67 protein-coding genes (1 of these 67 running past the window's edge) are annotated in these 57,671 nt (G+C 36.5%); 7 read left to right on the forward strand and 60 right to left on the reverse strand.

What is annotated here, in order from left to right; genetic code table 11:
- Positions 1-511: KxYKxGKxW signal peptide domain-containing protein (locus KJS36_RS02635; RefSeq protein WP_213534057.1), on the reverse strand; the 511-nt coding region annotated here is incomplete at its 3' end.
- A 309-nt stretch (positions 512-820) separates the two neighbouring features.
- Between KJS36_RS02635 and KJS36_RS02640 the strand changes: the two genes are divergently transcribed.
- Positions 821-1,972, forward strand: coding sequence for a hydroxymethylglutaryl-CoA synthase (locus KJS36_RS02640; protein ID WP_213534690.1), 1,152 nt, complete (start codon positions 821-823; stop codon positions 1,970-1,972).
- A gap of 61 nt (positions 1,973-2,033) precedes the next feature.
- Here the strand turns inward: KJS36_RS02640 and KJS36_RS02645 are convergent, their stop codons facing one another.
- The 35 genes from KJS36_RS02645 to KJS36_RS02810 form a co-directional block, all read right to left on the reverse strand.
- On the reverse strand, positions 2,034-2,882 hold the full coding sequence (locus KJS36_RS02645) for an aldo/keto reductase (protein WP_213534059.1): 849 nt from the start codon (positions 2,880-2,882) through the stop codon (positions 2,034-2,036).
- An 89-nt stretch (positions 2,883-2,971) separates the two neighbouring features.
- A complete protein-coding gene (gene nagB / locus KJS36_RS02650; RefSeq protein ID WP_213534061.1) occupies positions 2,972-3,679 on the reverse strand; it encodes a glucosamine-6-phosphate deaminase in 708 nt (235 codons plus the stop codon).
- A gap of 308 nt (positions 3,680-3,987) precedes the next feature.
- Positions 3,988-4,257 (reverse strand): hypothetical protein, encoded by a 270-nt coding sequence (locus KJS36_RS02655; protein ID WP_213534063.1) that lies wholly within the window; start codon positions 4,255-4,257, stop codon positions 3,988-3,990.
- Positions 4,258-4,266: 9 nt separating this feature from the next.
- Positions 4,267-4,548, reverse strand: a complete 282-nt coding sequence (locus tag KJS36_RS02660; protein WP_244842587.1) for an N-6 DNA methylase — start codon at positions 4,546-4,548, stop codon at positions 4,267-4,269.
- A complete protein-coding gene (locus tag KJS36_RS10775; protein ID WP_244842589.1) occupies positions 4,526-4,735 on the reverse strand; it encodes a hypothetical protein in 210 nt (69 codons plus the stop codon). Before KJS36_RS10775 ends, KJS36_RS02660 begins: the two co-directional genes overlap by 23 nt.
- The gene (locus KJS36_RS02665) at positions 4,736-4,999 is read right to left on the reverse strand and encodes a hypothetical protein (protein WP_213534065.1); all 264 of its coding nucleotides are present in this window, start codon (positions 4,997-4,999) and stop codon (positions 4,736-4,738) included.
- A 685-nt stretch (positions 5,000-5,684) separates the two neighbouring features.
- Positions 5,685-6,155, reverse strand: coding sequence for a hypothetical protein (locus KJS36_RS02670; RefSeq protein ID WP_213534067.1), 471 nt, complete (start codon positions 6,153-6,155; stop codon positions 5,685-5,687).
- Positions 6,156-6,257: 102 nt separating this feature from the next.
- A complete protein-coding gene (locus KJS36_RS02675) occupies positions 6,258-6,452 on the reverse strand; it encodes a hypothetical protein (protein ID WP_213534069.1) in 195 nt (64 codons plus the stop codon).
- A gap of 191 nt (positions 6,453-6,643) precedes the next feature.
- Positions 6,644-7,186, reverse strand: coding sequence for a hypothetical protein (locus KJS36_RS02680; RefSeq protein ID WP_213534071.1), 543 nt, complete (start codon positions 7,184-7,186; stop codon positions 6,644-6,646).
- 207 nt (positions 7,187-7,393) lie between these two features.
- On the reverse strand, positions 7,394-8,038 hold the full coding sequence (locus KJS36_RS02685) for a hypothetical protein (RefSeq protein WP_213534073.1): 645 nt from the start codon (positions 8,036-8,038) through the stop codon (positions 7,394-7,396).
- Positions 8,028-8,297 carry a hypothetical protein gene (locus KJS36_RS02690; RefSeq protein ID WP_213534075.1) on the reverse strand — a complete coding sequence of 90 codons (270 nt, stop codon included), beginning with the start codon at positions 8,295-8,297 and terminating at the stop codon, positions 8,028-8,030. The genes KJS36_RS02685 and KJS36_RS02690 overlap by 11 nt, the downstream gene beginning before the upstream one ends.
- 46 nt (positions 8,298-8,343) lie before the next feature.
- Positions 8,344-8,709, reverse strand: a complete 366-nt coding sequence (locus KJS36_RS02695) for a hypothetical protein (RefSeq protein ID WP_213534077.1) — start codon at positions 8,707-8,709, stop codon at positions 8,344-8,346.
- 160 nt (positions 8,710-8,869) lie between these two features.
- The gene (locus tag KJS36_RS02700) at positions 8,870-9,376 is read right to left on the reverse strand and encodes a hypothetical protein (protein WP_213534079.1); all 507 of its coding nucleotides are present in this window, start codon (positions 9,374-9,376) and stop codon (positions 8,870-8,872) included.
- Between the two features lie 576 nt (positions 9,377-9,952).
- Entirely contained in the window at positions 9,953-10,201 is a 249-nt protein-coding gene (locus KJS36_RS02705) for a hypothetical protein (protein ID WP_213534081.1), read from the reverse strand.
- 29 nt (positions 10,202-10,230) lie between these two features.
- On the reverse strand, positions 10,231-12,858 hold the full coding sequence (locus tag KJS36_RS02710; RefSeq protein WP_213534083.1) for a C47 family peptidase: 2,628 nt from the start codon (positions 12,856-12,858) through the stop codon (positions 10,231-10,233).
- Between the two features lie 13 nt (positions 12,859-12,871).
- Entirely contained in the window at positions 12,872-13,321 is a 450-nt protein-coding gene (locus tag KJS36_RS02715) for a hypothetical protein (protein ID WP_213534085.1), read from the reverse strand.
- Positions 13,322-13,460: 139 nt separating this feature from the next.
- Positions 13,461-13,841, reverse strand: coding sequence for a LytTR family DNA-binding domain-containing protein (locus KJS36_RS02720; RefSeq protein WP_213534087.1), 381 nt, complete (start codon positions 13,839-13,841; stop codon positions 13,461-13,463).
- A 1,165-nt stretch (positions 13,842-15,006) separates the two neighbouring features.
- Positions 15,007-15,357 carry a hypothetical protein gene (locus tag KJS36_RS02725; RefSeq protein WP_213534089.1) on the reverse strand — a complete coding sequence of 117 codons (351 nt, stop codon included), beginning with the start codon at positions 15,355-15,357 and terminating at the stop codon, positions 15,007-15,009.
- Between the two features lie 218 nt (positions 15,358-15,575).
- Positions 15,576-16,037, reverse strand: a complete 462-nt coding sequence (locus tag KJS36_RS02730) for a hypothetical protein (protein ID WP_213534091.1) — start codon at positions 16,035-16,037, stop codon at positions 15,576-15,578.
- Between the two features lie 14 nt (positions 16,038-16,051).
- Entirely contained in the window at positions 16,052-16,714 is a 663-nt protein-coding gene (locus KJS36_RS02735) for a class A sortase (protein ID WP_213534093.1), read from the reverse strand.
- Between the two features lie 360 nt (positions 16,715-17,074).
- Complete coding sequence (locus KJS36_RS02740) at positions 17,075-17,350, reverse strand: hypothetical protein (protein ID WP_213534095.1); 276 nt, start codon at positions 17,348-17,350, stop codon at positions 17,075-17,077.
- Between the two features lie 138 nt (positions 17,351-17,488).
- Positions 17,489-17,785, reverse strand: a complete 297-nt coding sequence (locus tag KJS36_RS02745; protein WP_213534097.1) for a type II toxin-antitoxin system RelE family toxin — start codon at positions 17,783-17,785, stop codon at positions 17,489-17,491.
- On the reverse strand, positions 17,782-18,027 hold the full coding sequence (locus KJS36_RS02750; protein ID WP_213534099.1) for a type II toxin-antitoxin system RelB/DinJ family antitoxin: 246 nt from the start codon (positions 18,025-18,027) through the stop codon (positions 17,782-17,784). Before KJS36_RS02750 ends, KJS36_RS02745 begins: the two co-directional genes overlap by 4 nt.
- 406 nt (positions 18,028-18,433) lie before the next feature.
- Positions 18,434-18,781, reverse strand: a complete 348-nt coding sequence (locus tag KJS36_RS02755; RefSeq protein WP_213534101.1) for a hypothetical protein — start codon at positions 18,779-18,781, stop codon at positions 18,434-18,436.
- 285 nt (positions 18,782-19,066) lie between these two features.
- Positions 19,067-23,887 (reverse strand): beta strand repeat-containing protein, encoded by a 4,821-nt coding sequence (locus KJS36_RS02760; RefSeq protein WP_213534103.1) that lies wholly within the window; start codon positions 23,885-23,887, stop codon positions 19,067-19,069.
- A 180-nt stretch (positions 23,888-24,067) separates the two neighbouring features.
- On the reverse strand, positions 24,068-24,346 hold the full coding sequence (locus tag KJS36_RS02765; protein ID WP_213534105.1) for a DUF4176 domain-containing protein: 279 nt from the start codon (positions 24,344-24,346) through the stop codon (positions 24,068-24,070).
- Positions 24,339-24,740, reverse strand: coding sequence for a hypothetical protein (locus KJS36_RS02770; RefSeq protein WP_213534108.1), 402 nt, complete (start codon positions 24,738-24,740; stop codon positions 24,339-24,341). Before KJS36_RS02770 ends, KJS36_RS02765 begins: the two co-directional genes overlap by 8 nt.
- On the reverse strand, positions 24,741-24,935 hold the full coding sequence (locus KJS36_RS02775) for a hypothetical protein (protein ID WP_213534110.1): 195 nt from the start codon (positions 24,933-24,935) through the stop codon (positions 24,741-24,743).
- A gap of 10 nt (positions 24,936-24,945) precedes the next feature.
- Positions 24,946-26,409, reverse strand: coding sequence for a hypothetical protein (locus KJS36_RS02780; protein ID WP_213534112.1), 1,464 nt, complete (start codon positions 26,407-26,409; stop codon positions 24,946-24,948).
- Positions 26,403-27,221, reverse strand: coding sequence for a hypothetical protein (locus tag KJS36_RS02785; RefSeq protein WP_213534114.1), 819 nt, complete (start codon positions 27,219-27,221; stop codon positions 26,403-26,405). Before KJS36_RS02785 ends, KJS36_RS02780 begins: the two co-directional genes overlap by 7 nt.
- A gap of 9 nt (positions 27,222-27,230) precedes the next feature.
- Positions 27,231-27,503 carry a TIGR04197 family type VII secretion effector gene (locus KJS36_RS02790; protein WP_213534116.1) on the reverse strand — a complete coding sequence of 91 codons (273 nt, stop codon included), beginning with the start codon at positions 27,501-27,503 and terminating at the stop codon, positions 27,231-27,233.
- A 178-nt stretch (positions 27,504-27,681) separates the two neighbouring features.
- Positions 27,682-28,620: a hypothetical protein gene (locus KJS36_RS02795; RefSeq protein WP_213534118.1), complete on the reverse strand. Its 939-nt coding sequence runs from the start codon at positions 28,618-28,620 to the stop codon at positions 27,682-27,684.
- Between the two features lie 265 nt (positions 28,621-28,885).
- On the reverse strand, positions 28,886-29,068 hold the full coding sequence (locus tag KJS36_RS02800) for a hypothetical protein (RefSeq protein ID WP_213534120.1): 183 nt from the start codon (positions 29,066-29,068) through the stop codon (positions 28,886-28,888).
- 349 nt (positions 29,069-29,417) lie between these two features.
- Positions 29,418-29,939 (reverse strand): hypothetical protein, encoded by a 522-nt coding sequence (locus KJS36_RS02805; RefSeq protein WP_213534122.1) that lies wholly within the window; start codon positions 29,937-29,939, stop codon positions 29,418-29,420.
- A 15-nt stretch (positions 29,940-29,954) separates the two neighbouring features.
- The gene (locus KJS36_RS02810; protein WP_213534124.1) at positions 29,955-30,353 is read right to left on the reverse strand and encodes a hypothetical protein; all 399 of its coding nucleotides are present in this window, start codon (positions 30,351-30,353) and stop codon (positions 29,955-29,957) included.
- Positions 30,354-30,522: 169 nt separating this feature from the next.
- On the opposite strand from KJS36_RS02810, the gene KJS36_RS02815 reads away from it, so the two are divergent.
- Complete coding sequence (locus tag KJS36_RS02815) at positions 30,523-30,909, forward strand: CdiA C-terminal domain-containing protein (RefSeq protein WP_213534126.1); 387 nt, start codon at positions 30,523-30,525, stop codon at positions 30,907-30,909.
- A 109-nt stretch (positions 30,910-31,018) separates the two neighbouring features.
- Here KJS36_RS02815 and KJS36_RS02820 read toward each other — a convergent pair whose 3' ends face one another.
- From KJS36_RS02820 to KJS36_RS02835, 4 genes are read right to left on the reverse strand one after another with little or no spacing between them, the layout of a single operon-like run.
- On the reverse strand, positions 31,019-31,822 hold the full coding sequence (locus KJS36_RS02820; protein ID WP_213534128.1) for a hypothetical protein: 804 nt from the start codon (positions 31,820-31,822) through the stop codon (positions 31,019-31,021).
- A 10-nt stretch (positions 31,823-31,832) separates the two neighbouring features.
- On the reverse strand, positions 31,833-32,186 hold the full coding sequence (locus tag KJS36_RS02825) for a hypothetical protein (RefSeq protein WP_213534130.1): 354 nt from the start codon (positions 32,184-32,186) through the stop codon (positions 31,833-31,835).
- A 14-nt stretch (positions 32,187-32,200) separates the two neighbouring features.
- Positions 32,201-32,623 (reverse strand): hypothetical protein, encoded by a 423-nt coding sequence (locus KJS36_RS02830; protein WP_213534132.1) that lies wholly within the window; start codon positions 32,621-32,623, stop codon positions 32,201-32,203.
- A 47-nt stretch (positions 32,624-32,670) separates the two neighbouring features.
- Positions 32,671-32,859, reverse strand: coding sequence for a hypothetical protein (locus KJS36_RS02835; protein WP_213534134.1), 189 nt, complete (start codon positions 32,857-32,859; stop codon positions 32,671-32,673).
- Positions 32,860-32,951: 92 nt separating this feature from the next.
- On the opposite strand from KJS36_RS02835, the gene KJS36_RS10780 reads away from it, so the two are divergent.
- From KJS36_RS10780 to KJS36_RS02860, 5 genes are all read left to right on the forward strand, one after another.
- Entirely contained in the window at positions 32,952-34,049 is a 1,098-nt protein-coding gene (locus KJS36_RS10780) for a tetraspanin family protein (protein ID WP_244842599.1), read from the forward strand.
- Between the two features lie 415 nt (positions 34,050-34,464).
- Positions 34,465-34,668 (forward strand): DNA-binding protein, encoded by a 204-nt coding sequence (locus tag KJS36_RS02845; RefSeq protein WP_213534136.1) that lies wholly within the window; start codon positions 34,465-34,467, stop codon positions 34,666-34,668.
- A 54-nt stretch (positions 34,669-34,722) separates the two neighbouring features.
- Entirely contained in the window at positions 34,723-35,847 is a 1,125-nt protein-coding gene (locus KJS36_RS02850) for a tyrosine-type recombinase/integrase (RefSeq protein WP_213534138.1), read from the forward strand.
- Between the two features lie 142 nt (positions 35,848-35,989).
- Positions 35,990-37,018, forward strand: a complete 1,029-nt coding sequence (queA, locus tag KJS36_RS02855) for a tRNA preQ1(34) S-adenosylmethionine ribosyltransferase-isomerase QueA (protein WP_213534141.1) — start codon at positions 35,990-35,992, stop codon at positions 37,016-37,018.
- Positions 37,019-37,204: 186 nt separating this feature from the next.
- The gene (locus tag KJS36_RS02860) at positions 37,205-37,786 is read left to right on the forward strand and encodes a hypothetical protein (protein WP_213534143.1); all 582 of its coding nucleotides are present in this window, start codon (positions 37,205-37,207) and stop codon (positions 37,784-37,786) included.
- 34 nt (positions 37,787-37,820) lie between these two features.
- On the opposite strand, the gene KJS36_RS02865 is transcribed toward KJS36_RS02860, so the two are convergent.
- The 20 genes from KJS36_RS02865 to KJS36_RS02960 all read right to left on the reverse strand — a co-directional run.
- A complete protein-coding gene (locus tag KJS36_RS02865; RefSeq protein WP_213534145.1) occupies positions 37,821-37,988 on the reverse strand; it encodes a hypothetical protein in 168 nt (55 codons plus the stop codon).
- 46 nt (positions 37,989-38,034) lie between these two features.
- A complete protein-coding gene (gene obgE, locus KJS36_RS02870; protein WP_213534147.1) occupies positions 38,035-39,348 on the reverse strand; it encodes a GTPase ObgE in 1,314 nt (437 codons plus the stop codon).
- A gap of 102 nt (positions 39,349-39,450) precedes the next feature.
- A complete protein-coding gene (locus tag KJS36_RS02875; protein WP_213534149.1) occupies positions 39,451-40,518 on the reverse strand; it encodes a cell division protein FtsQ/DivIB in 1,068 nt (355 codons plus the stop codon).
- On the reverse strand, positions 40,515-41,609 hold the full coding sequence (gene murG, locus KJS36_RS02880; protein ID WP_213534696.1) for an undecaprenyldiphospho-muramoylpentapeptide beta-N-acetylglucosaminyltransferase: 1,095 nt from the start codon (positions 41,607-41,609) through the stop codon (positions 40,515-40,517). The genes KJS36_RS02875 and murG overlap by 4 nt, the downstream gene beginning before the upstream one ends.
- 59 nt (positions 41,610-41,668) lie before the next feature.
- A complete protein-coding gene (gene murD / locus KJS36_RS02885; protein ID WP_213534151.1) occupies positions 41,669-43,024 on the reverse strand; it encodes a UDP-N-acetylmuramoyl-L-alanine--D-glutamate ligase in 1,356 nt (451 codons plus the stop codon).
- A gap of 172 nt (positions 43,025-43,196) precedes the next feature.
- The gene (locus tag KJS36_RS02890) at positions 43,197-43,538 is read right to left on the reverse strand and encodes a P-II family nitrogen regulator (RefSeq protein WP_213534153.1); all 342 of its coding nucleotides are present in this window, start codon (positions 43,536-43,538) and stop codon (positions 43,197-43,199) included.
- A gap of 34 nt (positions 43,539-43,572) precedes the next feature.
- A complete protein-coding gene (locus tag KJS36_RS02895) occupies positions 43,573-44,814 on the reverse strand; it encodes an ammonium transporter (protein ID WP_213534155.1) in 1,242 nt (413 codons plus the stop codon).
- Between the two features lie 130 nt (positions 44,815-44,944).
- Positions 44,945-46,183 carry an ammonium transporter gene (locus KJS36_RS02900; protein ID WP_213534157.1) on the reverse strand — a complete coding sequence of 413 codons (1,239 nt, stop codon included), beginning with the start codon at positions 46,181-46,183 and terminating at the stop codon, positions 44,945-44,947.
- 155 nt (positions 46,184-46,338) lie between these two features.
- Complete coding sequence (locus KJS36_RS02905; protein ID WP_213534159.1) at positions 46,339-47,838, reverse strand: HAMP domain-containing sensor histidine kinase; 1,500 nt, start codon at positions 47,836-47,838, stop codon at positions 46,339-46,341.
- A 121-nt stretch (positions 47,839-47,959) separates the two neighbouring features.
- Positions 47,960-48,652, reverse strand: coding sequence for a response regulator transcription factor (locus tag KJS36_RS02910; RefSeq protein ID WP_213534161.1), 693 nt, complete (start codon positions 48,650-48,652; stop codon positions 47,960-47,962).
- Positions 48,653-48,815: 163 nt separating this feature from the next.
- Complete coding sequence (locus KJS36_RS02915; RefSeq protein WP_213534163.1) at positions 48,816-49,349, reverse strand: YceD family protein; 534 nt, start codon at positions 49,347-49,349, stop codon at positions 48,816-48,818.
- A gap of 139 nt (positions 49,350-49,488) precedes the next feature.
- On the reverse strand, positions 49,489-49,734 hold the full coding sequence (locus KJS36_RS02920; RefSeq protein ID WP_213534165.1) for a type B 50S ribosomal protein L31: 246 nt from the start codon (positions 49,732-49,734) through the stop codon (positions 49,489-49,491).
- A 237-nt stretch (positions 49,735-49,971) separates the two neighbouring features.
- Positions 49,972-51,045: a carbamoyl phosphate synthase small subunit gene (locus KJS36_RS02925; protein WP_213534167.1), complete on the reverse strand. Its 1,074-nt coding sequence runs from the start codon at positions 51,043-51,045 to the stop codon at positions 49,972-49,974.
- Between the two features lie 93 nt (positions 51,046-51,138).
- Positions 51,139-52,068 (reverse strand): aspartate carbamoyltransferase catalytic subunit, encoded by a 930-nt coding sequence (locus KJS36_RS02930; protein WP_213534169.1) that lies wholly within the window; start codon positions 52,066-52,068, stop codon positions 51,139-51,141.
- A gap of 63 nt (positions 52,069-52,131) precedes the next feature.
- The gene (locus KJS36_RS02935; RefSeq protein WP_213534171.1) at positions 52,132-53,439 is read right to left on the reverse strand and encodes a uracil-xanthine permease family protein; all 1,308 of its coding nucleotides are present in this window, start codon (positions 53,437-53,439) and stop codon (positions 52,132-52,134) included.
- A gap of 34 nt (positions 53,440-53,473) precedes the next feature.
- Positions 53,474-53,995, reverse strand: a complete 522-nt coding sequence (gene pyrR / locus KJS36_RS02940) for a bifunctional pyr operon transcriptional regulator/uracil phosphoribosyltransferase PyrR (protein ID WP_213534173.1) — start codon at positions 53,993-53,995, stop codon at positions 53,474-53,476.
- Between the two features lie 310 nt (positions 53,996-54,305).
- The gene (locus KJS36_RS02945) at positions 54,306-55,028 is read right to left on the reverse strand and encodes a 3-oxoacyl-ACP reductase (RefSeq protein WP_213534175.1); all 723 of its coding nucleotides are present in this window, start codon (positions 55,026-55,028) and stop codon (positions 54,306-54,308) included.
- Positions 55,025-55,264, reverse strand: a complete 240-nt coding sequence (locus tag KJS36_RS02950; protein WP_213534177.1) for a DUF2829 domain-containing protein — start codon at positions 55,262-55,264, stop codon at positions 55,025-55,027. Before KJS36_RS02950 ends, KJS36_RS02945 begins: the two co-directional genes overlap by 4 nt.
- A 10-nt stretch (positions 55,265-55,274) precedes the next feature.
- Positions 55,275-57,248: a methionine--tRNA ligase gene (metG, locus tag KJS36_RS02955; RefSeq protein WP_213534179.1), complete on the reverse strand. Its 1,974-nt coding sequence runs from the start codon at positions 57,246-57,248 to the stop codon at positions 55,275-55,277.
- 125 nt (positions 57,249-57,373) lie between these two features.
- Positions 57,374-57,671, reverse strand: partial view of a DUF4097 family beta strand repeat-containing protein gene (locus KJS36_RS02960; protein ID WP_213534181.1) — the 3' end only. The gene runs 860 nt beyond the window's last position; the window shows 298 of its 1,158 coding nt (coding positions 861-1,158); the start codon falls outside the window, past its right edge; it ends in the stop codon at positions 57,374-57,376.

A 57,671-nucleotide genomic window follows, 5' to 3' on the forward strand; every position in this document is an offset into this window, starting at 1 on the left:
AACTGACGGCTGAACTATATGAACTCGTCACACTACTGACACTGGAAGTTTCTGAACTCATTTGGCTTGTGGCGGAATTGACGGTACTGCTGTATAGTGATGCGTTTTTACTGTTGGCAGAGGATACGGCAGAGCTGGTTGCGGAGCTAGAAGTGATAGAAACATAGGAAGGGCTGACTTTGGAAGATGTTTCACTGACTGCTATTGAAGCGGAGTTTGCTTCATTGACAGCACTTGATAATCCAGAACTTGCGGAGGAAAGAAGTCCTGAATCTGTATTCACTGTGACTGCCACAGAATCTACTGAGGTGGAAGCACTTGATGTTGAGGTTAAAGTGGCACTTGGAGCTGTTTCAACAGTCGGTGTATCCGCTTTCGCTTTTGGAGATAAAAAAGGAAGACTAGAAGCCCCGGCTAAAACAGCGAGAGCAGTCGCCGCATAAAGCCAGTGCTTGCCTGATTTCCAAGCTCGGAAACAACTTTTCTGAGAAGAGTGTGGATGTGTTTTCATGATAGGCGGGAAATCCTTTAAAACAAAATTCGTAATCTTTTGATTGCTTTTTTGTTTTATATTCTACTCTTCTTTGGAAATAAATGCAATAGATTTTTTAAATTTTTGTAAAAAATTATCTACAAAATAATCTCTAGGTTCTAATATTTCAAATCATTACTATATGGAGTTTTATGTATTTTCTGTGTTGTAATAACTTCTTTTGATTTATCGTTTTTCATACTGAAAAACAGTAACACATTTTCCGAGCAAAACTATCCCTTGGAGCTAAAAAAATTGTGTTATAATATTTTTATGAATAAAAATGAAATTAAGGTCGGTATAGACAAACTTGCTTTCTTTGTGCCTAATTTTTATGTGGATATGACTGAATTAGCAGTGGCTCGTAATGTAGATCCTGCAAAATTTCATATCGGAATTGGCCAAGACCAAATGGCGGTTAATCCTATTACAGAAGATATTATTACTTTGGCAGCAAATGCTGCTGCTGCTGTTTTGGATGAAAAAGATAAACAGATGATTGATATGGTTATCGTTGGTACAGAATCAGCTGTGGATGAGTCAAAAGCTTCGGCTGTGATTGTTCATGGACTTTTGGATATTCAACCTTTTGCGCGTTCGATTGAGATTAAAGAAGCTTGCTATGGTGCTACTGCTGGTTTAGCACTTGCTTATGACCATGTACGTCAATATCCTGAGCAAAAAGTTTTGGTAATCGCGGCAGATATTGCAAAATATGGTCTTAATACTGGTGGAGAACCTACCCAAGGTGCTGGAGCTGTGGCAATCGTAGTGAGCGCTGCTCCTCATATTTTAGTATTAGGAAATGACAATGTAAGTTTAACACAAGATGTTTATGATTTTTGGCGTCCAATGGGACAAGCGTATCCTTCTGTCGATGGAAAATTTTCTAATGCAACTTACATTGATGCTTTCAGTCAAGTTTGGGATGAATATGCGCGTCGTACAGGAACACATTTTGCTAATTTTGCTGGTCTCGTATTTCACACACCTTACACAAAAATGGGCAAAAAAGCGATGTTACCTAAAATTGAAGCTGAGCCAATCAATCTTCAAGAGCATTTATTAGCACAATATGAAAAAGGGATTATTTACAATCGTCGAGTTGGAAATCTTTATACTGGTTCACTTTATTTGAGCCTCATTTCATTACTAGAAAATTCTTCTGAATTAGTTGCTGGCGATAAATTGGGCTTGTTTAGCTATGGTTCTGGTAGTGTGGCTGAATTTTTCTCTGCTGAATTAGTTGAAGGTTTTGCCGAGCATTTGCGTACGAAAGCCCACTTGGCTTTGCTTGATGGACGAGTACAACTTTCTATTGATGAGTATGAAAGAATGTTTAATACACATATTGACCTCAATCATAATACACATTTTACAGATGATATGCCCTTTTCTATCTCAGAAGTTTTGGATAATCATCGCGTTTATCGAAAATAATTTTTTATCAGTTTTCCAAATAAAAATAATTCTGTCAAAGTTTGGCAGAATTATTTTTTTATTAAAATTGAACATTATCAGGAAACTTATGAGGGAGTAAAGCGCCGTGAAGTTGATTGATAAATGTCATATCTCCGTCCGACAAATTGAAATCAAATATTTCAGTATTTTCTTTAATACGACTAGCTGTGACTGACTTAGGCAATGGAAGATATCCTTTTTGTAAATGCCAACGTAATACAACTTGAGCAACTGTTTTATCATATTTTTGAGCGATTGTATTAAGTGCTCGAATTTTGAAAATTTCTCCCGTTCCTAGTGGGGAATAAGCTTCTGTTAATAGATTGTGCATGTTATTGTAAGTTACTATTTCTTCTTGTTGGTCGCTTGGATTGCAATAAATCTGATTAACAACTGGTTTGATTGTTGCTGTTTTAAATAGTGCGTCCAAATGATGCGTCTGAAAATTGGATACCCCAAGTGAAGATACTTTACCTGCTGTAACTGCTTCTTCCATAGCTCGCCAAACTTCTGAATTGCGTTCTGCAAAGTTAGGGCGCGTTGCTAAAGGATTTGGCCAGTGAATGAGTAAAAGGTCAATCGTATCACATTTCAATCTCATCAAACTCTCATCAATCGCACGTTGAGCAGAGGGAAAATCAATGACTTGATTCCATAACTTTGTGGTGATAAAAAGTTTGTCACGCGAAATATTAGTATCTTTGATTGCTTGCCCTATTGAATTTTCATTGCCATATGCCTGCGCGGTATCTATATGTCGATATCCTAGTTCTAATGCTGTTTTTACAGACTGATAGGCAATATCTCCATCTGGTGTTTGCCATGTGCCAAAGGCTATTTTGGGGATTTTTATACCATTTGATAAGTTGTATGTATCGGTTAGGCTCATTCTTTTCTCACTTTCTCATGATTTACTTTTTATTTTATCATTTTTTGAGAAAAATAAATCTTAGTAAGTTTTTACTAAGATTTTTTATGTTATTTACTGAGTAGCGATGCTGCATCTTCATCTGCAATGACTGTGACATTTTCACGTGTTTGCAGGATTGACGCTGGTAGGTCAATCGTTACTTTTCCTTCGACCATGCCTTTGACTGCTTCTGCTTTTTCTTTGCCGTAAGCCATGAGAACAATTTGTTTTGATTTCATAATTGTTGCAAGTCCCATTGAAATTGCTTGACGTGGAACATCGTTTTCATTTTCAAAGAAACGTGCATTTGCTTTGATTGTGCTTTCTGTCAGGTCAACGACGTGAGTGGTAATATCTGTTGATGTGCCTGGTTCATTGAAACCGATATGTCCATTTTGTCCAATGCCAAGAATTTGCCAGTCGATAGGATGTGCGACAATAATCTCGTCATAATGTTTCGTTTCTGCATCAAGGTCAGCTGCTTTACCATTTGGGAGAAAATTTTCTTTGAAGGGTTTTTCATCGAACAAATGTTTGTTCATGAAATAACGATAAGATTGGTCGTTGGAGCCGTCAAGCCCAACATATTCGTCAAGGTTGACAGAAGTCATTTCGCTAAAATCAAGATTTGAGTTTACAACTTGATTGTAAAATTCAACTGGTGTTGAGCCTGTTGCAAGTCCGAGAACTTTTGCGCCGTTTTCCATGGCTTCTTTAAGAAGTTGATAGCCGATTTTTCCGCCTTCAAGCTGGTTTTTTACTGTGATAACTTTCATTTTTTGATTCTCCTTTGTGAATATTTTATTTAAATTGGTATATATCAATTTATCTACACACTTATTATATCACTTTTTATGAGCTTGTCAACTATTTTCTTTCACTTTTTTTAAAAATTTTTTGAAATCATTTGTTTTGATTTATGCTATAATTAGAGCATTATGAATATAAATGATTTTGATTTTAATTTACCTAAAAGTCTTAGTATAACTGTTTCTTCTATATACAATTACGCAGACTAACCCAAAACTAACCCAAGCAAGGATATACACACCAAATCCTCCTAATTAGGAGGATTTTTGTTTTTCTATTTTTTCTCATTAACTTGGCTTTCCTCAACTTCAGTTTTGAAACTTTTAACTTCTTCCGCAAAGAATTTTAAATTCCCCCCAGCATCGTTTAAGCGTTCAATCATTGCTTGACGCATTTCTCGCAACGATTCTGGATTGTTCGGATTACCCCATTTAATAATAGCACGCATTTTAAAGAAAAATTTTTTGTATTCTAGGTACATCTGTTCCTTGATGACTTGCTCAAATTCTGTTAAATCATCAAGAAATCGTTGGTCTTCTTGCATATTTCCTCCTTAAAAACTTAAACTGATTGGAGCTGAATAGAAAACTTCAAAAACTTCGTTTGTCAATGCGTTTCCATACTCAAAAGTCCCTTTTACATTATTAATACCGCACTGGATGAAAGCACACAGTAGAGCTGTACGGTCTAAATCACACGCTGTGACAATAACTTTCTTAGCCGAGTTCTTCTCTCGCATGTTGGCAATATGTCCAAGAATGAGTGAACCTGTCCCACAACACATATCTGCAACTGTCTCTGTTTCCTTTTTATCATCTCCTTGGGATACAATCATACTCATCAAGCGACCAACATAATCTGGGGTAAAAACCTGTCCATCCTTGTTTTCGGTAAGAAAAACTTCGCTGGTAATCTGTCCCAGCCAATCTTTGAGGACGTGTTTTTGTCAACTGATTAGATGCAATGAGTGATTGTACTTGTTTCATTTGTGCGACCCTCGGATAATAGGCATTAGTTTCCATTTATTCTTCCTCACTTTCAACTGGCACTGGCACAAACTCAATGAGAGGGTTTTTCCATTCTTCTGAGTACAGGTTACCAATAGACTGATAAAATGCTCCGTCTCTCAGCTCTGACAATTCCTGCTTGGTAAATGCTTTGCGGTCTTCAATATCCCCGAAATCGCCATCTTCATCAAGATATACCTCAAAGACATCGCTAAGTCCATCATAATCTCTGTGGTAAATAAGCCCTTCTTGTTTCACATAATATTTTTGTTCACTCATCTTCCACCTACGCCTCTATTTCCCATGTTTTTCTCATATCATCCACAATGGCTTGAATTTTGTCATGAAATTCAGAGCCTACGCCTGTTTCACTTGCAAGTTCTTCTATTTTTTTAATTCGTGTTTTTAACTTCGTTCTTCAACCTCATAGCCAATTATTTTTGCGAATGCAAACTCAGTTGGAATCTTGTCACGCCAATCAACTATTTTTTCTACATTTTCTATATCAAGCCCGTAATTCTCAATTTCAAATAACTCTTTAATATCATGATTATCATATCTATTAAGAAATTTCGCCTGTCATCTTGTTTCTCATGACCCATACATTCTTTATTCCTGTAGTAAGAGGTCCAGAAACTTTTTGTCTTCCTCTTGGACAGTTTGGATAGTCACATAAATGATAGTCTGAGTAATGTTTTACTTCTAATAACTCCCAATCTTTTTTTGAATTCTTGCCCAATCTTATTGATTTTTCGTTGAAATCTATTTCTTTCTGAATAAAGACGTAGAAACTTATCATAATAGTTACTTTTAATAGCCATCTTTTTCTTCTCCTTGAAACAATTATCTCATAAGATTAAATACGCTGGGAAACTTCCCAGCATTATCAGTGTTTATATAAAAAGCACCTACTAATTTAAATTTAAGCACGCGCGTGATAGTAATATTTCCGATAGCTTACTTTTTATACTTCTTTCATCACTTCTTCCAACGTTTGACTAGGTGCAGCAATTTCAGAGTAAAATTCATGAAGCTTGTCATATTTTAAAATAGCTCTAAAGTCATTAAAATGCTTCATTTCTTTCCTACTGGCAGATTCCAGCAACTGTTCAAAACCATTTCCAGATAATCCCAACATATCAAACGTATTATACAGATTATTATGGGCTTGAAGTATATTACTCTCTCGGTGTCTCCTTTTAGTATGCTTAATACTGTATTTTTTCATCAAAAAGTTCGTATAGTTCTCCAAGGCTTGAAAGGATGGAAGTTCTACTACTTTGGGATAAGAAAGTGCCTTGTTCAATAGAGAAATTTCTTCTACTGTCGCTTTTCTCCAATTTATATCAGACGTTACCAGAGTTGTAGTAGGCTTTCCTACCTCAAGCAAATGTCCATTCGTCCGAATAGAACGCTTATACAAAAATAGCCCCATTGGTTCATCATTTGTTGGAAATACAGTCCCTGCAATGAGTTCAATAATACGGTTAAAAGCAACAACCCAATTAACATTATTTTTAATGGACTATCTCCTCGTTCAGTTTACGCCTAAAATTTTAGTAATTTCATCTTCTATACGATAATATTCCTCCCCATAGATGGCAGCAACTTCTTCTTGTTCGTTTAAAATTGCTTCTTTTCTCTCCTCTGAGTCAATGACTACGTTGCATCTGTCTAGTAAATCTTCAAACACATCAATAATCTCAATAGCTAATTCTCTACTCTTTTCCATATCTATTCATCACCTTTCTCTATGAAATAATTATCTCATAAGATTAAATATACTGGGAGACTTCCTTTATTTCTACTTTGATTCCAGAATTTCGCGCGTGACTTCTAAAAGAAAACACCTGTATGAAACAAAATTTTTATAGCAAAAAGTCGAGACTATACACGCGCCTCGACTTTATCATCATGAAAAATCTACTCAAGCAAATCATCAAAAGGAGATATATTGTTATCCGTTACTCTCTTTTGTCGTTCTTGTTTAAGAAAATCAACAAATTTATACAAATGAATATCTAAAACACTTGCATCCCAATCCATATATCTTATTTCTCCCTCTGCATTAAAATAAATCTGAAGATGCTTTGAAGCGTGTCTTCCTCCTTCATACAAAGTTTTGAAATCTGTAATATCTTCCCAAGCAACATGGCGTTTATTTTCACAAAATATAATTCCATCTTCTTGGAGTATTAAAGCTGGCTTTTTTCTTTGCTTCAAACTAGAGCGTAGTGAACTAAAACAAAAAGCTAAACCCCAGCCTGCAATTCCCATCACAATAAAAGCAAGTTTCAAAGGAATAGATAAGGGAGTAGAAGCTCCAAATTCATGATGTTGCTTTGCAAAAATCGCAATCCAAAAACACATTATTCCAAAAGCTATAAAGAGACTTGTTTGAAAAATCCCAAGTTTGAGTTTCCATTTTACTGTCATAGGAATTTGATACATTTTTTTCTTCTTCATGATATGTTTTCTATTCTTTCTCTTTAAACAAAACAAAGAAAAAGTATTTTTTGAACACTTTTTCTTTCAAATTTAGTTCCATCATCCAGAATAATGATAACAGAAGCGATTGACTTGAAAATTCAATCGGCGGAAAATTCCGCTCATTACAAAACTATGTTTTCCGCGGGAACATACACAGAGATATGGAATTATAGTTTTTTGCTATTACGCTTTCTTTTCCTTAGAATTTGAGTTTCCAAATTGAAAACCTGTCATATCAATTAATTTCATTGGTGGATATGGATAGTCAGGTAAATCCGAAGAATTAGCTTTAAAAACGAACCACAAGTCCCATATTTCTCTTATAGACTGTTTTCCTAATTTTTGTGTAAGCCTATTCTCTCGTAAAAAGTTCTTAAAATATGTGTCATATGCTGGAATCGCTGCACTTGTTCCAAGTATTATCTTAGATATTAAGGTAGCCGTTGGGCTTACATCTATTTTCCTATAATACTTCTGTAAAGCATCTATCGTCTCCCAAACTTTCTCAGCATAGCCTTTAATTTCTTTTTCGTTTTCTGGATATTGCCTTAATCTTGGTAATGACTCTATCACTATCTCTACTGCTTCTTCGTGAATGTGGTAATTATGCTTTAAAAGTTTTGATGAACCTCGCAACATTCCAAAATTTGCAAGATATAACATGAGACTTCTGGTAAGATAGTCCAACTTTTCATTGGATAAATGGGGGGTATCAATCATTGAAAAGTCATCAAAAATAATATTCCAAGAACGATACCTACCATTTTCCTCGTTTTCAACGGATGAATAATAGATTTCAATATCCTCTTCCATTTTTTTATAGTCCATATTTTTTCTTTTCCTCCTCAGGCGTATCTTTCTTTGGAGCATTCATTTTATTTTTTCTATGCTGTCTTTTGAATAATAACCAGCATCCAATCATGATAACCGCACATATACCAAGCATAATCAATTCATTAGGTATAACGTCCGTCTCTCCATAAGTAAGGGATACAATTAGGGCATATATCGAATAACATGTCCCCAACAATCCAAAGCCACTAAACAACAAAAAATCAAGGGCTAATAAACTTTTATTGAATTTCATAATCTTTCTCCTTTGAACAAAAACTCACGCGCGTGACCAGTTAAAATCATTTTTCCAATAAAACTAAATATTCATCAATCACAGCATCTAATTTTTGAAGGATATCATCTGCCGTTTTTAACTCTTGCCGGTGTTTCTTTAATTTCCACTCAATATTATTACGCACACGTAGGAGGTCAGGTTTAGCTCCTTGGATTTGTTCAATGCCATTATCCCATTTTGCTTTCTGCCAATCTTCTAATTCTGACAAGTCTAGGGAATTGATAAGAGAAATTTGTTTATCAAATGAGTCTATCACTGCGGCATGCTTATCGAATTTCTCCTGCTGTTCTAATAAACCATCAATTTTCCTTTGTATTCCCATTTTCTTTTGGCAGACATCATCTTTATTCGCTTGAAGACTTTTAAGCATATCCTCAATATTTTTTGTACTCTTCTCTCGTGATTTCCATACTCACCTCCTTTGATAGAAGATTAAATCTATCATTCCCTCATCACTCTTTTGCAAAAAAACCATAATAATATAATTCTCTGCTACCAGCAGAAGTCAAACAAAGCTTACAAATAGACTTTTAATCCCATTCTTCCAGCAATTCTTCTTGCCACTCTATATGTTCGAGACCTGACTGAATACCTGAAATGACAGATGTTTTAACAAATTTAAGTTGATTCTCATTAATTTCATCCATCTCATAAAGGAAATTATAAAATCGCTTTAAAGATGCGCCATTTTGTTTAAGTGATGCGCGTGATGCCCACATTGCTTTTCTAGGAAAGAAATCGCCCAAAAAGTCACTTATCTCGTAAATAGCTTTATCAGGTGTATGCAAGCCATAATACAACGCTCCCTCGTTCAAAAAGAAATCAATATTTTCGTCATGCCTTCTAACAACTACATCACTTAGTCCTAATTTCTCTTTGAGGTATTGTTGAAACACTTCCAACACCAAATAATTATTTTCTTGGATTTCTTTACGATATTTTTCATACATCGGACTATCGACATCCGCAGAAAGCTTCTTTTCCCATTTTGAAAAATCTTGCCAAGGTTTTGAAAGAGATACTTTTTCTTTAGTCATAATTCCCCTTTGTTAGGCGTTGCTCTTGCAACTTTTCCATTTAGCTTCATTTTACCACCATGCTTCAATATTTACAATATGTAATTTTACAGAAAATAAGAAAGTAACTATCAAAAATCTAATCAGTTATGTTGTATTTTGGCTATAGGGTACAGGCTATTTGAAACCAATTTATTTAACATAACCATCAAAGTATCTTTTCCAGCATCACTTAGCATGGCTTTATGGAATAATCGCTGTGTTACAAATTGCATTGCTCATCGTGCTCTGGCGCGGAAAATAAGAAGAAATGATAACCCAAGATTATTCTAAATGATGAGCGAGTGGTATGAAAATATCATTCGCTTTTTTAATAAAAAAGACCTTTCATATTTTTGAAAAGTCTATATTCTTGGGTTCACATCAAAAAGAATGTCAATCTATGATATTAGAGTTGAGCAAGCAACTCTTTTAAATAATCCGCAATATGCGCGTGTGAAAAAATATCTGTTTCTTTGACAAAAGTTTTCACAGTTCTCTTATATTACAAAGTAAAAAGCGTAACTTTTTTAAGAATTACGCCTTTATCTTACTTTATCAGTACTCTTGATGTTTTCTTTTTATATACCTAACCATACGAATTAAATCAGAAGTTGTCCCTCCTCCGACCAAAGCAATAGTAAGTAATCCTAACAGTGAAGAAGTTGAAAAATATAAATAAAATCCATAAAGAGTCCATAAATAGCCTACTATAAAAATAATACTATCACGATAAACTATCTTTTTATTATCGTATATTTTTAATCTTCTCTCTATCTTTTGTTTTCGCTTTTCTCTCAAATCCATGATATTATACTCTCTTATACTTTTTTCACTCAACCTATAGCAGACTGATAAGCTCCTTCAATTTTATATGAATCATATAGGTATTTACCTAAACTGGCTAAGAATATTGCAATTGCTCCTGTTTTCAAATCTCCTGGCAACCCTAACATTCCTGTGATTATTTTTCCAACAAAAGTTCCTGCTAATTTATTAACAAATTCCAATGCTGCGACTCCTTCCGGAAAAAAAGCAGCAACAGCGACTACAACAGCCAACCCTACACCAGATACTAGAGCAGTAGTTCTTCCAGAGCCTAATGCATTCACAGAGTCTCTAAAATTAAGACCTAATCCTAAGGTTATCATTTTAGTATTTTTATTTTTACGTACTCGCATTTTTTGATTATCTCCACTAATTGCATAACCATATTTTGAACCAACAAAATAAGCTTGTCCAGTTGTTTCAGAGCCCATTTGACTTACCACTTGATTATTTATTTTTTTCCCTAAAGGATTAAAAATTGTTGGACTGCTATATGTTGGTATTGCTGCAGGATTAACATTACTTCCGACTTTTTGATGTTCTACATCACTACTTACATTGACGGTAGCTCCAGCATCTGTTTTTCTCCAATTATGCCATGTCCGTGTCCATTCATACTCCACACCACCCATTAACATTGTATCAAAATTCGTAGAAATATAAAAGGTTTTTTCCCACCATGGATTCCAAATTTCATAATAAGGAGTATGAACAGCTGTATTTCCATCGGCAGGTAAAACATACCCAACAATTGCAAGAGAATGTCCTGGATTTTCCATTGTTCCTCGTTCAGCAGTTTCATTAATATCATACCCATCTAATTGAATAATTTTATCACTATCAATTTCTTTTTTTACCTCCTCAAAGCTAAGAGAATGATTCTCTACATCAGCGGTAACTTGATATGTTTCCTGAAGATGTTTGAGACTTTCTCCAATATCTCCCCCTGTCATAGTTGTCAATTCATCATCAGGTACTCCTGGTTTATATGCTCGCATAATTTCTTTTGCTGTTGTTATTGGTTTACCTAGTTCTTTGGCTTTACCAATCGTATTAATCGCTGCTGCTGCAACATATTCTGAACACCAAGGCTCTTGTCCTTGAGTTTCACGAACTCCAAAATCTGGCGCTGTGTAATATGTAGCTACGGGAAGAGAAACCGAATTCGTCGAATTTGAATTGGTTGGCTCAGAATTTGTAAATGGTGTTTCCGTAGGTGTTGGACTATCTTTTTGTCGAATATTATAAATGGTAGTTTCTGTATTATAATCCCAAGAATAATAAGTTGAGCCCTCAAAACCATCTCTCCTAACAACATCATAATCAAAATTTCTCATTTTTTCATTTTGAGTGGTAATAGCAGTACTTAGGGAATAGTCAACAATATATTGAGGATTAATTTGTTCACCCTTTACATTTACCCAATCTACTGTATAGGCAATTGTATTGTCTGCAAATCCAACTCCAATTACCGCTTCATTTTTTCTCGGATTATCTGCTTTAACAGCATCCAATACTGTTAAATAAAGCTTTCCTTCACTTCCTAAAGTTTTAGTGAATGATTTGGTCAACTTACCATCTATCGTATCAAAGACAAAACCCAAAGAAGAATACCAATCTTCTATTTGTTTAGAAGAAATATCTTCATCTTCTGAAAGATTAGCAAAGTTATTCAAATCTGCTACCGTTTTTTGGTGTTCAGAATCAAAATATAAATTAATTAATGCTACTGCATCCAGCTTAGTAGTGCTAACATCGGAAGAGTCACTCGTATCCGCCCCCCATAAATGCATAACATCTTGGTCAATAAAATCTGCTTCTACAATATTTGAACCTTCTTTGATTAAGGTAGTATTAAATATTCCTGATTTTCTATCTTCTCGAATTTGTTCCCTGTTTTCCCAAGAAGGGTCTTTTTTTAAATCAGTAATTGTTTTTACCCATTTAAATGAATTTGTTCTCTGTATTTCATCAGGATTTTCTGATGTAGCAGAAAATTGGAAGGGCTCTGCTTCTGCTCCGTCTTGAATCGTTGCTTCTCCATAATTATAGGTCTTAATAAAAGATTCGTGCAAGTTTCCTGTCTCTGTGCCTGTTTCTACATCATCATGTGCATAAAGCATTCCAGCTGAAGTTTTATTCAGCCAATCCTCATCATTTTGTCCTTCCAGTACTGTTAACATTGGCTGAGAGTTGTCCAGATTCTTTTTGATTTCATCAGTGGTGAGAGACCGATTAATAACAGTTGCGGTATAACCTATTGATGCTAACCATTGAACAACTTGTTCCGCTGTGACACTCTCTGTTTTTAATTGTTCCGCTGTATCTTTAGGATATAAATATTTAAGAACATCTGTTCCAGTATAAAAAACTCCCTCAGTCTCTATGTTATCCAGCTCTACCATCAATGCTGCTGTTTCCGCAAGTGATTGTGATGGTAAAATAAGAGAATTAACATCAATAAGAGTTGTTTCTGCTATTTCTTTAATTTGTTTTATATCAACACTAATATTATCCTCTGAATAGGCTGTATTTGCATTTGAAAATGCGAGTGCTGGAGGTGCAAAAGCTGAAAACAATAGAATACCAATACTGGTTGAAATTGCAAGTTTAGATTTTAATTTTTTTATTGTCATAAATTACCTCTTGTTATCTATTTTTAATGATTGTATATACTCTCCCTTGATACTTCATCTGACTAATTGAGAATTTTGTATCTTTAGAATTTCTTTCAAGTTCAATTAAGTCTGTTTCCGTTATTTCTTTTGGAACAAATTCTCCTCCCTCATTTTTTAATAAAACATAAAAGTTCTCGTTCTTGAGTAGTTCTTTATTATACTTATCAATATTGCTTTTCTTTATTTTTAAATTTGATTCTAACTTGACTGTTGTTTTTACTGCTTTATCTTTTTTTATTTCTTGTTGGGTTGTCTCCTTTGCTTTGAAAGCCTCCTTAGTTTTTTTTAATTTTACTTCACTCAACCGTGTCTGATTAATTTTGGGGACTTTTATTTCACCTCCTTTAATAGTTAGTGCAATGATGCTTATAATAATTACACCGACTATCATAAAACTTCCCTTTTTCTTCCACTTTCTCACTTTTTTCTCCTTTCTTTTTAAGTTTGTTTTAATTTTAATTTAATTTTATATAATCGCCTAATAATATACTAAGAAAATCATAGGTTGCAATTTTAATTAGTTATTCTAAAAAGTTAATAAAGAGATAAAAAAACCTATTTCACAAAAATAGGTTAAACAAAGATATGTTAATGTTTTGAAGTAAAAATACTCCCACTACAAACCATCTAAATTGTTTTAAAAGTTTTTTATGTTTTTGCCAATAATGACGTGAAAGCTCTGCTTCCTTTCCATCTTCCTTAAATTGAATTACAAACGCACTGTATCTTTTATATATTTTCTTAATATATAAAGGGTTAGATAAGGTAGAAATACTCGTTCTTATCAATTCTTCATGACATTCTTCAAACCTTTTTAGACTTTCACGTATTTTAAATTGTTTAGTTTCCGTATATACCTCCAAATAATGAGGGTGTTGCTTATCACTTTCGACAAACAAAATTTTTTCGCCTACAATCTTTTCTTTATAAAGACAACCCATATTTTCTCCTAAAATAGTTTTCCATAATCTATAGTATAGTGTATTAAAGAATATTCACATTTAGAAATTTACAATGACGATATTTAATTAATCAACATATCAAAATAGTGTATATTATTCAATATCTCACTCTCACTCTAAAACTGCCATTTCGCACAGAAAAAGCCACTCCTCAACTATTAGCTGTACACTTTTAAAACTATCTTTAAGGTTTGATATAACTGACACAAGAAAGATTCCAAAGTGAAAGTTAATCCTATCCATTTTTTAACCATTTTTCACTCTTAACAACCTTATAAATCGCTCAACCATGCGAAAAGATAAATATACATTTTATTGATAGTAAGATTGATTAACTTTTCACAAGTATTCACTCTTATTGCGGGGGAAAATCGCTTAACAGAGGCAAGTGCAAATAAGAGTGACTCTTAATGATAGGATAAATGGCTTAACTCTGGGAATTATGTGCTTGTTCTAGGACTTTTCACTCTTATCAGTACAAGAAATGCTTTAACAGAGCGAAAGTTAAAATAAGATTACTCTTAATACTGACAGAAATCGCATAACAAAGCCATTCATCATTTTGAAAATTTGTACAAAATATCTCTTCTTTTTATCCTAAAAGCACATAAATTTCATTTTATAGCCCTCCTGATAATTCTCACTCTTAAAAGATGTCACAATCGCTCAACAGAGCGAAAGCAAAATAAGAGTGACTCTTAACGATAGGAGAAATAGCTCAATACAGCATTTTCTACACTTCTTTCATGACTTTTCACTCTTATCAGGATAAGAAATGGCTTAGTACAGCCAAAAGTAAAATAAGAATACTCTTAACGCTATTACAAATCGCACAACAAAGCCTTTTCTTATTTTCAAAATTTGCTTAAATCATCTCGTATTTTATTCAAAAAGCTCAAAAGTTCCAATCCCCAAAATAAGCAAGTATTTTCACTCTTAAAGGCGGTATAAATCGCTCAACAAAGCGACGTCCAAAATAAGAATACTCTTAAAGATAAGAAAAAAGGCTCAACAGAGCCATTTGTCATTTAAGATAAATAAAAAAGAATGAGTACATAAATATGCAAAAATATGATTTTATGCACTTTTAGAACTCATTCTATTTTCTACTCTTAGCACCACTTAAAATCGCTTAACTCTGGGATTATTTGGCTAATCCTGCAAAAGGATTTGTGATATTATTCTCAATATTAACAACCTCTTCTTCGTGCTTTTCAGTCATTTTTGAGGTTGAAATAGCACTTTTTTTCTTGGTTTTTGTCTGATTTTCAGCCTTCTCTGAGGGCTTCATTTCTTGATTTTGTAACTTATTCTCTGTGTTTGGAGTAAAAATAGCACTATTCCAACCTAGAGTAAGAGGACTTTCCCCTGTATTTACGGTTTTATTGGCAATCAACTCTAAAAACGTTTGAATTGTCATGCCCTCTTTGGTTAAAATTGAAGAAAAAGAGTCCATGACTTCTTCTTCAAGTGAAATTGTAAGGCGTTTACGCATCCTATTCTCCTATTCGTTGATACAATTTGTCGAAGTCTGCTACATTTTGTATCGTTTTAAGACAAATTGCAACAGCTCACAACATCTATTATAGCACAAATTGTAGTAATTTGTCACAATTTGTTTTAATATATCTCAAATTAACACAAATTGAGACAGGGATAAAGAAATTTATTCAATCAAGAACACAAAAAAATATCCATTTAGGATATTTGGATTTAGCGGTGGGTCACTGTTACTTGGTAACCTTTTGCTTCATACTCTTTTGTTAATTGATTGATTTCTGCATCCTCTTTTGCTTTATTTTCATCTTCTGATTGAGTGGTTGAGACTTGTTGTACTGGTACTTTAGATTGTGTTGTTTGTTCCTGCATGTGAGCAGAACGCTGTGCACTAGAAACAGATGGAGCGCTCACTTGTTTGGGAGAATGAGAAACGCTTGCTATCGGCTTCTCCTTAGCTTTAGGAGCTTTGGAATTACTTTTGATTTTATCAGGTAAAGTATGCTGTGAGGTAGAGGGAGCTGAAACATCTTTCTTGACACCTTGCGGATAGAAATAGTGAAAAGTAGCTACTCCACTTCCGCCAATAATCACTACCAACATGACTAGAATACCAGTCAACATCTTAGATTTTTTCTTGCTTTTCTTTTTTGAAGTCTCTGTTCTACGTTCCTGCATAATACTATTCCTTTCTATTTCCACCATTGGGTGTATTGAGCTGTAAAGAACTTTGCGTTCTTGTTATTAAATGGCATCGCTTTGATGAACGTTCCCTGAACGATAATCCGGTAACGGTCATCACTATAACAAGTAACTAATGTGAGTTCTTTTTTCCCTTTGACATCTTGAATAACATTTCCTTGACTTGGCAACATAATACGAACACTCGTTGTTTTATACTCATACACCTTTACTTTGTCTGTCAGATATACTTTCTGACCTGTCTTCGCATTTTGTAGAGGACTAAATAAAAGTCCATCAGCGGAATGTCCATAGACATTGGAAACATGATGACTAGCCAGCGCATAATTACCTTGTCCCATTACTTGGCTTGGTTTCATTGTGCCTGCGCCGTATAACATTGTCGCATCCCCATCACCGTTTAAGATGGGTAAAGTAATTTTTAACTCAGGATAAGCTATTGCCCCAATCACAGGATAATTATGATTTTCCATTTGAGCTTTTGCTACATCAAGGAAATTCACGGTCTTGACATTGCTGCTATCAAAATTTCCTTTCTTCTGGTTCGCTTTGAGTTGGTCTTTTGAAAGACTTTGTAACGCATACTTCTGTTGAAAGTGATTGACAAACCAATGCGTGAGTGGCACTTGAAAGGTCAAAACTAATCCAATCAATACCAATAGCGACACACTCAATCGCACCAGTATTTTCTTTGTCTTTGATTTCTTTTTTACTAAGGAGTAATTTTTCTTTCGTCTCTGTTTAGTTTTGTGTATTTCTTCTCTTTGTCTCAAAGTAATTTGTCTCCTTGAACAAGTTTATCTTTTGCCCGTGATAATTCTTTTGGCGAGTCCCATATTAACCAATTGACGTCCTCAAATGCTGTTTCATACTTTTCTCGCTCTTTATAAAACATATTATGGGCTGTATGTTTTGGTACCTCTAGTGTTATTGACATCATTTGAATTTTTAACTGAGTGATTTGCTTTCTCAGCTGATTAATCACAATATTTTCTTAATTGATTTTTTTATTATTATGTCACATTTTTTTCCCCTTCACACAGGTCATATAGTTCTTCCGGAGTGAGCGTTATAATTTTTGAGAAAAGAATGATTTCGTCCTCAATGAACCAATTGAGGGCTTTTTTTACCTCTACTATATTCGAATAAATTCCGTTGTTTAATGCTGCTCTTCTTAAACTATCATCCAAAGTATAGTTATCTTCATCAATTTTTGTTATCCATCCCCCAGATAAAAAATCTGGTGTAACATATGGATTGGCATAAACCATATACTTTTCATCGCTCATAATCTTAGTTTTTCCTCAATACCTTATTTCTATTCTTACTGATTTAATTATCTCAAAACAAAAAAAGAGCTCCCGAAGAAGTCCTTTATTGTTTATGGAATTATCTATAATTTAATTTCTATATTTTCTGATACATGATTAGCGCCCGAGACGCTTTTCCGCAATCTCATATACTTCATTATCCGAACGTTTCCCTACAACGACAATTTCAATAATCTCTATCCCCAAAGGAGACTGACGAAACACAACACGTAAGCCTAACTTTTTGTGTTTCAATTTACGACAATCTGACAACTTGCCGTGCAATTCTTGTCCTACCTGTAGTCCCAACGTCTCTATTTTTGTCAAAGATTTAAGAATTTGTTTTCTTTGACTACCATCAAGATGAATAAAATCCTTTTGAGAAAACTCAGTAAATTTGACTTCAAATGTCATTCCCACTCGTCCTCAATGTCATCCAATCCCTCACGCCAATTTTTTCCTGCCACTTCTTCAACAGAAAAGTAACGTTTGCCCTGAATTTCAAATGGTATTTTTTCTTGAAGCAATGTTTGCCGAACAAAAAGATTAATAGCAGAAGACATAGTGAGTCCCATAGTACCAAAAAGTTTTTCTGCCTGAGCCTTAACATCTTTATCTAAGCGAATGTTGACATTCGTCGTATTTGTAACCATCATGAATACCTCCTATCTTTAACTAACTTTAGTATAGCACAAAGTAATGACATTGTAAATATAAATATGCTAATTTTCTTGTATGAAAAAATACTCCCGAAGAAGTCCTTTTTTATTATTTACAGAAATATCTAAAATTAATATTAATATATTAACATCAACGGTTACAAAACTTTGCTTTCTTCTCCCTAAACATTATACAGCGAAAACCATAATCCCTACTCCAATTAAAGCAACTAAAAATATGGCAACTATTAGACAATGACCTTGAAAGCTTTCCAAAAATCTACTTGCTTCCCATAAACAGTAAAGATGTTCGCTTTCAAAACATAACTCTCAACAATTTTATTAATAACAAACCCGCAATAAAAAGCATATGTAATTGCTCTTAGTATTATTTTCTCTTTTATCAATTATGACTCTCATTTTTTTCTTTTATAATTTTTTTATAATTATCGATATCTGATTCTCTTTGTGAATATAATGAAATAAGAATATATAGAATAATTGCTATGACTAAAATACCGAATACTACAACTCCGATTGCTACTACTTTTGCTAATTCTTGATTTTCAGCGGAAACATCTTTTATATTCAAATTTGAACTAGATATATAAAAATTTGCAAAAGCTTTCCAAAGAACGATAAGCCCAGAAACTAAACTTGTTATTATCAAAACTCCAAAAACAGATAAAATCATCTTCAAAGTTGAAACTGCTCTTTGAGTACGAGATAATTCCTGTTCAAGTTCATTCAACGTCAATATCCGTAATTTATCTAATCGCTCATTATATCTAGCAGTTCTCGCCTCTATCCGAACTTCTCGACGAAATAAAGACAAAAAGTACAGCCACGTACTTTTAACAGTAGATACAATTTCTCGTAAAATTCTATTTAGCATAGCTACCTCTAATCCATTTTATCACATTTTTATTTAAAAGAAAGTATAACTTTGCAACAGTCAAAATTGACACTTTTCTTTCTTTGTTCTAATAAATTATCTCAAAACAAAAAAAGAACTCCCGAAGAAGTCCTTTATTGCTTATTTTGCTTTATCAGAGCCTTTCTTACGTTTCTTGTAAAGCGTTGTTCCACCAACTGCGGCAAGAATTGCTACACCGATACCAGTCAACCAAGCAAGAGCTTTCGTTCCTGTATCAGGTAGAATAATCGTCAAGTTAGGTTTCACAGGAGTCAAGGCAACAGGTGTTGTGACCAGTGTCAAGGTCTCCGCTTTATCATTCTTATCGTAGAATGTTGCTAAAGGTTTGGCTGTCTTGATATCCGCTCCCTTATCAAAGAGTGCTTCGCCCCAAACATAACGTGTTCCTGCAACATCTTTAGACGTGTCAATAGATTTAAGGACGGTATCCTTTTTCGCTTCTACGGTCGCATCATTGATGGTAAATGGCACCGTCGCGACAATCGTGTCTTTTCCGTCAGGAGTGATTTTATGGAGATAAGCCTCTTGGATGTCCCCTTTCGGCGTATTCGTTTCTACATCATCATACATCGTTGTTGATGTGGAAGGTGTAAAGCTTTGACTTGTTCCTGTCGTGTGTGCCGTTGTTTTAAGTGTCAACGGTGTATAGGTTAAGGTTTCTGCCTTATCATTCTTGTCATAGAAGGTTGCCAACGGTTTGTCCGTCTTGGTATCAGCCCCTTTGGCAAAGATGGCTTCGCCCCAGACATAACGTGTCCCAGCGACATCTTTCGTGGTATCAATGGATTTGAGAACCGTATCTTTCTCAGCTTCTACAGTCGCATCATTGATAGTGAATGGCACCGTTGCGACAATCGTATCTTTTCCATCAGGGGTAATCTTATGCAGATAAGCCACTTGGATATCGCCTTTCGGCGCATTTGTCTCTACGGTGTCATACATCTCTGTTGAGGCAGAGGGTGTAAAGGTTTGACTCGTTCCTGTCGTATGCGCAGTTGTCTTCACTGTAAGTGGTGTGATGCCATTCCAGTTATCGTTATCCCCTACTGGCACTTTGTCCAATGTTCCTACACCTTGAATCGTGACATTATCAGTATGCAGTTCTCCTGCTGGTAAAGCTGGCAAGAGTCCTGTTCCTGTAATATTCTCATTTGGTGCAAGGGTCAACAATGTGCCATCTTGAAGAGTCAAGTAACCATCCGCATTCGTTTTAAGCGTTTGTCCTTTGTAAGTCCAAGTAATGGCTCCTACACTGACAGAACCTGCCGTTGTTTTATCCACGACTTTGATATCTGTCAAAGGCTCCGTGCCATTATTCGTACCATTGAAGTAAATGGCTGTGGTTACCTTGTTCTTTACTTTGTCGGCAGTCGCCGCCGTGTCATGGTCGTTGGTACCATCATTATTGGCGGTGTCGGTGTTATTGCCCTTACCTGCTTTAGGAATTGCCCCATTTGCCTTTTCAATATCGATACTAGGCTTTGGTGTTTCCCCGTTCCAGTTATCATGGTCTTGCACATCGCCACCCGATTGGATACCAATACCAGAAACTGCGATTTGGTCTGTATGGAGTTGTCCAGCTGGGAGGGCTGGCAAGGTCGCTGTTCCTGTGATACTTTGTCCGACTGGCAAAGCTAAGACAGTGCCGTCTGAGTTGACAAAGTAACCATCTTTATTGAGACTCACCGTTTGACCATTATAAGTCCACGTAATTGCACCAATATCAACCGAACCACTCGTTGTCTTATCTTTAGCTGTGACTTTCGTTAAATCATCTGTGCCGTTATTGGTAATCCGGAAGTCAATCGTTGTCGTATCTCCAGCTTTGACAACATCCGCGCTCGCTACGGTATCGTGGTCATTTGGACCAGCATTATTATCTACATCCGTATCGTTGCCTTTACCTGCATCTGGGACAGTGTCATTTGTTTTTTCAACGTCAATACTTGGCACAGGGAGTTTATCAATGAGTTGTCCGAGGTTAAACTTCCCAAGACTATTGTTATCATCAATCAACTGACGTCCAGATTGACTTGTGCTATAAGCCACAGGAATGGTTTCATCACGTAAGACATTACCAGTCACAGTATCGGTAACTTTCAACTCATAACTGGTTGGCGCACCTGTGGTATCAGTATCAGGTAAGATATCCACTTCCATATCATCTACTGGCGCGTAACCTTTCGGTGTCGTTGTTTCTGCCAATTTGTATTTTCCGGCTTGTACATGGTCATATTCTACCCAGCCAGCCGATTGATTACCTTGAGGGTCAGTATAATCATGAGAGGTTTGAGTAGCCCCTAAGAAGAGTTGACTGACATCGGTTACTGGAGTTGCCAGTCCCGTATCAGGACTGATATAGGTATCTTGTCCATTGATGTTGGTGTCTTTGCCATTATCGAACTGCCCCAAACTGTTTTGCGTGCCTGCGAGAGGTGTAAGTGTAAACTCTGCGCCATTCAATCCTGTAGCGCCTTGGTCTGCCGCATCTTTTGTGAAACTAAAGTTGAAATCAACAACACGGTCAGAAATCGTCGCCTTGAGCTTTTGATTATCCTCATAGTTATTCGTCGCAGTATCTACTGTATTTGTCGCAGAGAAAGTCACGGCATCTGGTTTATCATTGATGGTATAACCATAAGGTGCTTTGGTTTCTACCCATTGATAATTAAGGTTGTTTGTCAAGTCAAGATTTTCCACTTGTCCTGCGACACCTTTATCATTCGTGACAAGGACAATGTTTCCATTGGCATCGGGAGCATACGTCGTGCCAGAAGTCAGAACAACATTGGCAGCTGCACCCGTTTGTGGGTCAACACCTTGACTTTGTTTAATCGGTGCGCCTGTTGCATCCTCCAAAGTGAACTCTGCCCCTTGAAGGGTAGCCGCACCTTGTGTTGTCGTATTGCCTGTATCGGCATCCAGTTTCGCAATCACCGTTTCACCCATTGGTTTATCCGTCGTTGTGCTTGTCGCAAGGAAGTTAGATTTATCACTGTTTAAAGTAGTTGCACTAAACGTTCCTGTGGCAGCTTGACTATTGGACGCGTGACCTGCGGCAGGTGCCACTTCTTTCCAAGTAATCTCTTTAGAGACGTGTGTCCCATCCAGATTCTTCACATCAATTTGACCTTGTGCATTGGCTGTGACGATAAGAGGATTACCATCTCCTGAAGCTCCCCCATCATTTCCAACTAATGTTCCAGTGACCACATCAACATCCGCTGCTTTTCCTGTCGCTGGGTCTAAACCATCATCAGTCGTAATTGCTGTACCATCTGAATTATAGGCTTCATAGGTGGCATCACCCAAAGCATTATTAAAGGCAGCATTCGTAGAGTTCTTATTGAGCTGTGATTCAAGCAATGGTTTATCCGAAATACTTGTACCCGCTGTTGGAATGTTGCCATCGCTATCGGCTGGCGTACTGGATTTCGCAGAGAATTCTTGTCCACTTCCTGAGCCAGAAATGGCTTCACCATCTGGGGCAGTGACTTCTACCCATTGGTAAGTGATTGTTTTGCCATTATCATCTACGGATGGGAGATTTTCTACACCGACTTTACCGTCTGAACCTGTTGTGAATGCGAGTGCCCCATCAGAAGCCGTACTCATCGTACCATTACTAGCACCGATACTTGCCTCTCCATCTCCACCGTCACTTGCCTTTACAAAGTCTCCTGTGTTCTCATTTTTTAGTTTGAACACCGCACCAGCCTGTGATACTCCCGTTGGATTAGAAGCACTATTTTCTGTCTTTGTAAGTGTATTTTTAACAAGCTGTTGTACATTCAGTTTAAATTGAACTGCCCCAAACAAGTCTGCTACAATATCAACGTGTTTCCCCTCGTTCGGGTCTCCCAAGCCAGATTGGTCGGTAAAAATAACATTATTTGCATTAAATTGTTTAATCGCATAATAAGCATTAGGAAGCAATGTCTTCCCATCCGCAATCGTTGTTTTTTCTCCATTGTAAGAGAAGCCTGTACCATTGATAGATAATCCTGTATTTGGTGCAACAACAGCACCAATAAAACCATTAGTATTTGTATCTGCTAATTGATAACCGTCAATATCAGATACTTTCATCGCCATCAAAGTATCACTTGGCAGAATCTCTCCTGTATCATGATTACGGAGAGTAACAGTATAACTGACATTATTCATATATCCTAAACCAAGTCCCACGCCACCTACACCAGAACTTCCATTATTTCCACCTTCATTAGAGATGTCACCAGAGGTTCCGCCTGTTTGTAATGGCGTCACACCAAGAGAAATGGTTGAACCAACATTATGAGCAGAGAATATCGCTCCCAAACTTGTAGCAGGCTCTAATAAGTTCACGCTATTAAGTGTGACTTGCATATCAAGGGTGATGGTTTGCTTAGTAGAAAGGTCTGTAGCTGTTCCAACGTTTTGGATGATAGCACTCCCTGTTCCATCAATAGGCAAATTGACACTCGAATCATCAGGAGAGAAGCCATCCGCATAGAGGGATTCATTCGTCCCATTAGGAGAAAAAAGTGAATAATCTCCATTCCCTGTATTTCCTGTCCAAGAACTCAGGGGGACAATATTACCTGATGATGCCGCTACAAGTTTGGTATTACTTCCCCATTCAAGGTCTGTTACAAGATACTGGGGTTGAGGCGAAAGCCCTTGTGTTAATGAGTCCACCGTTTTTTGAAAAGCTGGACTTGAGGTATCTGTCGTGCTTGACTTTATAACAGGAATTGTCCCATTGATATTTCCAAGTAGGCTATCCCCTGAGGCAAGAGTTGCCGCTTGAACTGTTATCGGTTGAGCAACTGCTTGATAGACCATTCCTCCACCAACTAATACAGCTAGAACACCACCAGAATAAAGCCAGTGCTTTCCCGCTTTCCAAGAGCGGAAACCTTTTTCTTTTTTAAACATTTAAGTTCTCCTTTAAGATTTTTTGTAATATCCCCATATGTCGGATATTACAGACATTTTGTTGTCCCTTAAATTTTCTCACAAAGAAAAAAAGGACCTAAAACAAGTCCTTCTTTTGATTTTTCTTAAAAGAGAAGCAGGCAAAAGTCTGCTAAATCATGAAATAAAAGCTATTTATTATTATTGATTATCCTCAACCAACCAATTTTGAAAAGCTAGTTCTTCATCGTCAATGAGCCCCATTTGAAAGACATGCTCTATGTCTCCATTATTGAAAAGATATAATTCTTCCGCATTTTGGTAGCCTTCTGGAAACAATACCCCAGCATAATTAAATTTCTTTTTACTTTTTGTCGAAAGTTGTTTACGTCCAACAATCATCAGTCTTTTCTCACCATCATTCAAAAGAACGACGCTGCCTAATGGTAAAAATCCTTTATTTTGTTCATCATTATTCATTTTTTTCACTCTCCTTATATTTACGTTGTTCCTTTTGGTAATCTTTTAATGCTTCTTCGTGAATTTTATCATAATTTATAATTGAATGACTAATTTTATTATTAACACTATGTTGTGATTTTCTAATTTTCTCCTCAGATTGTCTAAGCTTTTTTTTATTCTTTATTATTTTATTACCCTGCCAGACTATCATTATTCCAAAAACAATTACTCCGCCTATCCATAGATAGACAACTACCGTTGAAATCACTCCAAAAAGAAAAGAAGTATGATTCAAAGTAGTAGAGTTTGATTGCTGTGGAAAGAAAAGAATTATAAAAAGTAGCATCACAAAAAAGTAGCCAAAACTTAACCCTCCCAAAATATTTTCATATCTATCACTACTAAATTTCATTTATAGCCCTCCTAAAAGAGTTCCCATTATCTTTATTACCACATAGATAATGATTAACCCCATCATTCCCAAGAAAAAAAGATTAATTCCCAAAAATAATAGGCGTTTTATTCCTATACGTGGTTTCCCATTTTCTACATCTTCTGATACATATAAACGCACATAAAAATTAAATAATTTTTTTATTGGATTCATTATCATTTCCTTACTTTTTACTAACACCAAAATCTACACCACCGCCCATACCATAGGCAAATTTAAATCCCGCAGAAAATCCTTTATTTGTTGAAGTAATGTGCCCAGTGGCACCTAATGAAGCCACCGAAATAGAACTTCCTACTGTAAGCTGAGAATTGGTAAATGGGATATCAACCTTAAAAGAACTATCTGCCTCTGCTGCTGAAATCTCTGCATCTCCTCCAATATTAAACCCATTACTATTTTTATCAAGATAAGCATCTAATTTCCCATTACCAACTTTTACTTCAGGAGTTATAGCTGGAAGTGCTGGTAAATGAGGAATATGAATGCTTACAGGAGAATGAGTGTAGTCAAATAAAGAGAAAGCTCCACCAATTGTTGGTCCAGTATGAATAGTATCGCTAGGAGCCTCTTTACCAAAAGGTCTTCCCTTTTGAGGAATTTCAATTTTTCCGTTTATTATTGAGTTTTCCGTTGTTGTTTTTCCAAATTCCAAAGTACCCCAGCCACCTATTAATTTATACAATTCGGCTTCACCATTATTTTTAAGGTGTTCATTATAATTATCAGAGTTTTCATTAATTTCCCTTACAGATTTTGGTAACATCATATAATACTTATTGAGTATATTTCCTGTATTTAACCAATCTGAAAAGCTTTTTGAAGGGCTTCTAAAAAAATCTTCAACGCTTTGAGTATCTTCCGCAAAGCTAAGGATATCTTCGGCAGTGACTTTTGTCTTGGATGAAGATACTTTTTTAGGTTTGCTAGAAGCATTTAATTTTGAACTAAATTTCTCATTCTTCAACTTCTTCGCCCAGCTCATATCAGCGCCAGCAGGGAATGTAATTGTTCCGTTAGCACTTGCGTGGCTTTGGTTAATGATTGAGACACCTTGTAAAGCAAGTTTAAAGGCTTCCAAACTATCTGTAAATAAAGAAGCAGTACTACTTACAAATGTTTCAAGTGCAGCCAATTCTTGTTCGTACATTGTTTTTACTTGTTCAAGATTATCTAATTGCTCTTGCAAGCTTGGCAATTCAGCCATTCTGCTGAAATCTCCTTGAACTGCATCTTCTAAATTTTTGAAAAAGTTTTTATCGTCATCAATTTTTTGTTGAAGAAGACGAATCATTTCTTTGGTCGTATTGAGTTGCTTTTTGAGGAGTGCTTCATCTAGGTGACTTTCATATTGACGAACACGACTATCTGCGCTTCTGTATGCATTCAAGTCTTCTTCGATATCTGTAATAGCCTTACTTAACTTTTGAAGCATAGGATTGATATACGTTTCAAATAACTCTTTGCCTGCTGTATAAGCTGCCCCTGAAAGAGTTCCTGAATTGATAACCGCTATCAAGTACGCACTTCCTTTTGAGAGGCGCATGAAAATTTCTTTAGCACCGTTTAAATTAGCGGTTAATGCCTGCATTAATCTATCTGAATCGCCACTGTCGTAAACTACCATGGTAAAGCATTCCTTTCTTTGTGAAGCTCTTCTATCTTGTCTTCAATGTTTCTTCGTGTTATTCGACAAGAATCTTCAAACACTTCATTTTGTTGTTCTGTTACAAATTGCATCTGAGCATACGCTTCTTGGACAACCGCTTGTTGCCAACGGGATTGTTGTGAGGGGTATTGACTTCTTCGATAAAAATCTTCTTCTACTTCTTCAAAATGACGCCTAACATTTGAAGAAAAACGCTCATTACTGTTCTCAAAATGTTGCTTTAGATGTCTCAAATCGTCCATCTCTTGTTCTTTTTGACTAATTTTTCGAGAATATTCTGCGCGTTGGTCTGCACTCATATCTTTATTTGCTTTAAGCTTATTTAAACCATTAGAGAGTGAAGCCATCGTTTCTTGAATACGCGCTTGTTTAGCTTTCTGGAATGCTTCTCGCTTAACACGGGCTTGTTCCTGAGCTTGAGAAAGTCGCTCTGTTCTTAATTCAAATATTCTCGCCCATCTTGCTTCTTGGGCTTCCCAACAAGAAAGAACTGTTTCAAGGTCAAATTCTTCGCGTCCTGTTGCTTTTTTTATTAAATCCTCCTTATCACGTGCAAATCCTACACAACCTCGCACGACTTGACTCCAAATAGTTGTCTGTCCTAGTTCCTTTTCGGCTTGTTGTCTATCTTCCAAATAATCAGTAATTAAAGCTATTGGGAATTGATTGTAAGTTTTTTTAGCAATGATTTCAGCAGTATCTTCGTGTTCTATTAATTCCATCATCTGCATAAAACTTAATGGATAGGAATTTTGGATTTCTTGTTTCATTTTTTCTCCCTACTGAAACCGTTGAGAATCTGCTCTATCTCGTTCTTCAATCGCATTTGCAAGTTCTGGAAACTTGTTAGCTTGTTGTAAAACACACGACACAACTTTTGAGACATCATTCATGAGTTGATTCGTTAATTTTTCTCCTGCAAGCATACTTTTTACATTACTTGAACCAAAGCTAACCGACTGATTGGCAAAGCCCGAAGCATCAAGTCCCACTAATTCAGCAATAGCTTCTTGTGCATCTACGGTGTTTGAACTTATTTTACCTGTTGTCATAATTCCTCCAATATTGATAGAATTATTATACTATTTTTACGTATAGATTGCATGAATTAACTGTATTTTTATTCTTATTTTTTCGTTTTGATTAAAAAAATAAGAATAAAAAATGACAAAGTAAAAAATATTCGATTTATCGAATATTTTCATGTTTAATTTCTGATTACATTTTAGTTTATTTACCGTATAAACTTGATGCCCAACTTGGTGCTTGAGTCTGCTTGCTTGCTGCTTCAGCATCTGCGTTTGCCTGAGCTTGCTCTCCAGCAGTATTTCCTTGATAGTTAGCCCCACTTCCGTAACCGTAAGAATTTGGATTTCCTGCTGGTTGACTAGGTTGTGCAGGCGCTGCTTGACTTGTTCCGTTAGAACTAGGTGCTTGTGGTGTTGAATTTGTGCTTCCAGCTCCATTATTTGAATATGCTGGTGTACTATTACCTGCATTAGCAGCATTATTGGTTGTGCCAGAGCCTGTTGAATAGTTAGAGTTATTGCCAGAAGCCGATGCGGTATTCCCTGTATTATCAGTTACCGTATTGCTAGAAGCATCTGTGTTACTTGCCACATTTGCTTTTTGAGCTTGTATGGCGGCTTGAGCATCTGCTTTTTGTTTAGCCGCAGCTTTCGCTTTGGCTTGTGCGGTCGCCTTAGCTTTTGTTTCACTATCCGTAATTTCTTTAGTAAGTGCAACTTTTAACGCTTTATTATATTTACTTGTAAGCAAATTGACAGCTGTTTTGGCTGCTTTATCTTTTGCAGTATTAGCGTTATCCTTTTGGAAAGCTACGACCGCTGTTTTAGCATTTGCTTCTAAAGTCATTCTGATATTTAATGCAGCAATTTCTTTGTAAGCAGCGTTCTTAACTTTCTTGCTCTTAATAGCACTGATAGCTTTTTGAGCCAAATTGACATTAGCTTGAGTATCTTTCTTTTCAGCAGTCAGAAGTGCAACATTTGCTTTCTTTTCCGCCGCTGTTTCCACTTTTTGAATTTTTACTTGTTGCGCATGAACTGCATTGTTGTGACTGACTACACCAATCGTAGTCCCGCCACCTACTAATACCACAGCAATCGCTGCGCCGATAATCAGTTGTTTTTTACTTGGTTTTTTCATTTCAATAAATCTCCTTTATTTTATGCCTATGTTATAGCACAAAAAAATTTGTCACGGGAAACTTTTCCTTTTTTGTGGAAAATATCATCTGTATTTCTTAGATTAATTTTAGCTTAATTTAAGATTTTTTGCAAGAACTTTTTGAAAAATATGGAATAACTTACCACATATTGACATTACTCCAAATTAAAACCAGAATTCAGATAATTTTTTTATTATCTGTTTTGTTTTTTCATTCCAATCCAAAGGATGGATTCCAAAATCATCATAAATGACATGATAGGATATCTTCTAAATCATTTACAGTAATTTGTAAATATCCCGCTTCAACGACCACTAGATAATGTTTTGTTATCGTCATTTCCGCATTTATTCCGTTCTTTTTCTTCAAATTATAATATCCAAGATACGGAAGTACTTTATTACCTATTGTTATTTCTTGTCCCATTTTTTCTCCATTCAAAAATCTCTCTCAAGTATCTCATAGTTTATTTTTAGAGTAGAAACAAGTCCGCTTTTAACGATAAAAAAAGACCAGATTGCTCTGTTCTCATTTTTGCATAGTAATATCAAGACCTCCTGCTCAGTATATCAAATATCCCTTTTCTCCTGATTTTTCCCTTCTTGGAACTCCATGCAATAGCTGATAACTACTATTCCGATGATTAGCAGCCAGATATAAAGATGTCGTGCTTCTATAAATGAAGTCAGAACATTGATTGTAGCTTCTACTAGCAGACAGAAATCGTATAAAAAATTGATTATATATATCATAGCATTTAACCTTCCAATTTTAGTTATTCTCTATCTTTAAAACTTAATTCAAAGACCCCCTCATCATTTTTTACAATCGGAATTTCAAACATATCTTGTTGTAAATCTCCTAACAATAATCGACAAATCATTTTTGTTGGATTGTCGATATTATCTCTTACCCAAACAAGTTCTGTTCTGTCTCCAATTCTCCCAGGAATTCCTAAAATAAGTGCTGGTTTCATAGAGGCAGAATATTGAGGTGGTTCCGAAAAATAATAGTCTGTATCCGTAGAAATTAGGGGAATTGGAGTTGCAACCATCAAAATATCAAAGAGTAATTCTTCCATTGACATTTCTCTACGAATGGAATTCAAACCTTTCCGCCCCACCAATCCATTTCTTTCAGCACTTTCTATCACTAACCAAAACAAACGATTTGAAGCATGAACACGACTTTCATAACCATGATGCGCAAATGGAAGGCTTTGATTAAATAAATTTCTCAATTTTTCCATATCAAAATCTTTCGATAACTGCCATTCTGTAAAATCTTTCTTATACATTAAAATTTCCTTCTCTCATTCTTTGACTGGGCTTCCTATCATTTCTATTCCAGAAATCTGTTCTAGCATCTTTTTAGCTTCTCCTTTGGAAGAAGCGGTCACTGTCGTCTCTAATGTCAATCCATTCTCTTGCTTAGTCACCTTAGAAACAGAATGTTCTTCCAGTTCAAACCAGACAAGTTCTAACTCATATTCTTTGGCAAATTTTTCGAGTCTCTCGATATTTTCATCATTTTCTTCCCATTTCGCTGCATCATTGGCATTACCAACAAAAATCAGCTCTCCATTGGTAGCCACTCGTTTTAAATAAGCATTCTTGATGCCATCAGGCAATCCTTTAATCCGATTGACATTCATCTTTAAACCAATAGCTTTAATTGTTTTACTCATAATTTCTCGCTTTCTTTTACTCATTATATTATCTCACAGCAAAAAAATAAGAAGGACAAAAGTCCTTCCTTATCGTTTTCTTTTAAGAATTATACTCTACCACAGAATCTGGGAGTTTGTCCTTGTTCAAATCTTTTGGCTTCAATATACATATTCATTTGTAGTTTCTAATTCTTTCTGATACAATCAATCTATGAATAAAACTGGGAAAATTATCGTACAGCTTGGACGTTACCCTGAACGTCACGAACTTGAAACTGCTGAAATCTTTGTATCACAAGGTATTGATGTTATTTTTTTACCAGAAAGTCGCACAATTGGTGCAAAATCAGCTGACATTGAAATGAACGGCGTTGTCTGGGAAATGAAATCTCCTACAGGAAATGGAAAAAATACAATAAAAAGGCTTTTTGAAAAAGCGAGTAAGCAAGCACAAAATATTATCTTTGATTTTCGGCGCTGTCCTATTCAAAGAAGCAATATCCTTTCTGTTGTCAATACTGAGTGGGAGAAACGTCGGAATATCAAACGATTAATTATTATTCTAAAAGGAAACGAAAGGCTTGACTTTTCAAGATAATTTGTTAGAATATAAGTAAATGAGGTATGACCAGTGTCGGATGACATCAGGGTGCCTCTTTTTTTATGCTTGTCAGAAAAAAGTACATCATCGTGATGTACTTTTTGTGTTAGTCGCTTCCTAACAGGGCACGCAGATTGTTTTTAATTTGCTCTGTCGCATCTTTTTCGGCTTTCAAGCGTTCCACTTCATTTTGCATTTCTTTGAGTTCTTTTCCTGCTTTATTTTCAAGAAGTTTACTGGAATTAGATAATTTACTGGATAGACTTCGCATAACTGTAACCATTTCAACAACGCTCGCTTCTGGAGAATCTAACGTCGCTAGTTTCTCAGCTTTTTGAGTCCGTTTCTCCATCGCTTTAAGGTCATATTTAAGCTTTGTATTCTCCGTCTCAACTTCTTTTAGATTTTTCGTGAAGACACTATTTTCACTCAGTTGTTGTTTGAGTTGTTCATTTTCTTCTTTCAGAGAAATATTTTCTGCATTATCATTTTGAACATTGATTTTTTCTTTTAACCGCTCATTCTCATTTCTCAATGCTTCATTTTCTTCATCCGCTTTTTTAATATAGGCATCTGCTTCATCCGCATAGTCACGAAGTTCAGAGAGTTCTGCACGTTCTTCTGCTGTTAGAGATGAAGGGGCGCTAGAAGCCAGTTCAGGTACTGTTCCCTCTTCCGTTGCAGGAGGAGAAAAAGTGTTCGTAGGTAGTGAAAGTTCTGGCTCAGGCGCTGGTATGATTGGGGACGAAGTATCAATATGTGAAGCAACCTCTGGCTCATCAACGACCATTGGTTCAGGTGCTGTGCAAAGTGGAAAATTAGACTTTAGAAAATCTTTGAGTGTAGCCTCTGTTGGAAGCACCTCATAGGGCAAGCGACCGATAGTTGACTCAAAAGTGGTATCATTCATTAAATCCGCATTATAAATCAAATCGAAATCTTCCGAATGAATCGATTGATTGATTGAAAAATTCTTTTTTCTTGCTCGCACTCGTATCTGAGACTAAAAAGATACTACGCTCAACGATGGTAGAAAATTGATTCAGAAGTTCTTTGTAAGCTTCTAACAGTTCAGAGTCTTCTGCTGTTAAGTCTACAAAAACTTGAACCGTTTGCTTGCGTTTAATTTTTGAAAGAGCCGTATTTAGCTCGCCAACAGAAGTGACTGCTACGAAATTCTTCTTTATTTCTTCATCAAGAGTGGCATAAAGCCCTTGAAATTTTGGTGTAGCAGATAACAAATAGAAATCTGGAAGTTTTTTAAATAATGGCATAAAGGTCTCCTTTTTTATTCAAAGATATATTTTTCGTGTTTATCTTGTGGTTCTTTTGTTTTTTGTTGTTTCAGTCGTTGCACTTTTACTTTTTTCTTGTTTTCTTCAACTTTGGGATACTCTCGCTGAACAAAGTCAGGAAAATATTCTCCATTTAATAATGGACCTAACCGTTGGAGGGCTTCATTGTAAGTAAAAAAGTAAAGCGTTAGATTTTTTTGTTTCTCTAGTTCACCTAGAAAGGGTAAGCCATTCAAGGCTTTGATGTGTCCTGCTTTTTCGGTGAGACTCTGCATTCGCTTATAGGGAGGAGACGTTCGTTTGTTATTATAGCCTTTCAGCTGAATAGTCTCATCTGTAAAGATGCAAACAAGATTTATTTTTTTATCTGGACTTTTCTTACTTTCATAAAGATACCGATCTTTAGTAATTGTCACTAATTCTCTTTTAGAACTTATTGATGAGTGTTTTAAATTTATATCTTTTAATTTTTTCCTTCAAAATAAATACTACTTTCGACAAACTCTATTTTAAGAGTGTCAGAAAAATGTTTAAAAGTTTGGAAAGGTCCAAAAGTATCAAGAAAAATCGACATCATCCTTTTTTGATTATTTAAGTGAGTTTCTTTAAAAACATCAGAAGCATCTCCTTTAAATATTTTTATTTTAATCAAAATGAAAAAATAAAGAATAAAAGCACAGTTTATTTATGCAATCTATCTGTAAAAATAGTATAATAAACTCATTAGTAATTGGAGGAATTATGATGATAAATTTAGAAGAGATAAAAGAACAATACGAAAATGCCAAATCATTGGATTATGACCCTGATTTATTTATGGGAAAAGCTCAAAGTTTGCTAGAAAATTTACTTAAACTCAATTATCAACTGTTGGTTGGAAAACCATGGATTCAAGAATACGGAGATATGAGTAACCTTGTAGAAACATTATGGTCTAATGATAATGAATCAATACAATCTATAAACCAGGCACGAAAAATAAGAAATAAATATGCACATGAAGGGGCTGTAACTGATGATGAAGCTATAAATTATAGTCGCACAATAGATGCTTATATTGCTTTCATTGAAGCAGGAAATCTTCAAAATTACGAAAAGAGCGGTACAAACCTTAGAGAAGAAAATACAATAAAAAGACGTGGTTTTATCATTACTTTTGTTGGTGCTATTATTATTCTGTGGTTAGCTGCTTACTTCGGACAACACATCTCAAATTCTATTCCTATATTGGGTCCCATAGTTGGTGTTGGTTTCACGTTAATTATTGGCTTATTTACTTTTTTATATGTAGCTAGAAGATATGCATTCTTTGTTCTTATAGCTATTCTTCTTTTCATTTTTACTGGTGGAATAGCGTTAGTTCTCCTTTTTGCTGTTGCATTAATTGCTCTTTTTTATATTTCTCGTTATTTTATCAATAAATGGTTAGGGTGGTACGTTTACAGCTACATGGTTAATACTTGGTGGTTTATTCTGAGTCAATTTCCATTTTCTCTGTTTGCAAATTCTTATATAAACTCTCAAGAAAGAAAAGCACAAGCAGAAAGAGAAGACTTTCAAAAACAACAACAAGACTATGCTGAAAAAAGTCAAAAAGTTTATGAAGAATGGGAAAAGCAACATAGTCATAATGAGAATACTGATAGTTCTCATTCAGAAAGTTCCTATACTCCTTATACGGTTTTAGGCGTTACTCCCGATACTCCAATGAATGAAATAAAAAAAGCGTATCGTTCTCTAGCTAAGGCATATCATCCTGATTTAAATAAAGAACCTAATGCAGTAGAAAAATTTAAAGAAATACAGGAAGCTTGGGAAGCTATCAATAATTTTAAAAAATGAAGGTAGCTTGAGTAAGATATAGAAATAAAATCTATATAATAAGAAATAAGTCACATTAATGTGGCTTATTTTTTTATCTTTAATTACTCCCCTTGGCACAAACCAAAAACTTTAATTTTATCAAATTAAAAAAATATCGAAAAAAGAAGTCCTTCTTCTGTTTAAATTCTCATTTTGTTATATGGAATTTTATATAAATAAACTCTCAATTATTATCCTATTCATCAATCGCTAAAGGTAAATTATAAAGTTTTGCCCCTACAAAACTCCTAGAATTACATAAGGAAGGACTTTTTGTAAGACTAAAAAATTTACTTGAGATAATAATAGTCATAATTAATAGTTACTCATGTACTTGAAATTATTAACAATTTGGTGACGGAAAATTCCGCCGATTATATTTTGGAGGAGAAAAATGGATAAAATTTTTGCAACAAAAAAAGAACTATCAATTATCTTTGGCGTTCCCGTTAAGACAATTAATAAGGACATCACAGAAATGCGCCTTATGCCTGAATTTACATCTGCTGTACTTCGTCCTAGTTATCGACGTGTCCTCATCAATATCAAACAGTATCAAAAATTTTTAGAATATAAATCTGAGAAATTCAATGACTAAAAAAAATGATATAATAGAGGTGTGTATATGCTTCTATTTTTTGGAAGGAGCAATATGTTTTATAAAAAACTCGAAAATGGTAAATATCGTTTTTATGAAAAATTTAAAATAGGAGGTATTCAAAAACAAGTATCCATCACATTGTCCAGTAAGACAAGAGTTATGCAAGCTATGGCTAAAAAAATGCTCGCTGATAAAATTGCTTTATCAAAAAATAATGTAAACTTGATTTCAAGTAAAGCAACGATTGGTGAAATCCGAGAACAATGGATTTGTTTTCTAAAAAAATCAATCTCAGAAAATTCGGTTGAAAGTTATCTATCATCTTTAAAAGATTTTTTTAACCAATTTAATAAATATCAAGTTAATAAGCTTACTCCTGCTCAATTACAAGCTTATTTTACTCATAATAATTGGGCATTTCAAACCATAAAGCATAAGAAAAATGTAATGGCACAATTCTTTAAATATGCTGTTAGAGTGGGATACTTAAAAAAGTCTCCACTTGAAAACGTGATGTTTGCTAAAAAAAGTCGAACCACAGGGAATACAGCATCTATACAAGAAAAATATATCACGAAAGACGAATTTCGTGCAATACTTGACTATTGTAATTCTAATTCACGTCTTGATAAACGTCATATTTATCTTATGGAATCTCTCTATTTGACTGGTATTCGTCTTGAAGAAGCTGGTGCCATTCAAACTGAAGGAGATTTTGACCTTAATAAAAAAACTCTTAAAATAACAAAAGCAATTAACACTAAGGCAACTGTTGCAAATGGAAGGAAACTTTATTCTACAAAAACGGATTCTTCTTTTCGTACCATTTCTTTAAGTAGCCGAAGTGTTGAAATAATTAGATGGTTTTTAGAAAATAAAACTGATAATAATTTTCTTTTCGCGAATCGGAATGGAAATGTAATTCAACAATCTAGTTGTTGGACCTTTGTACATAACGTTTGTAGCAAAGCCCTCAATGACAATAAACAAAAATTTAACAACCATATTCTTCGTCACTCTCATATTTCATTACTCGCAGAAGCTGGTTTACCTTTAAAAGCAATAATGGAGCGTGTTGGTCATACACAAGAAGCTACAACTTTAAGAATTTATAACCATGTAAGCTTTAAAATGCGTGATTCAATCGGGGAAAAGCTTAATGAATTATCCATTTGACAGTTAAAAACGCTAACCCAAAACTAACCCAAGCAGAGCGAATAATGGAGTAGAATGAAGTAGAATGAATTTTTTGATGATACTGTAACTCTAATTACAGAGTACATTTAGATAGAATGGAGTAGAATAGAAAAAACAACTTATGAATATTAATGACTTTGATTTTAATTTACCTGAGGAATTGATTGCACAGACACCTTTGGAAACACGCAGTGCAAGCCGTCTTTTGGTACTTGACAAAGAAACACATGAAATGCAAGATAAGCATTTTTATGACATTATTGATGAGATGAACCCTGGAGATGCGCTGGTGCTTAATAATACACGTGTTTTGCCTGCTCGACTTTATGGTATCAAGCCTGATACTGAAGGTCACGTTGAGCTTTTGCTTCTTAAAGAATTGGGTGAAAATCGTTGGGAAACACTTGCTAAACCTGCCCGTCGTATGCGCGTTGGTCAGGAGATTATTTTTGGTGATGGGCGTTTGAAAGCTACTGTTCTTGAAGAATTGGAACATGGTGGACGTATTATTGAGTTCCATTATGAGGGAATTTTCTTGGAGATTTTGGAAAGTTTGGGCGAAATGCCTTTGCCTCCTTACATTCACGAGAAATTGGAAGACCAGGAACGTTATCAGACAGTTTATGCGAAGGTTAATGGCTCTGCAGCTGCTCCTACTGCTGGTTTGCATTATACTCCTGAACTTTTGGATGCTATTCGTGCTAAGGGTGTTAAAATTGTGGAGCTGACTTTGCACGTGGGGCTTGGAACTTTTCGTCCTGTGTCTGTTGAAAATGTCGAAGAACATCATATGCACAGTGAATTTTATCAGTTGAGTGAGGAAGCGGCAGCAACATTGCGCGAGGTAAAAGCTTCTGGACATCGCATCATTGCTAGTGGAACGACTTCTATTCGCACGCTAGAGACGATTGGTACGAAGTTTAATGGCGATATTCAGGCGGATTCTGGCTGGACGGAGATTTTCATTAAACCTGGTTATGAGTGGAAAGTGGTTGATGCCTTTAATACGAATTTCCATTTGCCCAAGTCAACTTTGGTCATGCTCGTTGCTGCTTTTGCTGGACGTGATTTCGTATTGGATGCTTATCAGCACGCGATTGACGAACATTATCGTTTCTTTAGTTTTGGTGATGCAATGTTTATCAAATAATTTTTTGATATGTCAAAGCCGTTGTGAGCTTGCTCACATTACGGATAGGCTAGTTTGTTTACCTAGAACTGTCAAACTTATTTTTCTGAAAAATTGATGGCAAAATCTAAGAAAATTTTTTTGACAGAACTGTCAAAAATTTTAAAAGCTCTGTTTTTTTGACAGAGCTTAATTTTGAGGAATTTTATGAGTTTTTTAAATGTTATTTTGACTGAAAATTTCATCAGCGTTATTAGCGATGGTCAAATTACTGAACATAATTCTATTACACAAGAAAATTTTCAAAAATTTTATGTCAGTAAAAATCACTTTGTCATTGGCATCACAGGTTATGAAAAAATTGTGCGCGATATCAAAAAGAGATTCCATTATTTCCCTAAGTTGAGTTATCAAGAAGCGCAACTTTTGCTCATTGACGAACTGCGAAAATACAGGAAAAAGCAAAATGGAATTGGCAAGCTAATTCGTTTTAACGCAGTTATTGCTGGATTTACTGACAGTTCGTCAGTTTCATCTGCCCGAACTTTTCATATTGAAAAAGGAGAAATTAGCACAAGAGATTATAGCTCTCAAGCCGTTCTCTCGCTTTGTCCTGATGATATTTCGTTCAATCCCAATCAACTTATTGCACAAAATATAAGCCTTGAGAATGGGAAAATCTTGCCATTTCAAGCTCAAGCACTTCAACGTAGCACCTTATTTAAAGTCGCTGAGCAATCAAATGCTGTAAATAAAATTATTTTTCAAGAATTGATTGAAAATGAATAAAAAACTTTTTTGACAGAATTGTCAAAAAAGTTTTTTAATTTTGTTCATCAGATTTTTCATTTTGTGTCGCAGTTGACAAACGAAGTTTTCCTGACGGATTATATTTTTTCAGCAACTCATCAATTCGTGCATCATTCCAATGATCCGCTGACACAATGAAATTTCCATCTTTATCTCGATTTGAAATAATCTTAAATCCCATTTTTATCCTCTTCTCAGTTTCTTAGAATATCCAAATTTAACTCACATTAATCAACAAATTCAAATTCAAATTTTTCAATCCGAACTAAATCTCCATCACGCGCACCAGCACTACGAAGCGCCTCATCAACTCCCATTCCACGCATTTGTCTAGCAAATTTCATTACAGATTCATCATGGTCCATATTGGTCATTCTGTACAATTTAACAAGTTTTTCACCAATCAAACGGTAAGCCCCATCAGGGTCACGTTCGATTTCAAATGGTGTCGTTTCTTCTTCAAAACCATAATAAGCATTTTCAGAAGCCACATCTTCTTCATCATAAAGTGGAAATTCTGGTGTTTCCTGCAAGAGTTCATTTGTTGCTAAAAGCAATGGTTGCAAGCCTTCACGTGTAATTCCAGAAACTGGAAAAATCATCGGAAGCTCCTCACCAGCCGGCAAATCTTCAGACAATTTTTTCTTAAATTCAGCCAAATTTTCAGCAGCTTCAGGCATATCCATCTTATTTGCAACAATAATCTGCGGACGTTCCATAAGACGTAAATTATAAGATTCTAATTCTTCGTTAATCGTTTTATAATCTTCATAAGGATTACGTTCCTCAAGCCCAGACATATCTAACACATGAAGCAACACGCGCGTTCGCTCAATATGACGCAAAAATTGAATGCCAAGACCAGCACCAGAATGTGCACCTTCAATCAATCCAGGCATATCCGCCATGACAAAACTCTTTTCAAAACCAATCTGAACCATCCCAATATTTGGCGTAATCGTCGTAAAGTGATAAGCCCCAATTTTGGGACGCGCATTAGAAACCACACTCAACAAAGTCGATTTCCCAACAGATGGAAAACCAACCAGCCCAACATCTGCCAACACACGCAATTCCAACAGCAAGATTTTTTGCTCGCCAGGTTCGCCATTTTCTGCCACTTCCGGCGCAGGATTTTTTGATGTCGCAAAACGAATATTTCCACGGCCACCACGACCGCCTTTAGCCACAACAAATTCCTGTCCTTGCGTTACCAAGTCCACCAAAACCTGCCCTGTTTCATTATCTTTTACGGTTGTTCCTTGTGGTACTTTCACAATAGTATCCGTAGAACCTCGACCAGTCATGCCTTTAGACATTCCCTTCTCACCAGGTTTTCCGCGGAAAATGCGATTATATCGAAAGTCCATCAGTGTCGTCATTCCCTCATCTACTCGGAAAATAACAGAACCACCACGACCACCATCGCCGCCCCAAGGACCGCCATCCGGCACAAATTTTTCACGCCGAAAAGCAACAGCGCCATCGCCACCTTTTCCCGCCCGTACTTCAACTTTCGCAGTATCTAAAAATAAACTCATAATTACCTCAATGGCACACAAAAAGCACCAATTTTCTCTTAAAATCTATTATAACATAAAAATCCCAGCAAACTCTTTTCCCTTTTCAAGAAAATGTCCAAGTTACTTCGCTGTCGTAGTCGTCGTAGAATTTTGAGCAGCAGAACTTTTCTTTGCACTTGCACTCTCAGAAGCTAATTCTTGCAGATAAGCATCTTTTGGTTTCGTATAAATCCCAGCTTCCATATCTACTACCTGTGGTGCCTTCACCTGTTTTGCCACACTTGGATAATAAGGCAATTTTTCAGACATTTCATTCAACGGAACACGAACCTGATTTCCATCGCTCATATCCAGTGCAATAAAATCTTTTGTCGCAGCCGTCGGCGTTTTTGTAACTGTCGTAATCAAACTTTGCAAACTTGGTTTCAACTGCTCAAAAGCTGTCACAAAAGTTTTCACTTCACTATCAGTAAAATTTTTCAACATCGGGATTTTTTGCAACTGACTTGGATTAATGACTTGGTTTTTCAAAATATAACCATTATCAAGTACCAGATATGTTTTATTATTTTGTTGCACATAAACACTTGGCAGATGTTCTACTACTGCTGCCTTAAAATGATTAGGAAATTGAAATTTCAGTTGAACAGAAGCAATACGAGGAAAATTTTGCTCAATTCTCTGTTCCACTGCTCGTCTTTCTCTGAGAATTTTAAAAACATTATCTCCGGTTTTCAATTCAGAAGCCGCAGCAATCTGCTGTGATGACTCATGTTGATTGCCTGATACAGAAAAATTCCCAATCTTACTCAAAGGAGACACCGCATAAATAGCTCCTAAAAATATCAAAACAGCAATAATCAAAACAAATTTCATCTGATTTAAAAGTGACGGAAGATAACTAAAACGTGGGACTTGCTCTTCTTCCTCAGCTACAATAAATTCATTTTCAGACTTAAATTTATTAAAAGCCACTTCCGCTTCATTTTCTCTCTCATCATTAAAAATATCTTCTTCAGTTTCAAATTCATTTTCTAGCGCTTTTTTTTCAGTTTCTTCCACTTTTGATGAGCGTTTAGATTTTTTAGCAGGATTTGGCGTCACAGTAGCTTCTTCAATCGCTTTTTGACGTTTATATTCTTGATTTTTTTCTTGCCAAGGGGTTAGATTTTTGTTTTCTTCACTCATTTAGTTATTTCTTTCACAAGTTTATAAAGCTTATCACTAGCATCTGGCACACCAGCTGTCAAACTATTTGCCGCCATTGTTTGATAAGCTTCTTCATTCTCAAAAATTTCAGAAATCGTCTGCAACATTAGCTCACCAGTCAACTCTCTATCAGGAATTAACTTCGCAGCTCCTTTATCAACCAGCGCCTGTGCATTTTTTGTTTGATGATTAGCCGTTACATTAGGACTTGGCACAAAAATCGTTGGTAAACCAAGTGCTGTCACTTCCGCAATCGTTGTTGCACCTGCTCGACAAAGTATCAAATCAGAGCTTGCAAGTACTTCAAGCATATTTGAAATATAGGGACGGATAGCAATATTCCCAGTATTTTCATACTTTGCAAAAATTTCTTTATCTTCATCAAAATAAATCTGCCCTGAAGCATAAACCACTTGATAATCTTGCTTTGCAAATTCAGGAAGTGCTTGTTTAAAAGCTTCATTGATAGTCATCGCACCACGTGAACCACCAAAAATAACAACCGTTTTTTTATCAGCTTGCAACTGATACTCTTTTTCTAACACATCACTTGCTTGTAAACTTGCCACTTCCTGTGCTCTAGGATTACCTGTAAAAACCGTTTTTTCTGCTGGAAAAAATGGTTTAGCAGCCTCAAAAGCCACAGCAATCTGCTTCACACGTTTACTCAAAAATTTATTGGTAATACCTGGAATAGAATTTTGCTCATGAATAAGTGTAGGAATTTTCAGCTGAGCTGCAGCATAAAGTACTGGTCCAGCAACATAACCACCTGTTCCAAGTACAACATCTGGTTGAAACTCTTTGATAATTTTTTTCGCTTCCCGCGTTGAGCTGATAAATTTCGTCACTGTCCGAAAATTATCCAATGACAAAGAACGACGAAATCCTTGGACATCTACCGTTTTAAAATCTAAACCAGCCGCTGGAACAATTTTATTTTCCAGCCCACGCTTTGTTCCAACATACAGAACTTCTGAATCCGGTTCAACACTTCTAAGATAATGAATAAATGCGAGTGCTGGATAGATATGTCCACCAGTTCCCCCGCCAGTAACGATAATTCGCATGATTTTCTCCATGACTTTTAACAGATTTTTATAGATATACTCATTTTGATGAGCCATTTTTATTGATTTTTGAGTGTTTCAAAAGTTTGAATGAACAAATCTCCACGTTCTTCAAAAGTCTTATATTGGTCCCAACTTGCATTGGCAGGACTGAGCAAAATTGTATCCCCATTGCCAGTCCTGGCCAAAACTTCTTTCAAAGCTGTTGCCACATTTTCACTCTTAAACACAGGAATTCCCAACTTCTCAGCAAGGTTTTGCAACTTAGGGGCCGTTTGACCGAAAACAATCATTCCTTTTAGTCCTGCTATATCATCTGCAAGTTCATCAAAACCATTTCCACGGTCAAGTCCACCAGCAAGTAACCAAAGTTTAGTATTATCAAAACCAGAAAGTGCCTTTTGAGTTGCAAGAATATTTGTCGCCTTACTATCATTATAAACTTTATGTCCATTAATTTCGCCAAGGTATTGCAAACGATGTTTTACACCAGCAAATGCTGTCAGAACAGAAATAATCGCTTCATTTTTTGCTCCTTGCAATTTCGCAACTGCAATCGCAGCTAAAGCATTCTCAACATTATGTTCCCCTAGTAAAGACAAGTCTGCACTATTCATGATAAATTCATCTTTGAAATATAACTTACCATCGTATTCATAAGCACCATCAACCTTTTCATGTGTTGAAAATGGTACAATTGTTGCTTTTGTCTGATTTGCAAGTGCCTTACATTTTTCTTGATTAAAGTTTAAAATTAAGAAATTTTCTTTCGTCAAATGTTCTTGAATGCGCCACTTTGCAGCTTCATAAGCTTCCTGTGAACCATGATAATCCAAATGTGCAGAAAATAAATTTGTAATCACTGCAATTTTAGGCTTAAAGGTCTCAATTCCCATCAGTTGGAAACTTGAAAGTTCCATGACAAGCGTATCATCTGGCGTTGCTTCACTCGCAACATCTGATGCAGGAAAACCAATATTACCAGATAACTTCGCTGATTGTCCATCCGCATTTAAAATCGCCGCAATCAATGTCGTTGTGGTTGTTTTTCCATTTGTACCAGTAATTCCAATAATTGGGGCTTCTGATACCAGATAAGCTAATTCAACTTCTGTAATAACAGGAATTTTTAATTCCAAAGCACGAACAACCATTGGATTATCATAGCGAATTCCTGGATTTTTAACCATTAGTGCAAAATCTTCATCAAGTAATTCAAGTGGGTGATGTCCACAAATAACTTTGATACCTTCTTCAAGCAGAGTTTGCGCTGCTGGGTTTTCATCAAATGCTTTACTATCATTTACTGTAACGATAGCTCCCAATTTATCAAGCAAGCGCGCTGCTGCTATTCCTGACTTTGCCAATCCCAAAACTAAAACTTTTTTATTTTCAAATGTTGTAATTTTCTTCATTTCTTCTCCGATAGACTGCGATTTTTTCGTCAGCCTGCAATTTCTGAAAAATTGCACTCTTTATCCGTTCTATTTTACCGCGAATCGGCTATTTTTTCAACAATCCCAACAAACTTTCTTTATTTTTAATACTGAAACACAAAAAAGCTCGCCTTTGACGAGCTTTCATTTATTAAAGAGCATCCGCATCTTCTTCGCCTGTACGAATCCGAATCACGCGCTCAATAGGCTGAACAAAAATTTTACCATCGCCAATCTCTCCTGTTTGAGTAGCTTCAACCACAACTTTGACGATATCATCGACTTCTTTGTCAATACAAACAATTTCAATTTTGATTTTTGCCAAAAGCATGGTTTGGATTTTTTGTCCACGGACATACTCAGTAAAGCCTTTTTGTTTCCCATAACCTAGCACTTGTGACACTGTCATACCACTTGTCAAGCCATTTTGGGATAAAGCTTCTTTCAAATCTTCTAATTTATCCGTCCGAATAATTGCTTCGATTTTTTTCATATTATCTCACTTTCTTCATTTTATATATCATCGCTTATGAATCCAATCCTAAGAAGGTTGGATAAGCTGTTTCTTCATGTTCACTATCATCCAAACCAACTGCTTCAGCATGATCTGTCACACGAATTTCAGTAAATAGTCCAATCACTTTTATAATTATAAAACTCACTCCTCCAGAAAACACTAAGGCAAATAATATTGCTACTATATTTGCAATAAATAATTTTCCTGAGCCGTAGATTAAGCCAGAATAACCTTTTCTCAAGGCAAGAGCTGGTGTCGTAAGAATTCCAGTCATCAATGCACCAAGCATTCCACCAATACCATGACACCCAAAAACATCAAGTGCATCATCAAATCCCCATTTGCGCTTTACAACAGACATCATAAAGAATGATACAGGACTAGCGATTAAACCAATCAACATTGCTCCCCAAAGCGGAACAAATCCGGCTGCTGGTGTAATCGTTGCTAATCCTACGATAGCACCTGTACAAGCACCGAGAACAGAGAATTTCCCAGTTATTTTTTTTTCAACAAACATCCATGAAAGCATTGCTGTGGCTGCTGCTGTATTTGTCGTCATGAAAGCAGTAATGGCAACCCCATTTGCTGCTAAAGCAGAACCGGCATTGAAACCAAACCAACCAAACCACAAAAGTCCTGTTCCCAAAACAACGAAAGGAATATTGTGTGGGCGATATTCTAGACGTTCATAATCACGTCTTTTCCCAAGAACTATCGCTAATATCAATCCAGAAATACCACTAGAAATATGAATAACAATCCCTCCTGCAAAGTCTATCGCCCCCAATTTGGCAAGGAAACCTCCGCCCCAAACAAGATGAGCAAGGGGATAATAAACCAAGAGTAGCCAAAAAACCATAAAAATCATCATAGATGTAAATCGCATACGACCAGCCACAGACCCTGTCAATAAAGCAACTGCAATAATTGAAAACATCATCTGAAAACCACTAAATAAACCATCTGGAATTTGGTTAGTTGGGAACATCGTATTTTTTGCCATACTCACACCATTCATAAAAATATGAGAGAGATTTCCTAAAAATGCTCCGCTACCTGAAAATGACAACGTAAAGCCAATAATCACCCATAAAAGAGAAGCTAATGCCATTGGTGCAAGTGACATCATCATTGTATTCAAAACATTTTTACGTCTTCCTAAACCACCATAAAAAAGAGCAAGAGCTGGTGTCATCAATAAGACGAGAGCACTACATATCATGATAAATGCGATAGAACCTGTGTTCATACTAAACCTTCTTGTATATTATATTCTGAAAATAAAATCATTTTCTATGTTATAAATTATAACATATGTTTTCAAAATTGCAAGAAAGAATATAGTTATTTCTTTTATGTTAGATTTTATTACATCGGTTTTATGAATCTAATCCTAAGAAAGTAGGATAAGCTGTTTCTTCATGTTCACTATCATCCAAACCAATTGACTCTTCTCTTTGACTCACCCTTAGTGGCATGAAGATGGCAATAGCTTTGATAATTACAAAGCTAACAACTGCTGAGAATACAATCGTAAATAAAACAGCTGTGATATTTGCTAATAAGAGTTTTGCAGAACCATAAATTAAACCAGAATAACCTTTTTGTAGTGCCAAAGCCGGTGTAGTGAAAATTCCTGTCATAATTCCACCAAACATTCCGCCAATACCATGACAACCAAACGCATCAAGCGCATCATCATAACCTAATTTTTGTTTCACAACACTCATCATAAAGAACGAAACGGGACTCACCAAAAGTCCAATAATAATCGAACTCCAGAGCGATACAAATCCTGCCCCCGGTGTGATGGCGACAAGTCCAACAACCGCACCCGAACAAGCACCTACAATTGAAGGTTTACCAATAATAATCTTTTCGACTAACATCCAAGAAAGCATCGCTGCTGCAGCTGCTGTATTGGTTGTCATAAAAGCGTTGATTGCTACGCCATTTGCCGCCAAGGCAGAACCTGCGTTAAATCCAAACCAGCCAAACCATAGAAGTCCTGCTCCCAATACAACAAAAGGAATATTGTGTGGGCGATAAGGCATTCCATAGTCACGACGTTTTCCAAGAACAATAGCTAATACAAGAGCAGTTACTCCACTTGATATATGGACGACATCACCACCAGCAAAATCAATCGCATGGAGCTTAGCAAGAAATCCACCTCCCCAAACCATGTGAGCCAGTGGATAATAAACAAGTAAAAGCCATAAAGCCATGAAAATTAACAAAGGAGTAAAACGCATCCGACCAACAACAGCGCCTGTAATCAAAGCTACTGTAATGATTGAAAACATCATCTGGAAGCCACTAAATAATCCATCGGGAATTTGACTTGTTGGAAAAAGCGTATTTTTCGCCATATCCACACCATTCATAAATAAATGATTAAAATTTCCAATAAAATCACTTGTTCCTGAAAAAGATAAACTAAAACCAATAATAACCCACAAAAGTGAAGCTATAGCCATAGGAGCTAATGACATCATCATTGTATTTAAGACATTTTTACGCCTGCCTAGCCCACCATAGAAGAATGCTAAAGCTGGAGTCATTAGTAATACCAACGCTGAGCTTAGCAAAATGAAAGCAATTGATCCTGTATTCATACATCACCTCTAAAATAATAGTTTATAATCTGAAAATTCTATCAATAATCAAATCATGTTATAAATTATAACATATTATTTTAGAAAAGCAAGGATAAAGTTGAGTTTATGTCATAAAATATTACATAAACAAAAAACCGGTTTAAAAACCAGTTTTATATTTTAGGAATTTTCAAGGTAAATGTTGAGCCCTTGCCTAATTCTGAAGTTACTTCAACTTCTCCTTGGTAATTTTCTACGAGACGGCTGATAATGGATAAGCCAAGTCCTGTACCTGAAATTTCTCTACTTCTTGCTTTATCTGCTCGGAAAAATCTTTCAAAGACGTGTTCTAAATCTTCTTCACTAATGCCAAGTCCTTGGTCACTTACACTTGTGATAATGAATTCATCATCTTCTGTTAAGGTAATCTTGATTGATTTTCGTCCATCATCTGGCGAATATTTTGCTGCATTATCCAATAAAATCATCAATCCTTGTTCATAATGATTTTCGTAAATTTTTGCGTGTTTCTGTGTTGTTAATTGATTATCTAACTCTACTTGGAAATCTTGGTGAACAAGTCTGAAGTTTTTTAAAACAAAATTTGAAACTTTTAAGACGTCACAATCCATTTTTTCAAAATCTAAGTCAATATTTTCTAAACGTGAAAGAGCGAGCATTTCTTCAAGCATATCTTTCATTCGTATGATTTCTTCACGGCTCGCTTCAAGAGATTCTTCAAGAATCTCCGGGTCATCTTTCCCCCAACGATTGAGTAGATTGATATGACCGTCCAAAACAGCTAAAGGTGTACGTAGCTCATGTGAAACATCAGAAACAAAGCGTTTTTGTTGTTCAAGATAGCTGTTGGTCTTTGTCATCATATCATTATAAACTTCGGCGAGTTCTTCTATTTCGTCATCTGTTTTGATTTCAATCGGGGTAAATTCCATTGTAGGGTCCTGTGCCACATTTTGCATGGCTTTGTGTAACTTGGAAAGTGGCGCTATGAAATGACGTGCCATGAAATAACCGATTGCTTGAGCAATTATCAAAGCTACCAGCTCTAAAACTAATAAATAGGTGAGAAGTTTATTGGAAGCATTGTGATAAAATTCCATATCATAAAAAGCTTGCAAATATCCAATAGTTGTTCCTGAAGATGAAACAAGACGTTGCTCTACTAAATAACCATATTGTGACCCAGAATAGACGCTAATTTTTCCATTTGGTAAACCTTGTATGCCTATCGTGTGCTGGCTTGTTGAATAAATCAAATGTTTTTCATTATCAAAAATATAAAAAGAGCGTCGATTACCTATCATACTACTCAACGATTGTGTAGCAACAGCTGCTCCATGAGAATCTTCAACATTTTCTATGTGTGGAACACCTGTATAGTCAATATAATTATGTAAATTTTGCAACGTTAATGGGGCTTCTGATTGCTCTAAATTCTTTGAGACATTATTCATTGCCTGTCTAAGATTTGCTTTTTCTTCATTAACGTATGTTGTCACAGTAAGTTGGTAAATGAGTGCTGCAAAAATGGTAAATGTGATAAAACAAAAGATAGTATTGGCAAATGCCCATCTCAATAAAATACTTTTCTTTGTTTTCTTTTCATTTATTTTTTTATTTTTCTTCTTATGGGAAGTTTGAAATTTTTTCATTTCAAATATGTCCTTATTTGTTAAATAGTCTAGATAGACTGTTTTTTATTTTTGACAGAACTGTCAAAAACTTTTACTGATACAAAAAATTCTGTCAAACTGACAGAAATTTTTTGAGCGTTCATTTATGTTCACGCATAACATAGCCTAAACCACGAACTGTTTGAATATAGCTCTCATGTCCATCAATATCAATTTTGTTGCGTAAATAACGGATATACACATCTACAACGTTTGTTTCTGTGCCTTCTTCGTAGCCCCAAACTTGAGAAACGAGATGTTCACGAGTAACAACATCACCAACATTTTGCATCAATGTCAAAAGTAAATCATATTCACGTCTTGTCAAATCAATCACTTTTTTACCACGATGAACGGTGCGATTGGTTTTATCAATCACTAAATCGCGGAAAGTTGTATTTTCTGCTTGTTCAAGTGCATGTACATGGTCTTCTCGACGGAAGAATGCGCGAACACGTGCGAGAAGTTCTTCAATCGCAAAAGGTTTAGTGATATAATCATCTGCACCAATATCAAGTCCAGCCACACGGTCCATCGTAGAATCGCGTGCAGTCATCATAATGATTGGTGTTTCTTTTTCCTTACGCAGGCGACGGGCAACCTCAAATCCATCAAGTTCTGGCAACATCAAGTCCAGCAAAATGAGGTCATAGTCACGATTGAGCGCTTCCTCAAGTCCCAAACGACCATTATCCTTGATAGTAGTGTCATAACCTTCATGTTCCAGTTCAAGTGATACAAAGCGGGCAAGATTTTTTTCGTCTTCAATGATTAAAATTTTCTTAGAAACCATGGCTTCTCCTTTGATAAAATAATCTGTTTATTTTCTAATTCTATAATCCTATTATAATATAAATTTAATTTTTCTACAAGCCATTTACTCATTTTATTCTAATTTTTTTCTAATTATCGTTTTCAGTATGGTACAAACGTAGTTTTATAGCTTTTCTATACTTTTAATCAAAGAGTCCATCAAGTCCTGAAAATGGGGATTTCTTTTCTTCTATTTTTTCTTCTTTTTGCTTTTTATATTCTTCTTCTGTTAAAACTGACCAAAATTTCCCTTGTGGTAAATCTTTGCTGTTTTTTTCATTTTCTGCCAAGATTTGCAAAGGAATTTCTAATAAAATATTGTCAGCAACTGATTCATCCAAGAAAATCAAATCTTTTTCTAATGGAATGATAAAATCAGTTTCATCAATATTTTCAAATTTTTTCAGTTCATCTAAGCTGGCAAAAATTTCATTTACAATGACTGATAGTGGGTATTCAACTGGCTTTAAAGTGCGTGATGATGGCAATGTCAATGTGATGCTCAGTTGATAATCTAACAAATACAATCCTTTATCGTATGCAATTTGTCCAACAACTTCTGCAACTGTTGCGTCTAAAATTTCTTCTGAGCGTGCTTTGAGATTCTCAGTTAAATCTAATTTTTCGTCAAATTCTATAAGCTTTTTTTTAGTTAATTCATTTAATGACCATTTCATTGTGCGTTCTCCTTCTTTTATTCTAACTTATTTTTAATAACTTTCAAAATATATTCTTAGTTTTATAATAAAAAACCTGCTTTGATGATAAAAAAAGCAAATTCTTTTAAAATAAAAAAATGGCTTACGCCACTTTTTATTATTTTGTACCGTATTTTTTGTTGAAACGTGCAATACGTCCGTCTGCGGCTTGGAATTTTTGACGTCCAGTGTAGAATGGATGAGAATCAGATGAGATTTCAACACGAATCAATGGATATGTGTTGCCATCTTCCCATTCAACAGTTTCTTTAGAAGATTTTGTTGAACCGCTCAAAAATTTGTAACCAGTTGTTGTATCCATAAATACAACTGGACCATAATTTGGATGGATATTTGCTTTCATTGTTAGAAGTTCCTTTCTGCCTTGGACTGTTTGCCAGACCAAAGTTGTACAATTACTAAATCATTTTACCAAAATCTGATACTTTTTTCAAGTGATGCTGTCGTTTTGTCAAGAAAAAAACTTTACAGCTTGAAAATTGCTTATATCCGCATATTTTATACATTTTTTGTTGGAATTTAAGAGAAAAAAATAGTCATTAAAGTTAGAAATGACTATTTTTATATTATTATCAGATTTTTAATCTTTATACTCGTCCATCATGTCCATGAAGTCGTCAAAGAGATAATCGGCATCATGTGGGCCAGGAGCTGCATCTGGATGGAATTGGACACTGAAAGCTGGGAAACGACGATGGCGCACGCCTTCAATGGAATTATCGTTGATTTCCACGTGAGTAATCAGCAGGTCATCTGGAAGATTTTCTGAGGAAACGGCATAACCGTGATTTTGGCTGGTAAAATCAACACGTCCTGTGGCAATTTCACGCACGGCATGGTTGAAACCGCGATGTCCAAACTTCATCTTGTAAGTCGTTGCACCATTGGCAAGACTAAAAAGTTGATGTCCAAGACAGATACCAAAAATTGGAACTTTTCCTTGAATTTCTTTAATCATTTCAATCGCTTGTGGTACATCTGTTGGGTCGCCAGGTCCATTTGTTAGCATGACACCATCAGGATTCATGTTTAAAATTTCTTCAGATGTGGTATTCCAAGGGACAACTGTGATATTACATTTACGCTTTGAAAGTTCTCGCAGAATTGAGTGCTTCAAGCCGAAATCGACGACCACAACATTTCTTCCAGTATTTGGCGATGGATAGGCTGTTGATGTGCTACTGATTTCTACTTGATTGGTAGGCAAAACGGTTGCTTTGAGCTGGCTCATCTGATGTTCTACGTCGTCATTTGCATTGACTAATGCTGCTTTGAGTGTACCATGTTCACGGACAATTCGTGTAATTTCTCGTGTATCAACTCCTGTCAAACCTGGAATATTTTTAGCTTTCAAAAATTCGTCAAGGCTCATTTGCATCCGCCAGTTGCTTGGGCGACGCGCTGCTTCGTGGACGATAACTGCTTTACAAGTTGGATTGATTGTTTCGTAATCGTCACGGTTGATGCCGTAATTGCCAATCAATGGGTAGGTAAAGGTGAGGATTTGTCCGTTGTAGCTCTGGTCAGTGATGGATTGTTGGTAGCCAGTCATACCTGTGTTAAAGACGAGTTCGCCTGTGACATCAAGGTTCGCACCGATTGCTTCGCCTTCAAAAATTGTTCCGTCTTCTAAGATTAAAAGTCTCTTGCTCATCTTATCTTATCTCTTTCTAATTTTCTGATGAAAATCTTTTTTTGACAAAACTGTCAAAAAATTTTTGCTTTCAAATTTATTTTGACAAGTCTGTCAAAAATTTCTATTGCTTAAAACGGCTTCTAGGATTGCCATGCGACTGTAAACACCGTTTGCCATTTGTGTGACAATACGACTTTGCCTGCTTTCAACAAGACTATCGGCGATTTCGACATCACGATTGACAGGTGCTGGGTGCATGATAATTGCTGTTGATTTCAGGCGTTTCGCACGTTCTTCGGTCAATCCGTAAGTGTTATGATAGATTTCTTTTGAGAAATTTTCATCTTTACGATGGCGCTCGTGCTGAACACGGAGCAACATATGGACATCCAGCTCTGGTAAAATGCTGTCAAGAGTTACGTACTTTCCATATTTATCAAATTCTGCATTGTACCATTCGGCTGGACCTGTGAAATAAAGTTCTGAGCCTAGTTTTTTGAGCATGACCATGTTGGAACGTGCCACCCGCGAATGAGTCAAATCACCAGAAATCGCAATTTTCAATCCGTCAAAATGACCGAATTCTTCGTAAATTGTCATCAAGTCAAGAAGTGATTGACTCGGATGCTGTCCGCTTCCGTCGCCCCCATTGACAATCGCACAACTGATATTCGGACTGTTAACTAATTTTTCATAATAATGTTCTTCGGAAGAGCGAATGACGCAAACTTCAACACCCAAGGCACAGAGCGTGAGCACTGTGTCATAAAGCGTTTCGCCCTTACTCATGCTGCTTTCATGCGCATTGAATTCTAGCACATCCAGTCCCATTTTGCGCTCGGCAATATGGAAAGAATTGTGTGTACGTGTGCTATTCTCAAAAAAGAGATTGCTTGTGAAAATCTGACGCTGAGCTGTAAATGTTGCTTTTCCATTTTTAAAATCGGAAGCACGTTTAATCAGCGCCATGAGCTCTTCAACAGTCAAATCTTCCATACTTGTCAAATTTGACAAAACTGTCAAACCATTTTCAACTGACATTTTTTGACCTTTCTTTTTTTGACAAAGCTGCCGTAGGGGCTTTTCACCCTGTCAAAAATATTTTTAAGCCTTCGTCGTTTTTTCTTCATCTGGTAAAATCAGATTGAGCAGAATTCCTAAAATCGTGGCAATAGCAACAGGTGAAACTTGCAAACTATGCGTGCCGTAACTGATGTCAATCACCATGCCGCCAATTCCTATGACAAGGACGACAGACGAAATCAAAAGATTGCGTTTGACATCAAAATTCACTTTATTTTCTACCAAAATCTTCAGACCAGATGCGGCAATCACACCAAACAGCGCAATTGACGCACCGCCAATTACCGGAGCTGGAATGGAATGCAGGAGCGCTGTGATTTTGCCAATGAAACTAATCACAACCGCCAACGCTGCAGCACCTGCAATCACGTAAATCGAATGGATTTTCGTAATCGCCATGACACCGATATTTTCCCCATAACTTGTCACCGGTGGAGCACCGAGAAAACCAGCGATAATCTGCGCTACACCGTCACCACTCAAGGTTTTATCCAAACCTGGTTCGCGGAAATAATCTTTCCCTGTCAAGCTGTTAAGCACCATGATATGTCCAAAATGCTCAGTCATCGTGACAAAGGCAATCGGCGCCATTGTCAAAATCGCACTCGGATAAAATGCCCAATGATAACTTGCAAAAGGAATTTCCACTGGTGGCACAGACAGCCAATGTGCCTGCGCAACACCAGAAAAGCTCACAATCGTCTGCCCTGTCAGTTTTCCAATGATAAGCGCTGCCACATAACCCGTGATAATTCCCAGCAAAATCGGCACTACACTGAAAAATCCTTTACCATAAATACTATAAACGACAATCGAAAGCACAGTAATCAGAGCAATCACGAGGAAAGCCAGACTGTAGCCCGTGAGGTTCGCCGTGTCTTTGTACATTGCATCATTAATCGCTGTCGGCGCCAAGTTCAGCCCAATCACCATGACAATCGGCCCAACCACAATCGGCGGCAGCACTTTGTCAATCCAATCACGTCCCGCAAAACGAATAATTAAGGCAACCAGCAGATAAACTAGTCCACCAGTCATCGCACCTTGAGCAATCGCTGGCATTCCACCATGCTTCATCAGCAAGGTCATTGCGCCAATATAAGCAAAGCTTGAACCCATATAAGCTGGTACTTTGAAACGTGTCACGCTCATGTGCGCCAGCGTTCCCAGCCCCGAACTCAGCAGGGCAATCGCTGGATTGATGCCGACAATAATCGGTACCAGCACCGTCGAGCCAAACATCGCAAATAAATGCTGAAAAGAGAGTCCAAACCATTGCGCATTTCCCGGCTTTTCATCAACTTTTAGAATAATGTCATCTTGATTCACTTTCGCCTCCTTTTATATTGCCAAATGAACCCACTCAGTCTACTTTGCTAATCAAAATACTGTCGGCACCGTCATGCTCCATCATTTGAACAATGATTTCTTCATCATGTGCTGTGGGAATATTTTTCCCGACATAGTCCGCACGGATAGGGAGTTCACGATGTCCACGGTCAACAAGGACTGCCAACTGTACGCGCGCTGGACGACCGAGTTTTACCAGTCCGTCAATCGCCGCACGAATGGTTCGTCCAGTATAAAGCACATCATCAACGAGGATAATATCTTTCCCTGTCACATCAACATCAATCTCCGTTGTATCAACGTCTGATTGCTTATCATCACGAAATGGCTTCGTATCCAGCTCACCAAAAGGAATGGAAATATTTTCAAGCTGTGAAAGTCGCTCTTGAATGCGCTTTGCAAGATAGACACCACGCGTTTTGATGCCGACCAAGACCAGCTTATCCAGCTCTTTATTTCGCTCAATAATTTCGTAAGTAATTCGCGTGATTGCACGCTTCATCGTGATTTCATCAATAATTTCTTTATTAGCCATTTTGGCTCCTTTCGTATCTTGCAGATTTTGCTCAGTCAAAGCCGAACAAAAAGCCCACATCCATAGAATGCGGGCTGAGTATCAGAAAATTTTTTTACAAATGTTAGAGTTTTCCGACCTTGCCTGCCTCTCTGGACAAACTTAAAGGTTTCTATCAAGTAGTATATCAAATTTCTCAAAAAATTGCAATATTTTTTGGTTTTGTTTGTTTGAAATTTTTTGACAGTTCCGTCAAAAAAATTTTACGGGCAAATTGACTTTTGACAGGCTGAGAATAAATTCTCTAGTCCCTCGGAAGACCTGTCAAAAATTATTTTATCGTCCAGCCACCATCAATCGGCACGACTGCGCCTGTCATATAGCTTGCCGCAGGACTTGCGAGAAAAAGTGTCAACTGGGCAACTTCATCTGCGCTTGCCCAGCGCTTTGCCGGTGTTTCATTTGCCACCCATTCTGCCATTTTTCCGTCATTTTCCGTGAAATCGCGCGCATTCATCGGCGTATCAATCGCACCTGGCGCAATCGCCAGTACTTGAATGCCGTGCCCAGCTTCATCAAGTGCGAGCTGCTTTGTCAAGCCAACAATCGCATGTTTGCTCGCTGTATAAGCAATCCCACCACCGCCAGCGACCAAACCTGCAACCGACGCCATATTGATAATCACACCCGATTTTTGAGCTTTCATTTTCGGTAAAAATGCCTGCACCATCAAAAATTGACTGTCCAAATTGGTCTGCAAAATCCGCCGCCAACTCGCAAAATCAGTTTCTTCAAGTGTCCGATAATCGTCCAAAACACCTGCCGTATTGCACAAAATATCAATCGTCCCCACTTCGTCAGCCAATTTTTTGACAGAAAGTTCATCCGACACATTACAGATTATTTTTGACAGACCTGTCAAATTTGACAGAGGAATTTCTTGAATATCCACCGCAAAAACCTGCGCGCCAGCTGCCAAAAATGCCTCTGCCTGAGCACGTCCAATACCGCTCGCAGCCCCCGTCACAAGCACTTTTTTTCCTGCAGATGTCATTTGACCTCTACCCAATCCTCAGCGAGTACATCACAAGGTGTTGGCGCCCACATCGAAAATTCCTTGTCCTCACCTTTCACGCTAATCAGAAAATACGGTGTGACAGAGAGTTTTTCGCCATTTTCCAGAGTAATGGCATCATACAATTTTACATAATTTTCAGCGCCGCCCCAGCCTTCTGTCCGCACGACTTTTTTGCCAGCTTTCAACAAGCTCAGCGCTTTTTCAAATGTCATTTTTTCCATCTTATCCAATCAATGCGCCAGCAGGAATATCGCTATCCACCGTCAGAACGCGCAGTTTTCCGTCAAATTCTGCCGACAAAATCATGCCCTCAGAAACATATTTCTTCATCATCTTGCGTGGTTTCAAGTTCGCAACGATTTGCAATTTCTTTCCGACGAGTTCTTGCTCCTCAGGATAAAATTGCGCAATGCCTGATAAAATCGTCCGCGTGCCTTTATCACCAGCATTCAATTCAAATTTCAACAATTTATTAGAACCTTCAACACGTTCAACAGCAACAACTTCTGCCACACGAATTTCCGATTTGTCAAAAGTATCAAATTCAATCTCAGATTTATTCAAAATCAATTCTTTTTCGTCAGCAACAACAGTATTTCCGCCCATTTGTGTCTTGATATACGCCACTTCTTCCTCTGTATCAAGACGTGGGAAGATAGGTTCACCTTTAGCCACGACAGGTGCCGTATAAGCATAGCCAAATGTCAAATTTTCAAGTGCAAATTGTGTCTCAGACAGTCCAAGTTGGGCAAAGATTTTTTCAGATGTGCCGTGCATGAAAGGTTGCAAGAAGCTTGCAATCACGCGCAAACTCTCAGCCAGATGATAAAGTACATTGTTGAGTTTTTCCTTATCATCGTCAGATTTCGCAAGCACCCAAGGCGCCGTTTCATCAATATATTTATTCGTCCGCGAAATCAAGGTCCAAATCTCAGCCAGTGCCACATTGAACTCAAATTTATCCATAGCTGTATGGTAATTTGCTGTGACTTTTGCCGCCAAATTTTCCAAATCTGTGTCAAATTCTGTCGCCACACCTGTATTTTCAATCTTGCCCGCATTGTATTTGTTAATCATCGCAACCGTTCGATTGAGAAGGTTTCCCAAATCATTTGCCAAATCATAGTTAATCCTATCGACAAAATCTTCAGGTGTGAAAATACCGTCCGCCCCAAATGAAATCGCGCGAAGCAAGTAATAACGAACTGGGTCCAGCCCATAACGCTCCACCAGCATATCCGAATAAACGACGTTTCCCTTTGATTTCGACATTTTGCCGTCTTTCATCAAAAGCCAGCCATGACCAAACACCTGAACAGGTGGTTTCAAGCCCAGCGCATGAAGCATGATAGGCCAGTAAATCGTGTGAAAACGAACAATTTCCTTACCGACCATGTTAATTCCCGGCCAGAATTTTTTGAAATTACTATCGTCCTCAGAACCGTACCCCAGCGCCGTGATATAGTTCAACAGCGCATCAAACCAGACATAAACTACGTGTTTCGGATTTGATTTTACAGGAATGCCCCAAGTGAAGCTCGTCCGCGTCAGCGCCAAATCTTCCAAACCTGGCTTGATGAAGTTGTTAATCATCTCATTTTTGCGAATTTCAGGCTGAATAAAATCAGGGTGCGTCTCATAATAATCCAAAAGCCAATCTGCGTATTTCCCCATACGGAAGAAATAGGTTTCTTCTTCTACCCATTCCACTTCATGTCCACTAGGCGCAATTCCACCAGTAACGATGCCATTTTCATCACGAAAAACTTCTTCAAGCTGAGTTTCTGTGAAATATTCCTCATCAGAAACAGAATACCAGCCAGCATATTTACCCAAATAAATATCATCTTGCGCAAGCAACTGCTCAAAAGCCTCTTGTACAGCCTTTTCATGGTAATCGTCCGTTGTCCGGATAAATTTATCATAAGAAATATCTAATAACTTCCACAAAGCTTTCACATCTTCTGCCATTGGGTCGAGATATTCTTTAGGCGTCAGTCCAAGTTCCTCAGCTTTACGCTGAATTTTCATCCCATGTTCATCTAAACCCGTCAGATAAAAAGTATCAAAGCCCATCAAGCGTTTGTAACGTGCCAAAACGTCACAAGCAATCGTTGTATAGCTTGAACCCAAATGCAATTTCCCAGAGGGATAATAAATCGGCGTTGTGATGTAAAAAGTTTTGTTTTCAGTCATTGTTGAAATTTTCTCCTAGTCAAATGAGACTCTTATTTTGAGATTTTTTTGAAAATCTTACCTTTAATTATAACATTTTTAAGCCAAAAAGTTCTATCATCACTGATAGAACTCTTTTCTTCAAATCATTTTACTGTTACATTTCCACGCTTTGACCAAGCTTTGAGGATATTTTCTGTATTTCCTCCAACTTGACCTATTTTATAGCCTTGTGTTTTAACTTCATAACTACTATCTGAACAACTACATTTTGTCATGCCCGTATCTGAGCGCAGTTCAAAAGCAAAAGAATCTGTATTTCCAACATAAAGTTTGATATTGCCATTATCAGAGCCTACTTCAAGTAAGCTAAATCCTGTAATTTCTCCATAAATATTGCCACTATGTGCTTGTAGTTGTGCAAGAAGGGCAAAACTTTTTATC

It is taken from the genome of Lactococcus nasutitermitis, from assembly GCF_018403765.1.
GTDB lineage: Bacteria > Bacillota > Bacilli > Lactobacillales > Streptococcaceae > Lactococcus > Lactococcus nasutitermitis.

Excerpts from the sequence above, each read along its gene's own strand:
- KJS36_RS02805 (WP_213534122.1), bottom strand. The coding sequence starts at position 29,939 with ATGTATAAGAAAGATTTTACAGAATGGCAGTTATCGAAAGATTTTGAT.
- KJS36_RS02810 (WP_213534124.1), bottom strand. The coding sequence starts at position 30,353 with ATGAGTAAAAGAAAGCGAGAAATTATGAGTAAAACAATTAAAGCTATT.
- KJS36_RS02800 (WP_213534120.1), bottom strand. The coding sequence starts at position 29,068 with ATGGGACAAGAAATAACAATAGGTAATAAAGTACTTCCGTATCTTGGA.
- KJS36_RS02825 (WP_213534130.1), bottom strand. The coding sequence starts at position 32,186 with ATGCCATTATTTAAAAAACTTCCAGATTTCTATTTGTTATCTGCTACA.
- KJS36_RS02730 (WP_213534091.1), bottom strand. The coding sequence starts at position 16,037 with ATGCAGGAACGTAGAACAGAGACTTCAAAAAAGAAAAGCAAGAAAAAA.
- metG (WP_213534179.1), bottom strand. The coding sequence starts at position 57,248 with ATGACTGAAAACAAAACTTTTTACATCACAACGCCGATTTATTATCCC.
- nagB (WP_213534061.1), bottom strand. The coding sequence starts at position 3,679 with ATGAAAGTTATCACAGTAAAAAACCAGCTTGAAGGCGGAAAAATCGGC.
- KJS36_RS02760 (WP_213534103.1), bottom strand. The coding sequence starts at position 23,887 with ATGTTTAAAAAAGAAAAAGGTTTCCGCTCTTGGAAAGCGGGAAAGCAC.
- KJS36_RS02930 (WP_213534169.1), bottom strand. The coding sequence starts at position 52,068 with ATGTCAGTTGAAAATGGTTTGACAGTTTTGTCAAATTTGACAAGTATG.
- queA (WP_213534141.1), top strand. The coding sequence starts at position 35,990 with ATGAATATTAATGACTTTGATTTTAATTTACCTGAGGAATTGATTGCA.
- murD (WP_213534151.1), bottom strand. The coding sequence starts at position 43,024 with ATGAAGAAAATTACAACATTTGAAAATAAAAAAGTTTTAGTTTTGGGA.
- KJS36_RS02665 (WP_213534065.1), bottom strand. The coding sequence starts at position 4,999 with ATGAGTGAACAAAAATATTATGTGAAACAAGAAGGGCTTATTTACCAC.
- KJS36_RS02850 (WP_213534138.1), top strand. The coding sequence starts at position 34,723 with ATGTTTTATAAAAAACTCGAAAATGGTAAATATCGTTTTTATGAAAAA.
- KJS36_RS02925 (WP_213534167.1), bottom strand. The coding sequence starts at position 51,045 with ATGAGCAAGAGACTTTTAATCTTAGAAGACGGAACAATTTTTGAAGGC.
- KJS36_RS02645 (WP_213534059.1), bottom strand. The coding sequence starts at position 2,882 with ATGAGCCTAACCGATACATACAACTTATCAAATGGTATAAAAATCCCC.
- KJS36_RS02890 (WP_213534153.1), bottom strand. The coding sequence starts at position 43,538 with ATGAAAAAAATCGAAGCAATTATTCGGACGGATAAATTAGAAGATTTG.
- KJS36_RS02945 (WP_213534175.1), bottom strand. The coding sequence starts at position 55,028 with ATGACATCTGCAGGAAAAAAAGTGCTTGTGACGGGGGCTGCGAGCGGT.
- obgE (WP_213534147.1), bottom strand. The coding sequence starts at position 39,348 with ATGAGTTTATTTTTAGATACTGCGAAAGTTGAAGTACGGGCGGGAAAA.
- KJS36_RS02770 (WP_213534108.1), bottom strand. The coding sequence starts at position 24,740 with ATGAAATTTAGTAGTGATAGATATGAAAATATTTTGGGAGGGTTAAGT.
- KJS36_RS02700 (WP_213534079.1), bottom strand. The coding sequence starts at position 9,376 with ATGACTAAAGAAAAAGTATCTCTTTCAAAACCTTGGCAAGATTTTTCA.
- KJS36_RS02845 (WP_213534136.1), top strand. The coding sequence starts at position 34,465 with ATGGATAAAATTTTTGCAACAAAAAAAGAACTATCAATTATCTTTGGC.
- KJS36_RS02720 (WP_213534087.1), bottom strand. The coding sequence starts at position 13,841 with ATGGGTTGTCTTTATAAAGAAAAGATTGTAGGCGAAAAAATTTTGTTT.
- KJS36_RS02875 (WP_213534149.1), bottom strand. The coding sequence starts at position 40,518 with ATGAGTGAAGAAAACAAAAATCTAACCCCTTGGCAAGAAAAAAATCAA.
- KJS36_RS02670 (WP_213534067.1), bottom strand. The coding sequence starts at position 6,155 with ATGGGGCTATTTTTGTATAAGCGTTCTATTCGGACGAATGGACATTTG.
- KJS36_RS02915 (WP_213534163.1), bottom strand. The coding sequence starts at position 49,349 with ATGAAATGGTCATTAAATGAATTAACTAAAAAAAAGCTTATAGAATTT.
- KJS36_RS02820 (WP_213534128.1), bottom strand. The coding sequence starts at position 31,822 with ATGAATGATACCACTTTTGAGTCAACTATCGGTCGCTTGCCCTATGAG.
- KJS36_RS02675 (WP_213534069.1), bottom strand. The coding sequence starts at position 6,452 with ATGGAAAAGAGTAGAGAATTAGCTATTGAGATTATTGATGTGTTTGAA.
- murG (WP_213534696.1), bottom strand. The coding sequence starts at position 41,609 with ATGCGAATTATCGTTACTGGCGGGGGAACTGGTGGACATATCTATCCA.
- KJS36_RS02790 (WP_213534116.1), bottom strand. The coding sequence starts at position 27,503 with ATGACAACAGGTAAAATAAGTTCAAACACCGTAGATGCACAAGAAGCT.
- KJS36_RS02725 (WP_213534089.1), bottom strand. The coding sequence starts at position 15,357 with ATGCGTAAACGCCTTACAATTTCACTTGAAGAAGAAGTCATGGACTCT.
- KJS36_RS02660 (WP_244842587.1), bottom strand. The coding sequence starts at position 4,548 with ATGATTGTATCCCAAGGAGATGATAAAAAGGAAACAGAGACAGTTGCA.
- KJS36_RS02690 (WP_213534075.1), bottom strand. The coding sequence starts at position 8,297 with ATGAAATTCAATAAAAGTTTATTAGCCCTTGATTTTTTGTTGTTTAGT.
- KJS36_RS10780 (WP_244842599.1), top strand. The coding sequence starts at position 32,952 with ATGATAAATTTAGAAGAGATAAAAGAACAATACGAAAATGCCAAATCA.
- KJS36_RS02685 (WP_213534073.1), bottom strand. The coding sequence starts at position 8,038 with ATGGACTATAAAAAAATGGAAGAGGATATTGAAATCTATTATTCATCC.
- pyrR (WP_213534173.1), bottom strand. The coding sequence starts at position 53,995 with ATGGCTAATAAAGAAATTATTGATGAAATCACGATGAAGCGTGCAATC.
- KJS36_RS02765 (WP_213534105.1), bottom strand. The coding sequence starts at position 24,346 with ATGAATAATGATGAACAAAATAAAGGATTTTTACCATTAGGCAGCGTC.
- KJS36_RS02905 (WP_213534159.1), bottom strand. The coding sequence starts at position 47,838 with ATGAAAAAATTTCAAACTTCCCATAAGAAGAAAAATAAAAAAATAAAT.
- KJS36_RS02815 (WP_213534126.1), top strand. The coding sequence starts at position 30,523 with ATGAATAAAACTGGGAAAATTATCGTACAGCTTGGACGTTACCCTGAA.
- KJS36_RS02775 (WP_213534110.1), bottom strand. The coding sequence starts at position 24,935 with ATGAATCCAATAAAAAAATTATTTAATTTTTATGTGCGTTTATATGTA.
- KJS36_RS02910 (WP_213534161.1), bottom strand. The coding sequence starts at position 48,652 with ATGGTTTCTAAGAAAATTTTAATCATTGAAGACGAAAAAAATCTTGCC.
- KJS36_RS02680 (WP_213534071.1), bottom strand. The coding sequence starts at position 7,186 with ATGAAGAAGAAAAAAATGTATCAAATTCCTATGACAGTAAAATGGAAA.
- KJS36_RS02900 (WP_213534157.1), bottom strand. The coding sequence starts at position 46,183 with ATGAATACAGGATCAATTGCTTTCATTTTGCTAAGCTCAGCGTTGGTA.
- KJS36_RS10775 (WP_244842589.1), bottom strand. The coding sequence starts at position 4,735 with ATGGAAACTAATGCCTATTATCCGAGGGTCGCACAAATGAAACAAGTA.
- KJS36_RS02920 (WP_213534165.1), bottom strand. The coding sequence starts at position 49,734 with ATGAAAGCAAATATCCATCCAAATTATGGTCCAGTTGTATTTATGGAT.
- KJS36_RS02705 (WP_213534081.1), bottom strand. The coding sequence starts at position 10,201 with ATGGATTTGAGAGAAAAGCGAAAACAAAAGATAGAGAGAAGATTAAAA.
- KJS36_RS02750 (WP_213534099.1), bottom strand. The coding sequence starts at position 18,027 with ATGATGGTTACAAATACGACGAATGTCAACATTCGCTTAGATAAAGAT.
- KJS36_RS02895 (WP_213534155.1), bottom strand. The coding sequence starts at position 44,814 with ATGAACACAGGTTCTATCGCATTTATCATGATATGTAGTGCTCTCGTC.
- KJS36_RS02865 (WP_213534145.1), bottom strand. The coding sequence starts at position 37,988 with ATGGGATTTAAGATTATTTCAAATCGAGATAAAGATGGAAATTTCATT.
- KJS36_RS02860 (WP_213534143.1), top strand. The coding sequence starts at position 37,205 with ATGAGTTTTTTAAATGTTATTTTGACTGAAAATTTCATCAGCGTTATT.
- KJS36_RS02740 (WP_213534095.1), bottom strand. The coding sequence starts at position 17,350 with ATGAGCGATGAAAAGTATATGGTTTATGCCAATCCATATGTTACACCA.
- KJS36_RS02655 (WP_213534063.1), bottom strand. The coding sequence starts at position 4,257 with ATGCAAGAAGACCAACGATTTCTTGATGATTTAACAGAATTTGAGCAA.
- KJS36_RS02745 (WP_213534097.1), bottom strand. The coding sequence starts at position 17,785 with ATGACATTTGAAGTCAAATTTACTGAGTTTTCTCAAAAGGATTTTATT.
- KJS36_RS02785 (WP_213534114.1), bottom strand. The coding sequence starts at position 27,221 with ATGAAACAAGAAATCCAAAATTCCTATCCATTAAGTTTTATGCAGATG.
- KJS36_RS02795 (WP_213534118.1), bottom strand. The coding sequence starts at position 28,620 with ATGAAAAAACCAAGTAAAAAACAACTGATTATCGGCGCAGCGATTGCT.
- KJS36_RS02950 (WP_213534177.1), bottom strand. The coding sequence starts at position 55,264 with ATGACATTTGAAAAAGCGCTGAGCTTGTTGAAAGCTGGCAAAAAAGTC.
- KJS36_RS02695 (WP_213534077.1), bottom strand. The coding sequence starts at position 8,709 with ATGCTTAAAAGTCTTCAAGCGAATAAAGATGATGTCTGCCAAAAGAAA.
- KJS36_RS02780 (WP_213534112.1), bottom strand. The coding sequence starts at position 26,409 with ATGGTAGTTTACGACAGTGGCGATTCAGATAGATTAATGCAGGCATTA.
- KJS36_RS02710 (WP_213534083.1), bottom strand. The coding sequence starts at position 12,858 with ATGACAATAAAAAAATTAAAATCTAAACTTGCAATTTCAACCAGTATT.